The organism is Mycobacterium paraffinicum, from assembly GCF_001907675.1.
GTDB lineage: Bacteria > Actinomycetota > Actinomycetes > Mycobacteriales > Mycobacteriaceae > Mycobacterium > Mycobacterium paraffinicum_A.
The window spans coordinates 172,156-228,438 of record NZ_MPNT01000005.1; the positions used below are offsets into that span (position 1 = coordinate 172,156).

57 protein-coding genes and 3 pseudogenes (2 of these 60 cut by a window edge) are annotated in these 56,283 nt (G+C 64.8%); 34 read left to right on the forward strand and 26 right to left on the reverse strand.

The annotated features are described in order from the left end of the window. A protein-coding gene (locus BRW65_RS08200) for a GNAT family N-acetyltransferase (RefSeq protein WP_139272924.1) crosses the window boundary here: on the forward strand, nucleotides 1-843 show its 3' portion. It extends 12 nt beyond the left edge of the window; the window shows 843 of its 855 coding nt (coding positions 13-855); the start codon falls outside the window, past its left edge; its stop codon occupies nucleotides 841-843. 362 nt (nucleotides 844-1,205) lie between these two features. After that, on the forward strand, nucleotides 1,206-1,988 hold the full coding sequence (locus tag BRW65_RS08205; protein WP_073873364.1) for an SDR family oxidoreductase: 783 nt from the start codon (nucleotides 1,206-1,208) through the stop codon (nucleotides 1,986-1,988). Here BRW65_RS08205 and BRW65_RS08210 read toward each other — a convergent pair. The 4 genes from BRW65_RS08210 to BRW65_RS08225 form a co-directional block, all read right to left on the reverse strand. Beyond that, on the reverse strand, nucleotides 1,981-4,896 hold the full coding sequence (locus BRW65_RS08210; RefSeq protein WP_073873365.1) for an RND family transporter: 2,916 nt from the start codon (nucleotides 4,894-4,896) through the stop codon (nucleotides 1,981-1,983). The two genes, BRW65_RS08205 and BRW65_RS08210, sit on opposite strands and share 8 nt — an antisense overlap. Then, nucleotides 4,893-5,327: an MmpS family transport accessory protein gene (locus BRW65_RS08215; protein ID WP_279627652.1), complete on the reverse strand. Its 435-nt coding sequence runs from the start codon at nucleotides 5,325-5,327 to the stop codon at nucleotides 4,893-4,895. Before BRW65_RS08215 ends, BRW65_RS08210 begins: the two co-directional genes overlap by 4 nt. Before the next feature lie 266 nt (nucleotides 5,328-5,593). Then, nucleotides 5,594-6,211, reverse strand: a complete 618-nt coding sequence (locus tag BRW65_RS08220; protein WP_073873367.1) for a TetR/AcrR family transcriptional regulator — start codon at nucleotides 6,209-6,211, stop codon at nucleotides 5,594-5,596. A gap of 132 nt (nucleotides 6,212-6,343) precedes the next feature. Beyond that, nucleotides 6,344-7,273, reverse strand: coding sequence for an alpha/beta hydrolase (locus BRW65_RS08225; RefSeq protein ID WP_073873369.1), 930 nt, complete (start codon nucleotides 7,271-7,273; stop codon nucleotides 6,344-6,346). A 138-nt stretch (nucleotides 7,274-7,411) separates the two neighbouring features. Here BRW65_RS08225 and BRW65_RS08230 point away from each other — a divergent pair, with 138 nt between their 5' ends. The 5 genes and pseudogenes from BRW65_RS08230 to BRW65_RS32625 all read left to right on the forward strand — a co-directional run bounded on the left by BRW65_RS08230 (nucleotide 7,412) and on the right by BRW65_RS32625 (nucleotide 12,557). Next, the gene (locus tag BRW65_RS08230; RefSeq protein WP_432206402.1) at nucleotides 7,412-8,779 is read left to right on the forward strand and encodes an aldehyde dehydrogenase family protein; all 1,368 of its coding nucleotides are present in this window, start codon (nucleotides 7,412-7,414) and stop codon (nucleotides 8,777-8,779) included. An 82-nt stretch (nucleotides 8,780-8,861) separates the two neighbouring features. Further along, nucleotides 8,862-9,869, forward strand: coding sequence for a CobW family GTP-binding protein (locus tag BRW65_RS08235; protein WP_073873371.1), 1,008 nt, complete (start codon nucleotides 8,862-8,864; stop codon nucleotides 9,867-9,869). A 27-nt stretch (nucleotides 9,870-9,896) separates the two neighbouring features. Beyond that, nucleotides 9,897-10,734 (forward strand): annotated as a pseudogene (locus tag BRW65_RS08240) (acyl-CoA thioesterase). A 328-nt stretch (nucleotides 10,735-11,062) separates the two neighbouring features. Next, nucleotides 11,063-11,293 (forward strand): DUF6400 family protein, encoded by a 231-nt coding sequence (locus tag BRW65_RS08245; protein ID WP_139272925.1) that lies wholly within the window; start codon nucleotides 11,063-11,065, stop codon nucleotides 11,291-11,293. Between the two features lie 931 nt (nucleotides 11,294-12,224). After that, nucleotides 12,225-12,557 (forward strand): cytochrome P450, encoded by a 333-nt coding sequence (locus BRW65_RS32625; protein WP_279627655.1) that lies wholly within the window; start codon nucleotides 12,225-12,227, stop codon nucleotides 12,555-12,557. A gap of 1,199 nt (nucleotides 12,558-13,756) precedes the next feature. Here the strand turns inward: BRW65_RS32625 and BRW65_RS08265 are convergent. Then, complete coding sequence (locus BRW65_RS08265; RefSeq protein WP_073873537.1) at nucleotides 13,757-14,380, reverse strand: TetR/AcrR family transcriptional regulator; 624 nt, start codon at nucleotides 14,378-14,380, stop codon at nucleotides 13,757-13,759. 92 nt (nucleotides 14,381-14,472) lie between these two features. Here BRW65_RS08265 and BRW65_RS08270 point away from each other — a divergent pair, with 92 nt between their 5' ends. From BRW65_RS08270 to BRW65_RS08280, 3 genes and pseudogenes are all read left to right on the forward strand, one after another. Then, nucleotides 14,473-15,846, forward strand: coding sequence for an FAD-dependent oxidoreductase (locus tag BRW65_RS08270; RefSeq protein ID WP_073873377.1), 1,374 nt, complete (start codon nucleotides 14,473-14,475; stop codon nucleotides 15,844-15,846). Between the two features lie 26 nt (nucleotides 15,847-15,872). After that, nucleotides 15,873-16,175 (forward strand): acyl carrier protein, encoded by a 303-nt coding sequence (locus BRW65_RS08275; RefSeq protein WP_073873379.1) that lies wholly within the window; start codon nucleotides 15,873-15,875, stop codon nucleotides 16,173-16,175. Nucleotides 16,176-16,524: 349 nt separating this feature from the next. Next, a pseudogene (locus BRW65_RS08280) lies at nucleotides 16,525-16,839 on the forward strand (SRPBCC family protein); the annotation flags it as partial. 127 nt (nucleotides 16,840-16,966) lie between these two features. Here BRW65_RS08280 and BRW65_RS08285 read toward each other — a convergent pair. Next, nucleotides 16,967-17,875 carry a LysR family transcriptional regulator gene (locus BRW65_RS08285; RefSeq protein ID WP_208611769.1) on the reverse strand — a complete coding sequence of 303 codons (909 nt, stop codon included), beginning with the start codon at nucleotides 17,873-17,875 and terminating at the stop codon, nucleotides 16,967-16,969. A gap of 122 nt (nucleotides 17,876-17,997) precedes the next feature. Between BRW65_RS08285 and BRW65_RS08290 the strand changes: the two genes are divergently transcribed. From BRW65_RS08290 to BRW65_RS08305, 4 genes are all read left to right on the forward strand, one after another. Next, a complete protein-coding gene (locus BRW65_RS08290) occupies nucleotides 17,998-18,789 on the forward strand; it encodes a maleylpyruvate isomerase family mycothiol-dependent enzyme (protein WP_167374015.1) in 792 nt (263 codons plus the stop codon). Between the two features lie 61 nt (nucleotides 18,790-18,850). After that, nucleotides 18,851-19,609, forward strand: coding sequence for an enoyl-CoA hydratase/isomerase family protein (locus BRW65_RS08295; protein WP_073873385.1), 759 nt, complete (start codon nucleotides 18,851-18,853; stop codon nucleotides 19,607-19,609). Between the two features lie 23 nt (nucleotides 19,610-19,632). Beyond that, a complete protein-coding gene (locus BRW65_RS08300; RefSeq protein ID WP_279627653.1) occupies nucleotides 19,633-20,328 on the forward strand; it encodes an SDR family oxidoreductase in 696 nt (231 codons plus the stop codon). A 193-nt stretch (nucleotides 20,329-20,521) separates the two neighbouring features. After that, nucleotides 20,522-21,295, forward strand: a complete 774-nt coding sequence (locus tag BRW65_RS08305; protein ID WP_244168029.1) for an SDR family oxidoreductase — start codon at nucleotides 20,522-20,524, stop codon at nucleotides 21,293-21,295. Nucleotides 21,296-21,962: 667 nt separating this feature from the next. Here BRW65_RS08305 and BRW65_RS08310 read toward each other — a convergent pair. Both BRW65_RS08310 and BRW65_RS08315 read right to left on the reverse strand, forming a co-directional pair. After that, nucleotides 21,963-22,655 carry a helix-turn-helix transcriptional regulator gene (locus tag BRW65_RS08310; RefSeq protein ID WP_073873389.1) on the reverse strand — a complete coding sequence of 231 codons (693 nt, stop codon included), beginning with the start codon at nucleotides 22,653-22,655 and terminating at the stop codon, nucleotides 21,963-21,965. A 21-nt stretch (nucleotides 22,656-22,676) separates the two neighbouring features. Continuing rightward, complete coding sequence (locus BRW65_RS08315; protein ID WP_073873391.1) at nucleotides 22,677-23,081, reverse strand: nuclear transport factor 2 family protein; 405 nt, start codon at nucleotides 23,079-23,081, stop codon at nucleotides 22,677-22,679. A 287-nt stretch (nucleotides 23,082-23,368) separates the two neighbouring features. On the opposite strand from BRW65_RS08315, the gene BRW65_RS08320 reads away from it, so the two are divergent. The 5 genes and pseudogenes from BRW65_RS08320 to BRW65_RS08335 all read left to right on the forward strand — a co-directional run. Continuing rightward, a complete protein-coding gene (locus BRW65_RS08320) occupies nucleotides 23,369-23,680 on the forward strand; it encodes a PLDc N-terminal domain-containing protein (protein ID WP_167374016.1) in 312 nt (103 codons plus the stop codon). A 20-nt stretch (nucleotides 23,681-23,700) separates the two neighbouring features. Further along, a complete protein-coding gene (locus BRW65_RS31225) occupies nucleotides 23,701-23,949 on the forward strand; it encodes a hypothetical protein (protein WP_139272928.1) in 249 nt (82 codons plus the stop codon). Nucleotides 23,950-24,243: 294 nt separating this feature from the next. Next, the gene (locus BRW65_RS08325) at nucleotides 24,244-25,113 is read left to right on the forward strand and encodes a hypothetical protein (protein WP_073873395.1); all 870 of its coding nucleotides are present in this window, start codon (nucleotides 24,244-24,246) and stop codon (nucleotides 25,111-25,113) included. Between the two features lie 403 nt (nucleotides 25,114-25,516). Continuing rightward, the gene (locus BRW65_RS08330; RefSeq protein ID WP_139272929.1) at nucleotides 25,517-25,900 is read left to right on the forward strand and encodes a protease inhibitor I42 family protein; all 384 of its coding nucleotides are present in this window, start codon (nucleotides 25,517-25,519) and stop codon (nucleotides 25,898-25,900) included. Between the two features lie 8 nt (nucleotides 25,901-25,908). Next, nucleotides 25,909-26,577: pseudogene (locus BRW65_RS08335) on the forward strand (MMPL family transporter); the annotation flags it as partial. Between the two features lie 7 nt (nucleotides 26,578-26,584). Here the strand turns inward: BRW65_RS08335 and BRW65_RS08340 are convergent. Next, nucleotides 26,585-27,319, reverse strand: coding sequence for an MBL fold metallo-hydrolase (locus tag BRW65_RS08340; RefSeq protein WP_073873399.1), 735 nt, complete (start codon nucleotides 27,317-27,319; stop codon nucleotides 26,585-26,587). A 98-nt stretch (nucleotides 27,320-27,417) separates the two neighbouring features. Here BRW65_RS08340 and BRW65_RS08345 point away from each other — a divergent pair, with 98 nt between their 5' ends. The 3 genes from BRW65_RS08345 to BRW65_RS08355 all read left to right on the forward strand — a co-directional run bounded on the left by BRW65_RS08345 (nucleotide 27,418) and on the right by BRW65_RS08355 (nucleotide 28,894). Beyond that, nucleotides 27,418-27,810, forward strand: a complete 393-nt coding sequence (locus BRW65_RS08345; RefSeq protein ID WP_073873401.1) for a winged helix-turn-helix transcriptional regulator — start codon at nucleotides 27,418-27,420, stop codon at nucleotides 27,808-27,810. A gap of 69 nt (nucleotides 27,811-27,879) precedes the next feature. After that, complete coding sequence (locus tag BRW65_RS08350; RefSeq protein WP_073873403.1) at nucleotides 27,880-28,266, forward strand: TA system antitoxin ParD family protein; 387 nt, start codon at nucleotides 27,880-27,882, stop codon at nucleotides 28,264-28,266. Between the two features lie 37 nt (nucleotides 28,267-28,303). Next, the gene (locus tag BRW65_RS08355) at nucleotides 28,304-28,894 is read left to right on the forward strand and encodes a zeta toxin family protein (RefSeq protein WP_073873405.1); all 591 of its coding nucleotides are present in this window, start codon (nucleotides 28,304-28,306) and stop codon (nucleotides 28,892-28,894) included. A 313-nt stretch (nucleotides 28,895-29,207) separates the two neighbouring features. Here BRW65_RS08355 and BRW65_RS08360 read toward each other — a convergent pair whose 3' ends face one another. After that, entirely contained in the window at nucleotides 29,208-30,053 is an 846-nt protein-coding gene (locus tag BRW65_RS08360; RefSeq protein WP_073873407.1) for a helix-turn-helix transcriptional regulator, read from the reverse strand. A 102-nt stretch (nucleotides 30,054-30,155) separates the two neighbouring features. Here BRW65_RS08360 and BRW65_RS08365 point away from each other — a divergent pair, with 102 nt between their 5' ends. After that, nucleotides 30,156-31,016 (forward strand): NAD-dependent epimerase/dehydratase family protein, encoded by an 861-nt coding sequence (locus BRW65_RS08365; RefSeq protein WP_073873409.1) that lies wholly within the window; start codon nucleotides 30,156-30,158, stop codon nucleotides 31,014-31,016. A gap of 311 nt (nucleotides 31,017-31,327) precedes the next feature. On the opposite strand, the gene BRW65_RS32630 is transcribed toward BRW65_RS08365, so the two are convergent. From BRW65_RS32630 to BRW65_RS32230, 3 genes are all read right to left on the reverse strand, one after another. Next, the gene (locus BRW65_RS32630; RefSeq protein WP_073873410.1) at nucleotides 31,328-32,719 is read right to left on the reverse strand and encodes a PPE family protein; all 1,392 of its coding nucleotides are present in this window, start codon (nucleotides 32,717-32,719) and stop codon (nucleotides 31,328-31,330) included. A 149-nt stretch (nucleotides 32,720-32,868) separates the two neighbouring features. After that, the gene (locus tag BRW65_RS08375) at nucleotides 32,869-34,068 is read right to left on the reverse strand and encodes a PPE family protein (RefSeq protein ID WP_073873411.1); all 1,200 of its coding nucleotides are present in this window, start codon (nucleotides 34,066-34,068) and stop codon (nucleotides 32,869-32,871) included. A 278-nt stretch (nucleotides 34,069-34,346) separates the two neighbouring features. Beyond that, the gene (locus tag BRW65_RS32230; RefSeq protein WP_244168031.1) at nucleotides 34,347-34,634 is read right to left on the reverse strand and encodes a hypothetical protein; all 288 of its coding nucleotides are present in this window, start codon (nucleotides 34,632-34,634) and stop codon (nucleotides 34,347-34,349) included. An 86-nt stretch (nucleotides 34,635-34,720) separates the two neighbouring features. Between BRW65_RS32230 and BRW65_RS08380 the strand changes: the two genes are divergently transcribed. Then, nucleotides 34,721-36,406 carry a GMC family oxidoreductase gene (locus tag BRW65_RS08380; protein ID WP_073873413.1) on the forward strand — a complete coding sequence of 562 codons (1,686 nt, stop codon included), beginning with the start codon at nucleotides 34,721-34,723 and terminating at the stop codon, nucleotides 36,404-36,406. Between the two features lie 120 nt (nucleotides 36,407-36,526). Here the strand turns inward: BRW65_RS08380 and BRW65_RS30905 are convergent, their stop codons facing one another. Beyond that, entirely contained in the window at nucleotides 36,527-38,551 is a 2,025-nt protein-coding gene (locus tag BRW65_RS30905; RefSeq protein WP_084187765.1) for a serine/threonine-protein kinase, read from the reverse strand. 390 nt (nucleotides 38,552-38,941) lie between these two features. On the opposite strand from BRW65_RS30905, the gene BRW65_RS08410 reads away from it, so the two are divergent. Next, a complete protein-coding gene (locus tag BRW65_RS08410) occupies nucleotides 38,942-39,949 on the forward strand; it encodes a GGDEF domain-containing protein (protein WP_073873415.1) in 1,008 nt (335 codons plus the stop codon). Nucleotides 39,950-40,173: 224 nt separating this feature from the next. Here BRW65_RS08410 and BRW65_RS31680 read toward each other — a convergent pair whose 3' ends face one another. From BRW65_RS31680 to BRW65_RS08420, 3 genes are all read right to left on the reverse strand, one after another. Continuing rightward, complete coding sequence (locus tag BRW65_RS31680) at nucleotides 40,174-40,323, reverse strand: hypothetical protein (RefSeq protein ID WP_167374017.1); 150 nt, start codon at nucleotides 40,321-40,323, stop codon at nucleotides 40,174-40,176. 280 nt (nucleotides 40,324-40,603) lie between these two features. Then, complete coding sequence (locus tag BRW65_RS31685; RefSeq protein ID WP_084187766.1) at nucleotides 40,604-41,113, reverse strand: lipoprotein LpqH; 510 nt, start codon at nucleotides 41,111-41,113, stop codon at nucleotides 40,604-40,606. Nucleotides 41,114-41,202: 89 nt separating this feature from the next. Next, the gene (locus BRW65_RS08420) at nucleotides 41,203-41,448 is read right to left on the reverse strand and encodes a hypothetical protein (RefSeq protein ID WP_073873419.1); all 246 of its coding nucleotides are present in this window, start codon (nucleotides 41,446-41,448) and stop codon (nucleotides 41,203-41,205) included. 275 nt (nucleotides 41,449-41,723) lie between these two features. Here BRW65_RS08420 and BRW65_RS08425 point away from each other — a divergent pair, with 275 nt between their 5' ends. From BRW65_RS08425 to BRW65_RS08435, 3 genes are all read left to right on the forward strand, one after another. After that, complete coding sequence (locus BRW65_RS08425; RefSeq protein ID WP_073873421.1) at nucleotides 41,724-42,065, forward strand: hypothetical protein; 342 nt, start codon at nucleotides 41,724-41,726, stop codon at nucleotides 42,063-42,065. A gap of 53 nt (nucleotides 42,066-42,118) precedes the next feature. Continuing rightward, entirely contained in the window at nucleotides 42,119-42,631 is a 513-nt protein-coding gene (locus tag BRW65_RS08430; RefSeq protein ID WP_244168033.1) for a hypothetical protein, read from the forward strand. A gap of 143 nt (nucleotides 42,632-42,774) precedes the next feature. Beyond that, entirely contained in the window at nucleotides 42,775-43,593 is an 819-nt protein-coding gene (locus BRW65_RS08435) for an alpha/beta fold hydrolase (RefSeq protein WP_073873423.1), read from the forward strand. Between the two features lie 67 nt (nucleotides 43,594-43,660). Here BRW65_RS08435 and BRW65_RS08440 read toward each other — a convergent pair whose 3' ends face one another. The 3 genes from BRW65_RS08440 to BRW65_RS08450 form a co-directional block, all read right to left on the reverse strand. Then, nucleotides 43,661-44,746 (reverse strand): methyltransferase, encoded by a 1,086-nt coding sequence (locus BRW65_RS08440; RefSeq protein WP_073873545.1) that lies wholly within the window; start codon nucleotides 44,744-44,746, stop codon nucleotides 43,661-43,663. Between the two features lie 556 nt (nucleotides 44,747-45,302). Beyond that, nucleotides 45,303-45,683 (reverse strand): DUF4267 domain-containing protein, encoded by a 381-nt coding sequence (locus tag BRW65_RS08445; protein ID WP_073873547.1) that lies wholly within the window; start codon nucleotides 45,681-45,683, stop codon nucleotides 45,303-45,305. A 14-nt stretch (nucleotides 45,684-45,697) separates the two neighbouring features. Then, nucleotides 45,698-46,015 carry an NIPSNAP family protein gene (locus tag BRW65_RS08450; RefSeq protein WP_073873425.1) on the reverse strand — a complete coding sequence of 106 codons (318 nt, stop codon included), beginning with the start codon at nucleotides 46,013-46,015 and terminating at the stop codon, nucleotides 45,698-45,700. 98 nt (nucleotides 46,016-46,113) lie between these two features. Between BRW65_RS08450 and BRW65_RS08455 the strand changes: the two genes are divergently transcribed. After that, nucleotides 46,114-46,704 carry a TetR/AcrR family transcriptional regulator gene (locus BRW65_RS08455; protein WP_073873428.1) on the forward strand — a complete coding sequence of 197 codons (591 nt, stop codon included), beginning with the start codon at nucleotides 46,114-46,116 and terminating at the stop codon, nucleotides 46,702-46,704. A 166-nt stretch (nucleotides 46,705-46,870) separates the two neighbouring features. On the opposite strand, the gene BRW65_RS08460 is transcribed toward BRW65_RS08455, so the two are convergent. The 3 genes from BRW65_RS08460 to BRW65_RS08470 all read right to left on the reverse strand — a co-directional run bounded on the left by BRW65_RS08460 (nucleotide 46,871) and on the right by BRW65_RS08470 (nucleotide 48,410). Beyond that, nucleotides 46,871-47,728, reverse strand: coding sequence for a PPOX class F420-dependent oxidoreductase (locus tag BRW65_RS08460; protein ID WP_073873430.1), 858 nt, complete (start codon nucleotides 47,726-47,728; stop codon nucleotides 46,871-46,873). Between the two features lie 85 nt (nucleotides 47,729-47,813). Then, nucleotides 47,814-48,044 (reverse strand): DUF167 domain-containing protein, encoded by a 231-nt coding sequence (locus tag BRW65_RS08465; RefSeq protein WP_073873432.1) that lies wholly within the window; start codon nucleotides 48,042-48,044, stop codon nucleotides 47,814-47,816. 45 nt (nucleotides 48,045-48,089) lie between these two features. Then, nucleotides 48,090-48,410 carry a hypothetical protein gene (locus tag BRW65_RS08470; RefSeq protein ID WP_073873434.1) on the reverse strand — a complete coding sequence of 107 codons (321 nt, stop codon included), beginning with the start codon at nucleotides 48,408-48,410 and terminating at the stop codon, nucleotides 48,090-48,092. Between the two features lie 157 nt (nucleotides 48,411-48,567). On the opposite strand from BRW65_RS08470, the gene BRW65_RS08475 reads away from it, so the two are divergent. The 4 genes from BRW65_RS08475 (at nucleotide 48,568) to BRW65_RS08490 (ending at nucleotide 51,533) form a co-directional block, all read left to right on the forward strand. Then, on the forward strand, nucleotides 48,568-49,386 hold the full coding sequence (locus BRW65_RS08475) for an NlpC/P60 family protein (RefSeq protein WP_139272930.1): 819 nt from the start codon (nucleotides 48,568-48,570) through the stop codon (nucleotides 49,384-49,386). A 33-nt stretch (nucleotides 49,387-49,419) separates the two neighbouring features. Beyond that, nucleotides 49,420-50,223: a HugZ family protein gene (locus BRW65_RS08480; protein WP_073873438.1), complete on the forward strand. Its 804-nt coding sequence runs from the start codon at nucleotides 49,420-49,422 to the stop codon at nucleotides 50,221-50,223. A 138-nt stretch (nucleotides 50,224-50,361) separates the two neighbouring features. After that, the gene (locus tag BRW65_RS08485; protein ID WP_073873440.1) at nucleotides 50,362-51,054 is read left to right on the forward strand and encodes a DUF899 domain-containing protein; all 693 of its coding nucleotides are present in this window, start codon (nucleotides 50,362-50,364) and stop codon (nucleotides 51,052-51,054) included. Between the two features lie 8 nt (nucleotides 51,055-51,062). Beyond that, nucleotides 51,063-51,533, forward strand: a complete 471-nt coding sequence (locus BRW65_RS08490; RefSeq protein ID WP_073873442.1) for an SRPBCC family protein — start codon at nucleotides 51,063-51,065, stop codon at nucleotides 51,531-51,533. Nucleotides 51,534-51,555: 22 nt separating this feature from the next. Here the strand turns inward: BRW65_RS08490 and BRW65_RS08495 are convergent, their stop codons facing one another. Continuing rightward, nucleotides 51,556-53,847, reverse strand: coding sequence for a putative bifunctional diguanylate cyclase/phosphodiesterase (locus tag BRW65_RS08495; RefSeq protein WP_073873444.1), 2,292 nt, complete (start codon nucleotides 53,845-53,847; stop codon nucleotides 51,556-51,558). A 273-nt stretch (nucleotides 53,848-54,120) separates the two neighbouring features. Beyond that, nucleotides 54,121-54,435: a DUF732 domain-containing protein gene (locus BRW65_RS08500; protein ID WP_073873549.1), complete on the reverse strand. Its 315-nt coding sequence runs from the start codon at nucleotides 54,433-54,435 to the stop codon at nucleotides 54,121-54,123. Between the two features lie 192 nt (nucleotides 54,436-54,627). Between BRW65_RS08500 and BRW65_RS08505 the strand changes: the two genes are divergently transcribed. After that, a complete protein-coding gene (locus BRW65_RS08505) occupies nucleotides 54,628-55,209 on the forward strand; it encodes an FKBP-type peptidyl-prolyl cis-trans isomerase (protein ID WP_073873446.1) in 582 nt (193 codons plus the stop codon). 58 nt (nucleotides 55,210-55,267) lie between these two features. Here the strand turns inward: BRW65_RS08505 and BRW65_RS08510 are convergent, their stop codons facing one another. Continuing rightward, nucleotides 55,268-56,283: the 3' portion of an FAD-binding oxidoreductase gene (locus BRW65_RS08510; RefSeq protein WP_073873448.1), read on the reverse strand. Its footprint extends 418 nt past the window's final position; only the last 1,016 of its 1,434 coding nucleotides appear in the window; the start codon falls outside the window, past its right edge; its stop codon occupies nucleotides 55,268-55,270.

A 56,283-nucleotide genomic window follows, 5' to 3' on the forward strand; every position in this document is an offset into this window, starting at 1 on the left:
CGCGGGATGACGCCAGCCGACATTGAAGGCTGCAGTCGGATCTGCTACGAGGCCTTCCGCCAGATCGCTGTTGAGCATAATTTCCCGCCGGATTTGCCGACACTGGAGCCGGCCAAAGAACTCATCGCCTCGCTGCAGTCCCATCCGGGATACCTCAGCGTCGTCGCCGAATCCGACCATCGGATCGTCGGCAGCGCCTTCCTCGACGAGCGCTCGGTCATCTTCAGCGTTGGTCCGGTCACCGTCGAACCCACCGTGCAAGACAGCGGTATCGGCCGCACCCTCATGCAGGTCATGTTGCAGCGAAGTGCTGAAGAGAACGCCACAGGGGTGCGACTCGTGCAAGCTGCCTATAATAACCGCTCGATGAGTCTGTATACCGACCTTGGCTTCAAGACCCGCGAACCACTCGCGACGATCCAAGGCGAACCGCTGTCGCTGCGTATCAAGGGCTTTGACGTGCGCGATGCCGAAGAGGCTGACTTAGATGAATGCAACAGGATCTGCATAGCGGTGCATGGCCACGACAGAAGCGGAGAACTGCGCGATGCGCTCGCGCAGGAATCGGCCAAGGTCGTCCAGCGCGAAGGACGGATCACCGGATATACGACGAACGTCGGCTTCACCGGCCATTCCGTTGGCCTGACCAATCAAGATCTGATCGCGTTGATCGCGAACGCGGAAGCGTTCTCCTTCAACGGGTTCCTCGCGCCGTTGCGCAATGTCGAACTGCTGCGATGGTGCTTCGGACACGGATTGAGGATCGTGTACATGCTGAACCTGATGACCATCGGATTCTACCAAGAACCCGATGGCGCATTCCTTGCATCGATCGGCTATTGACGGTCTTCGCGGGCGTGGTACCTCGTCAAACAGCGCTCGCTATTGCCAATGGCGCCAAGAGCTTGCGACGGACAACGGAACCGCGGCTTGCCCGACGCGCAGTCGAGCATGGGCATCGATGGGAACGCCTTGATTGCCCGGCGCCCCGAAGATGCGGGCGGTTTTCGTGTCGTCGAGCACAAAACTCCATTGTCGGCACGGCAAACACGCAGTAGACGTCGTAACCTACCCCGGCTGGTTCACCGATTTCGTCGCTGATCGCGCAATCGCACAATCGCGCAATTCGCAAGCCGGGCTGGCTCTGGCCATACATCGCATCCTGTACGTATGGTGCTTAGGACCTACACGACAGGAGAATCACAGTGGCAGAACGGTTGGCCGGAAAGGTCGCGCTGATCAGTGGAGGCGCGCGGGGGATGGGGGCCTCGCACGTGCGCACGCTCGTGGGCGAGGGGGCCAAGGTGGTGTTCGGCGACATCCTCGACGACGAGGGCAAGGCCGTTGCGGCCGAAGTTGGGGACGCCGCCCGCTACCTGCACCTCGACGTGACGAAGCCCGAGGATTGGGACGCCGCGGTGGCCACCGCCCTGAGTGAGTTCGGCCATCTCGACGTGCTCGTCAACAACGCGGGCATCATCAACATCGGCACCTTCGAGGACTATGCGCTCTCGGAGTGGCAGCGCATCCTCGACATCAACCTGACGGGCGTGTTCCTGGGCATCCGCGCGGTGGTGAAGCCGATGAAGGAGGCCGGACGGGGGTCGATAATCAACATCTCCTCGATCGAGGGGATCGCCGGCACGATCGCCTGCCACGGGTACACCGCGACCAAGTTCGCGGTCCGGGGGCTGACCAAATCGGCGGCACTGGAGTTGGGGCCCAGCGGGATCCGGGTGAACTCGATCCATCCCGGGCTGATCAAGACGCCGATGACGGAGTGGGTTCCCGAGGATATCTTCCAGACCGCGTTGGGCCGCATCGCCCAGCCCAAGGAAGTCTCCAACCTCGTCGTCTACCTGGCCAGCGACGAGTCGAGCTATTCGACGGGCTCGGAGTTCGTCGTCGACGGCGGAACTACCGCGGGCCTGGGCCACAAGGACTTCTCCGCTGTCGACACCGCCGGGCAACCGGACTGGGTTACCTAGCGGGAGCGAGGGATTCGGCCTCCTGCTGGGCGGCCCCCTCAGTCGGCTTGGGCCACGGCGAGGGAACCGGACGCTGCCGCACCCGCTGCGGCCACCAGAACCACTTGCCCAGCAGCGCGGCGATGGACGGCGTCATCAACGACCGGACGACCAGGGTGTCAAACAGCAGACCCAATCCGATGGTGGTGCCGACCTGGCCGATGACCGTCAGTTCGCTTACGGCCATCGTCATCATCGTGAACGCGAACACCAGACCCGCCGAGGTGACGACCGAACCGGTACCGCCCATCGACCGGATGATCCCGGTGTTCAGGCCGGCGTGGATCTCCTCCTTGAACCGCGCCACCAACAGCAGGTTGTAGTCGGCGCCCACGGCAAGCAGGATGATGACCGACATCGCGAGCACCATCCAGTGCAGTTCGATGCCGATCAGGTGTTGCCAGATCAGCACCGACAGACCGAACGACGCCCCCAGCGAGAGCAAGACGGTGCCCACGATGACGGCCGAGGCCACCACGCCCCGCGTGATGAGCAGCATGATGATGAAAATCAGGCACAGGGAAGAGATCCCGGCGATCAGCAAGTCATAGGTGTTGCCGTCGCTGAGGTCTTTGTAGATCGACGCGGTGCCCGCGAGATAGATCTTCGAGCCCTCCAGCGGCGTGCCCTTGAGCGCTTCGTACGCGGCCTTCTTGATGGCACCGATGTGCGAAATGCCCTCCTGCGACATCGGATCGCCGTCATGGCTGATGATGAAGCGCACGGCGTGGCCGTCGGGGGAGATGAAGTTCTTCATCCCCTTCTTGAACTCGGCGTTGTTGAAGGTTTCCGGCGGCAGGTAGAAGGAGTCGTCGTTCTTGGACGCGTCGAACGCCTTACCCATGGCGTTGGAGTTCTTCTGCGCCTCGTTCTGCTGATCCTGCAGACCCTTCTGGGTCGCATACATGGTCAGCATCGTGGTTTTCATGGCCTTCATGTTCTCGATCATCGACGGCATCAGCGCCACCATTTGGGGCATCAGCGTGTCGAGGTGATCCATGATCGGCAGCAGGCTCTCGATGTCGTCGGTCATGATGTCGATGCCGTCCAGGCCGTCGAAGACGGAGCGGAGCGACCAGCAGACCGGGATGTCGAAGCAGTGCCTTTCCCAGTAGAGGTAGCTACGGATCGGCCGGAAGAAGTCCTCGAAATCGGCCATGTGCTCGCGTAATTCGTTGATGTCGATGGTCATGTCGTGCATCTTCTTGACCATCTGATGCATGTCGTTGGCCATCTGCGCGGTGATGCTCGACATCTTTTCCATGCTGTCGATGGTCGTCTGCATCATGTCGGCCTGGTGCAGCATGTCGGCCATCTGGTCTTCCTGATACTTCTGGTTCATCTGCTGGGTGACGCTCTGCATGCTGATCTGGAACGGGATCGAGGTGTGCTCGATCGGCGTGCCCTGCGGCCGGGTGATGGCTTGCACGCGGCCAATCCCGGGCACCCGGAAAACCGTCTTGGCGATCTTGTCGATCACCAGGAAGTCCGCGGAATTGCGCAGATCGTGGTCGCTTTCGATCATCAGCACTTCGGGATTCATCCGCGCCTGGGAGAAGTGCCGATCGGCGGCCGCGTAACCCTCGTTGGCGGGCAGGTCCGCGGGTAGGTAGTTGCGGTCGTTGTAGTTGGTGCGGTATCCGGGCAGCGTCAGCAACCCGACGAGCGCGATGCCGATCGTCACCACGAGGATGGGGCCGGGCCAGCGCACCACGAGCGCGCCGATCTTGCGCCACCCGCGAATCCGTTGAGTGCGCTTGGGTTCGAGCGTCTTGCGGAATCGCGTCGCGACCGAGATGACCGCGGGGCCCAGCGTCAACGCCGCCGCCACGACCACCACCATGCCGATGGCCAACGGGACGCCCAGCGTCTGGAAGTAGGGCAGGTTGGTGAAATGTAGGCAAAAGGTCGCGCCGGCGATGGTCAGGCCCGATCCGAGCACGACGTGGGCGGTGCCCTTGTACATGGTGTAATACGCGTCTTCGCGTGATTCGCCGACCGCGCGGGCTTCCTGATATCGGCCGATCAAGAAAATCGCATAGTCGGTGGCGGCCGCGATGGCCAACGTAACCAGCAGGTTGGTGGCGAAGGTTGAAAGCCCAATGATCTTGTAGTAGCCCAGGAAAGCGACCATTCCGCGCGCGGCCGCGAGCTCGAAGACCACCATCAGCAACGTGAGCAGCACGGTGACGACTGACCGGTAGACGAGCAGCAGCATGCCGATGATCACCGTGAACGTGGCCGCGGTGATGAGCTGCAGGCTGCGGTCGCCTGCCACGTGCTGATCCGCCGACAGTGCCGCCGGCCCGGTCACGTAGGCCTTCACTCCGGTGGGCGGGGGCGAACTCTTGACGATGCTCTGGACGGACTCGACGGATTCGTTGGCCAGGGCTTCGCCCTGGTTACCCGCCAGGTACACCTGGACGTAGGCGGCCTTGCCGTCGTTGCTCTGTGCGCCCGCCCCGGTCAGCGGATCACTCCACATATCCTGAACGTGCTCAACGTGTTTAGTGTCGGCGTCGAGCTTCCGCACGATCTTGTCGTAATAGGCGTGGGCGTCGGCGCCGAGCGGATTCTGGCCCTCGAGCACGATCATGACCGAGCTGTTGGACTTGTACTCGTTGAAGATCGCGCCCATCCGCTTGGTCGCCACGACCGACTGCGCATCGTCGGGGGCCAGCGACACCGAGCGCATCTTCCCGACCTCGTCCAACTGGGGGACGACGACGTTGAGCACTGCAATGAGCGCGATCCAGCCGATGATGATGGGCACGGCGAAGGTTCGGATGAGCCGCGGGATTTTTTCCCTGACCGGCTCCCCGGCTACGGGGATGGAGTCGGTGCGGGCGTCGTCGAGGTGTGCGCTCATGCGGATTTCACCATGCAGAAGGTCAGGGCGTGCACGCGGTTGGTCAGGTTCTCGGCCTTGACTTCGTCGTCGATGGTGATGCGACAACCGAGGGAATCACCGTCGCTCTGCGCCGAGAGGTTCGGGAAGACCGAGGGGGCGGTCGTGCTGAGCACGAGCGTCCAGGGCAACGGCGCACCGTCGACCCGCTTCGGGTCGGCGGACAGGTCCAAGTAGTTCACGTTGGCGGTTGGCGCCGAGCCGAAGACCTCGTATTTGACCACCTTCGGCTTGAACGGCTTGGAGTCATCCAGCCTCGGGCTGGTCATAACGCCGGTGTCGTGTGCACCGAAGAAGGTCTTGACGCGGGCGACGGCGAAGCCGCCGACCACCAGCACCGCGACGATCAGCATCGGCAACCATGCGTTGCGCACAACCTTCGAGATCTGCACCTAGGGAATTCCCTTCCTCATCACCCGATCGTGATGTGGTCAGTCGTGCGCCACGGCTTACGCTGCGCCGCAACGGTTTCGGCGGTCGCCTCGGTTCCGTACAAGTTCGATGGTCAGAGCTAGCGGCCTCCCGAGAACACCGATGGTCGCCCGCGGTGCGACGCGTGCCTTCTGATGCGAAGGCGTTCTCGAGTACCGCAAAGAGAGCATAGTACATATTGTGCATTTGTTGCACACCATGCAACGATTGCGATCGGTGTTTCAGATCACTTCGTGAAGATGCTGTTGACCAGCGCGGCGGCACGCTCGACATGGGGCATCGGCGTGTCGTCGACGTCTCCCTCGCCCCTCGACCACCGCTCGATGCCCGAGCGCACCGCGGTGAGCGCCAGCGCGGCGATCAGCGCGACGATCTCGTCGTCGGGTCGCGTGCCCTGGCGGCGGGCGATGATGTCGGTCAGGTGAGTCTGAAAGCGTTCCAGGTCGGCGAGGAACGCGGCCAACACCGCCGGCGAGGTCTTGGCGAGTTCGAGCATGTGTGCCGCGTGTTCGCGGCGCGGAGGCACGTCGCGAAGGTGGTGGGCGGCCAGCGTGATCAGCTCCGCCAGCACGACCGAGTACGGGGCGGGGCCGGCGGCGACGAAATCCGCCACGAGTTCGGGGGGTATGTCCGAGGGGCCGTAGGCGATCGCCGACTCTTTATTGGGGAAGTAGTTGAAGAAGGTGCGCGTCGAGATGCCGGCTTCGGCGCAGATCTCGTCGATGGTGACCTTGTCGTAGCCGCGTTCCACCGTGAGGCGCACTGCGGCGTCGCGAATGTCCGCGCTCGTCTGACGGCGACGCCGCTCGCGTAGACCCATCTGATTGACGACCACGGCGTCCATAGTTGCACATTCTGCACACTTTGCAGTCAAAAGCGGGGGCATTCGCTCTCCGAACTTGGGCGCAGAGCGACCTCGCCGGTGCTACGCCGGGCGAAATATGTTCGTCGACAAGCTGGCTCGGCCGCGTGCGGGCTATGCCGCGGACGCGGCGAGCGCATCCCGAAGGTGATCGCACTGGCTGGCGAAGAATTTCACCGACACGGGCGCCTTGTCCGCTATCTGGTCGAAGGCGTGAAAGGCGCCGGGGGCGATCTCCTCATGCACGGGGACGCCCGCCTCCCGCAAGCGCCGCGCGTATTGTCGGCACTCCTCGTAGAAGAGGTCCAACGTTCCGACCCCGATCCATGCCGGCGGCAGTCCGGACAGATCGCCCCGCCGCGCCGGGGCGGCCTCGTTGGCGTCGGCGCCGCTGAGATACCAACGCCACGCCAGCTGGTTGTCGGTCTCAGCCCACATGATGCGCCTCTGACCGCTGCGTTCGGCGCCGGTCCGATCGTCGAGCATGGGATACACCAGCATCTGGAAGGCGAGCTTGACCTCACCGCGGTCGTGAGCCCATTGCGCCACCGCGGCCGCGAACAGTCCGCCCGCACTGGCCCCGCCCACGGCAAGCCGATCCGCGTCCACCCACGGTTGGCGCGCGAGCCAGCGCAGCGCCGCGTAGCAGTCCTCGACCGGGATCGGATAGGGATGCTCGGGGGCCACGCGATGTTCCACCGCCGCGATGGCAACACCGGTGCGGTTCGACAGCTTGCGCAGGAACTTGTCGTCCTGGGCGGCGCGACCCATGATCGTTCCGCCGCCGTGGACCCACAACATGGCCGGCGCGGAGTCGGGAAGACCAACCGGACGATGCAGACGAACCGTGACGTGCTCGTTGACCGCCGCTTCCGGCACGTCGCGCAACCGCCCCTGGGTTCCCAGAAAGTTCATGATTGCCCGCTGGACCTTGAGCCCACGGTGGAGCGAGTACCCACGCGGAAGAAACCGGGCAACTCTGCGCAGATTCGGGTCCACCGCCTGCGATGAGGTAAAGGCGTTGTCGGGGAACCGTTTTGCCATCGAAGCCGCTATCCCTTCCGCCGGCGGACACGCCGACCTTACCGGATCGGCAACGTGTCCCGAGGCGTCTTCACCGCGCTGACCAGCGATTCCTGACGGCGGCTGATTGGTCGGCCCGGTGGCCGGGTATTCGCTGTCGTGGCTTCGACCCTTACCAAAATCATCAGCGTCCTGGATCCTCGCACCGGCGACACCGTCACCCAGGTGCCGATCACCGAGCCCGCCGACTGTGATGAAGCGGTCAGGCGCGCCGCGGCCGCCGCCAATGACTGGGCCCGCACCCCGCCGGCTGAACGCGCCGCCGCGGTTGCGGCCGCGGCGGCCGACGTCCGCGCCGCGGCCGACGAACTCGCCGAACTCAACGAGCGGGAGACCGGCAAGCTGGGCGGCGACGCGCGCGGCGGCGTGGAGGCGGGCATCGACACGCTTCTTCAGTACGCCCACCTCGGTCCGCTACACCGCGGGCACGCCCTCCAGGGCGGCTGGTCGGCAACCGACCTGATGGTTCCCCAGCCGCGCGGCGTGGTTGCGGTGATCACCCCGTGGAACGATCCCGTGGCGGTGGCGGCCGGACTGCTCGGCGCGGCGCTGGTGGCCGGGAACACCGTGGTGCACAAGCCCAGCGAGCGCTGCCCGCAAACCGGGCGGCGGTTCGCCGAACTGCTGGCCGCCCGGTTGCCCGACGGTGTCCTCGAAATCGTGGACGGCGACGGCACCGTCGGGGAACGGTTGGCGGCCGCTGAGCTGGTCGATGTCGTCGCGCACGTGGGCAGCAGCGCGACGGGCCGAGAGATCGCGCGGGCCTGTGCCGATCGAGGCGCCAAGGCTCTGCTGGAGAACGGCGGAAACGATCCTTTGATCGTCGACGCCGATGTGGATCCGGCTTGGGCGGCCGGCCAGGCGGCACTGGGTGCCTTCGCGAACGCCGGACAGATCTGCGTCTCGGTGGAGCGGGTCTACGTTGTGCAATCCATCGCCGATACGTTCCTCAACGCGCTGATCGACGAGGCGATCGCGTGGGCCGACCGCATCGGACCGCTGGTCGACGAGCGCCATCGCGAGCACGTGCACTCGCATGTCGAGGAGGCCACCCGCGCCGGGGCCCACGTTCTGGTCGGCGGCGAGCCGCGACCCGGGCCGGGTTCGTTCTACCCGCCGACCGTGTTGACCGACTGCACGCCCGAAATGCTCATCATGCGCGAGGAAACATTCGGTCCCATCGCGCCGGTACGGGTTGTGCCGGACTTCGCTGCCGCGTTGGCCGAAGCCGCCGACGACCGATACGGCCTGGCCGCCACCGTGCTGACCGGCAACATGGCGCATGCCCAGGAATCGTGGCGCAGCCTTCCCGTCGGCACCGTCAAGATCAACGACGTCTTCGGCGGTGCGCCCGGCGGAGCCTCCGAACCCCGCCGTGCCAGCGGCACGGGCTTCGGCTTCGGGCCCGAGCTACTCGACGAGATGACCGCCATGAAGGTGGTGCACTGGTCGGCGCCCGGCGACTGACCCGGACGAATGGACTGCGGCAGATTGTGCATGCTGCCCCGGTTAGCATCGGATGTCCGGTCGTCGACGTGGAGGGTAAGGCGTGGCTGCGATACCCGTCATCGCGCTCACTGGTCACCTCGGAGCCGGCAAGACGACGTTGCTCAACCACTTGTTACGCCATCCCGACACCCGAATCGGTGTGGTGGTCAACGACTTCGGCGACATCAACATCGACGCGGGCTTGGTGGCCGGACAGGTCGACGAGCCAGCCTCGATCGCCGGGGGATGCATCTGTTGCCTACCCGACGGCGGTGGGCTCGGCGACGCACTCGTCAAGCTCGCGAACCCGGCTCGGCGCCTTGATGCCATCGTCGTCGAGGCCAGCGGTCTGGCCGACCCGGTGGCCATCGCGCGGCTCATCGGCTTCAGTGAGATCCGCGGGGTTCGCCCGGGCGGGATTGTCGACGTCGTCGACGCCGTGAACCACTTCGACACCGTCGACTCCGGCGCCCTGCCGCCGGTGCGCTACGGCGCGGCGTCGCTGATCGTCGTCAACAAGCTCGACCAGGTGCCCGAGGGCGAGCGGGCGGCGATCGTGCAACGCGTCACACAGCGTGCCGCGCAACGTAACCCGCGCATACATGTCGTGGCGACAACGGGTGGCCAGATAGCCCCAGAGCTGCTCTTCGACGCGTCCGCCACAGCCGGCCAGGTTGGGCAGCTCTCGTTCCTGGATCTGGCCCCCGAGCATGACCATGAGCACGTCCATGCCGACGCCGTTACCGTCCGCAGCTCCGGATGCGTCGACCCCGATGCATTGTTCGACCTTCTCGAAGATCCGCCGCCGCAGGTGTTCAGGCTGAAAGGGATCGTGGCAGTGCGCCACCGCGCGACCGTTCAGAGCTATGTCGTCAATCTGGTGGGTAGCGCAATCCACATCGGGCCTGCGCCGCGGGGGGCCATGGCCAATTGTCTTGTGGCGATCGGAATGGATCTCGACGTCGATGCCGTCCGTGCGCGAGTCGACGGCGCGCTGCAGCCTGCCTCGGGGCGGGCGTCGGCACAGGCCCTGCGGCGGCTTGACCGCTACCGGCGCCTGAGTGCGTGAGAAAACCATCCGGCAAGATAAGTCGTGATGTCATCTTCGCTGGACGACGTGCTCGCCACCTTGGAGCTCGATAGAGTCGGCGAGGGCCTGTTCGTTGGGCAGCAGCTGCATGCGCCCGCCAATCACATTCTCGGCGGGCATATCTCGGCTCAGGCTTTGTTGGCGGCAAGCCACACCACACCAGGCCGTGTGCCGCACAGCGTCCACACGTATTTCCTGCGCCCAGGCGATTCGCGTCGATCGGTGGACTTCGAAGTTGTCGACCTCCAGCAAGGCCGGACTTTTTCAGCGCGCCGGGTCACGGCGCGTCAAGACGGCAAGATTCTGATGGAAGCGATGTCGTCCTTCAAAGTCGCCGAGTCCGCGCCCGCTCAGGTTGTCTACCAACCACCCATGCCCGAGGTCTCCAGCCCGGAGTCCCTGCCCTGGGCACCGCCGCACCTGGCGGAGTCCGACGAGAGCGCCCAAGGGCGGTGGGCGAGCCTGCGCTGGTTCGAGCGCCGGATCGTCGACACCGAGGTCGTTCCACCCGCACGGGCGCGAATGTGGTGGCGACCCGACGGGCAGGTGGCCGATGATCCGGTGCTGGCCGCCAGCCTGGTGGCGTACCTGTCGGCGGTGACGTTGACCGAACCCGCATTCGCGGTGCGTGGAGGCGCCGGGGCGTCAGCCCAACGTGATCATTCGTGTGTGGTTCCACGCTCCGGCGGCGTTGTCGAATTGGCTTCTCTACGACCGCTCGTCACCGAGTAGCGCGGGTTCGCTGGCGCTGGCGAGTGGGACGATGTTCAACCGCGACGGCGGACTGGTGTGCGAGGTGAAACAAGAGATGTACTTCCCGAAGGTCCACAAGCCCGAGGGTTGAAGTACGAAGTTTGACCGCGCCGAGGTCGTGGCCCGCCGGCAAGGGGTGATTCGTCAATAGCCCTGCGCTGCAACAGTATTCGTCACAGTGACGTATTGTCGGCGACGGGCGGGGAGAGGGATAGGGGGTCCGAGGGCAGGGTTAGGGGCATGCGGCAGCCCTACGACCCCGTCGTCGGACGTGCCGCACCGAAAATCCGACGAACCATACGGCCGCCGGAGCCGGTGTGACGAATGTCAAGCAACAATAGTGACCCAGTTCATAGACTGACGGGCGCTAATTAGGCCATCCTTACCGTTCGTTTGCGTATCTAATGGCTGGGAGCGCGATGGCCAACCTCGACTTTAACTATGACCTGAGCCTCGACGAGGCTCGTAGGCGCAGCGCAATGCTCGAAGCGATGGGTGACGACTGGGACCCGGTCGCCGTGCTTGAAGAGGAAGAGAAGGCATACGAAATGCTGTACTCGGACCTCGATGAGGAGCAGCAGCGCGTCTACGACGAGTTGGTCCGCGCCGGCGTCTTGCCCGAACGGACGATCGCTCGTGCTGCCGATTGATCCGACGGCCGACCGTGGCCGGCGCGCCTGGTTGCCGTGTCCGCGCTGCGATCACCGCGCCAGATGTGCCGATTGTCGAAGCACCCGCAATTGCGACACACACTGGCAATATCTCCTGAGCAACAGGGGCACGCTGGTGCACCTGCAATGCTCGGATTGCGGTCATCTCTGGTCGACCGACACCCATCGCAGCGCGGCCCCCAAGCGCTGGCGTCATAAATTGAACTGACTTCGCGACGCGGGCTCTCGGGGTTGGGACGGGTCAATTCGTCACAGTGACGTATTGGGGAGGTCCTGGGCGGGGAAGCGGGGATCGGCGATCGTTGCTTCTTGGCGTGCGAAGCCGATCGCCGAATGTTCGCGCCATTGAGAGTGCGCCCATGGCGGCACTTGTCGGCGTGTCGTCGCCGTGGACGCACGCTCGAAGCCTTGACCGGATACTCAATGCGGCGGGGTGGGCCGCTCCGGCGTGTCGGCGTCTCACCGGTGAGCGGTTCGCGGGCCAGATCTCGCGAAGGCGGCCCTTTTTCGTGAACCGGGTCATCTGCTGCGTGCCGGCGAGTGACGCAATACCGCTGAGCCGCACGGGATTTCGTCACAGTGACAATTTGGGCCGGGTAGGCAGGAAGCCGCGGATTGGCGGTGTCGGCTCCTTAACTGCCGCACCCCAGCGCTCATTTGAGAGTGCGCCTATGGTGGCGCCGATCGGCGTGTCGTCGCCGTGGACGCACACTCGATGCCCTGAACGCACACTCGATTACCCTGGCGAGATTTATCGGCGCACGGTTGGGCGATAGCCGCTTCGACCGGGTAATCGCAGGTCGGGACCCGCGACGGCCGCTCTCGTCTGCGACCCGGGCTATACCCGTTGTGCCGATAAGCGACATTATGTCAAGTTAAGTACCGCATTTTCATCCGATGAATCACGCAGATTGGCGGCCAACAACTCCGTGCCCACGACCCGGTCGCACTCCTACTGGGCGGCGCCAACCGCGACCCGGTCGTATTCACTAAACCCGACACCTTCGATCTCACCCGAACCAATGCGAAAGAGCACCTGTCATTCAGCAGCGGCCTGCACGCCTGCCTCGGCGCCAGCCTCGCCCGTATGGAGGCAACCGTGGCACTTCAGGCACTCTTTGACCGATTCCCCGACCTACAGATGACCGGCACCCCGACATCGGGCGAACTAGCAACCCTGAACGGCTTCCGGCACATCCCCGTTCGAGTTGCCACCGCGATCGAGCACGAAACCGCCCATTGACCCGAAATGCCATGGCCCACATCCTGATTCCAGAGGCAGCCAGGAGGACATCCAGTAATGCGGCAAGAACTCGACCACGATGAGGTCAGCCTCGTCATCCGGGCCACGCCCCCGCACTGTATGACCTGATAGCCGATATCACCCGGACGCAGCAATTCAGTCCGAACGTCGTGAGATCCCAATGGGTGGGTGGAGCGACAGCGCCCCGGTAGGTGCACGATTCCGTGCTCGATCCGCTCCGCGCCGCAGATACGCACCGAGTAACACGCCCGTTATCACCATCGCCGACTCCGGCCATGATTTTGCATTCAGGCGTTCGGTGCTACTCGCCGGAACCCTTGAATGGCGCTACCAATTCGCCCCGGACGACGGTGCGACCCACGTAACCGAGTCATACACCGTCATCAAGCCGACCACCACTTTCGGGTGGTTCATCGTCGGAACAGTCTATGGCGAAACAGGCCGGAAGGCAGCGCTGCGAACCGACATTCAAGAAACCCTATTGCGAATCAAAGCAGCCGCTGAGTCCTGCGGATCTGCGGCCGCGACGTAAAGCCGGCCTGGTGCCGTACAGCTCTACTTCAATCGCCAGCAAACATTCGAGCGCGGTTTAGGCCGGCATCCTCCGGCGAAAGAACGATGGCCAATACCCAACGCTGACTCCACGTGCCCTCCCGGACTCCATCCCTGAGCGATGATCCAATAGACAGAACCGATGGCACGGAATACAGCGGAATCGAATACTGAGGGTTACCAGTAAACTGCTCCATCTTATGAATCATGTTGTGCAACATATGTTTTCTCACTCAATCGGGCGGCATCTCGACCAAGGCATGGCGGCGCCGGCGTCGGCGCATGTTGCATGACGCGATCTTCGTTGATCTCCCCAGAAGTCTTGACGCGATGTCTCGCGCAGCACCCCCTCCGAAAGCCAGTGCTCGTCAGTTAGAGACCCCTCACAATCACACGCAGCGGCGGCGTAACAACCCTGGACGGCCACTCCTGTCCGCGGCCCGGAGACCAACGGTGTGAACTTGGGCAGGATCCATCCGCCGCGGGCGACGCTCGCATGGCAGTCTGTGGGGGGCAATCCGGACTGGCACGGGCATGGATCGAGCGGACCTGGACCGAGGTTCGGCGGATGAGCCGTGAAGACCACGGGGTCCCTCGGCGTGAACGGCTGAAGACCCACGGCTCCATTATCGAGCGGAGACCGTCACGCTGGGTCGGAGTCCTTCGAGTGCGCACAAGATGACCGTTTCGACCTCATCTGAGGCGGTGTCAGGGTCGTCTGCGTCGGTGATGAACAGAACGGCGTTGTAGAACATGCTGAAGAAGAGTTCGACAGTGGCTTGGATGGGCACTGGGCGGACGTAGCCGTTGGCGATGAACCCTTCCAGGGTTGCTCGCAGGAAGGGCAGCGTCTGCTGTTCGTTGAGTTCTCGCACGCGACTCCAACCCAAGACGCTGACCACCTGCCGAAGGAGTGCGCGGGCATCCTGGTCAGCGACGTAGCCGTGCAGGAACAACCGGACTGCGACTTGCACCTTTGCCCACGGCTCTTCAGTCGCGGTCGGCATCGCCTCGATGACCTTGGCTGTCACCGCTTCCTGGCTGGCGCGGAATAGCTCGGCGAAGATCGCCTGCTTATCGCGAAAGTGGTGGTAGACAGCCCCTTTGCTTGCCTGGGCGAGGTCGGCGATCTCGTCAACGGAGGTCGCGTCGAATCCTTTCGACACAAACAACGTCTTGGCTGATCCAAGGACTGCTTCACATGTTTGCGCGGCATATCGCTCACGCCGACTGACCTTGACGTCGCTCACCATCCTGATCATACTCATCGACCTGTAGTCGTATACCGACTAGCAGTATGTCAACGACGAACCGTCGCTTACACTGCTTCTAGGAGGCTAAGTTGAACGATCACGCCGTTGTCCTCGGCGCGGGCATCGCAGGTCTGGTCGCCGCGACGGTGCTCGCCGAGCACTACGCGCTAGTGACGGTCGTGGAGCGAGACCGGTTGCCCGACAACCCCGTTGATCGGCGCGGAGTACCGCAGGGACGCCATTTGCACAGTCTGCTCAGTCGCGGCTCCCAGATCATGGAGGAACTACACCCCGGGTTCCTCGCCGATATCGTTGAGGCGGGTGCGCTGGTTCTCGACGACCCCGACATGCGCAGGATCTACAGCCGCATCGGCCGCTACACCTTCAACCGGACCGACCGGGCCGCGGACCCGGCGGCCTTGACCACTTACCTCGCCAGCCGGCCGTTTCTGGAATTCCACCTTCGCCGCCGAGTCCAGGCCCGATCGAACGTCGCGTTCCTCGACGGTCACGACGTCGGCGAACTTGTCTCTACGAGACCACACCGCATCACCGGTGTCAGCGTCAGCGCCCGCGACTTGACCAGCTCCGAGACGCTCTGCGCGGATTTGATCATCGATGCCACGGGCCGCGCCACCCGCACACCGCTGCTCTTGAAACGGCTCGGCTTCCCCCGCCCCACCGAGCAGACATTCACCGCCGACGGCATCTACTACAGCCAGCAGATCGAGATCCCCGACCAGGACAGCTTCCTGGAACGCCTCATTCTCGTCCTTCCCGAGGGCAAGGCCCAGCGCGGCGGCATCATGGCCTGCGAGCACAACATATGGACGTTGACGATCGCCGGCCGAGCTGGCGACCTAACCCATACGCCAACCGATTTCGCCGACATGCTCACCCTCGCGCAGGACTTCATCCCCCCACACATCCGACCGGCCCTTCACGCTGCGCAACCCCTGACCGAGGTACAGACATACCGCTATCCCGGAGGGACATGGCGGCGCTACGACCGACTGGCACGCCACCCGCAGGGTCTGCTCGTCCTCGGTGACGCACTATGCAGCCTGGACCCGATCAACGGTCAAGGCATGACAATGGCCACCCTGCACGCCACCACCCTGCGGGACGAACTCCGTCGCACCAACCAGGTTGACCCGCAAGCCTTCTACGCAGCAGTCGCTGCGATCACCAAACCCGTGTGGGCCTCCAACGCGCAACGGCCATCCGGCCGTGACGACACGTCTTCCTCGCCGCTCTCGGGCCGCGCGATCGCGTGGACTCGCCGCAAAATCCTCGAAGCCGCGGCCGACAACATAGTCGTCACCGAACGCCTCATGCGCGTCGCCAACTTCATCGATCCACCGCAACGCCTCATCGCACCAGGCTTCCTCACACACGTCGCAGCACACCACATCAGGCGCGGCCTGGTTGGGCATCGTGGCACCGCTGTCTACAACCACTGACGCGCAACCAACCGAAATGGACTCCCGTGGCCATCACCCAAGAAGAGCTCATCGCCGGCATCGCCGAAATCATCGAAGAAGTCACCGGCATCGAACCAGCGGAAGTCACCATCGAGAAATCCTTCGTCGACGACCTGGGCATCGACTCACTATCAATGGTCGAGATCGCCGTCCGACCTAGGACAAATGCGGCGTTGAAAATCCCCGACGAAGACCTCGCAAGCCTGCGCACCGTCGGCGACGTCGTCACCTACCTCCAACAGCTCGCCGAAGACAACCCCGAAGCCGCTGAAGCAATCCGCGCCCAGTTCGACAAACGAGCCGAATGAGACACCATCACGGAGCGACGTCAGCTTTCACGAACAGCGACAGACATCAGTCTTGACCCTGAATCTTTCAAGGGTGACTAGGTTTTTACCAAATTCGTCAACGAGACGTACCCCATCGAGAACGAGTACGTGATGCAACTGAATCAAAAGAATTCGACGCAGTCCCCGAGTTCGTCATCGCAGCGTGCACAACTCTCGTCGACGACGCCAAGGACTGAGACTATACGGAGAGCGCGGCAGATGGCAGCAGTTGGCAGTGCGAGGCATTGAGTCGGTGACGAATCAACGCCACCCTTACCACATGGCGTCGAATAAGACATGCCGACGTACCAGCCTGAAGTGTCGTTCGATGCGGGGAACGGCGACGATCAGAATCTGCGCACCGCCTAGGGACGTTTGGAATCTCGTCAGCGACGTCACTCAGATCGGACGGTTCAGTCCCGAAACTGTCGCGGCTGAATGGCTGGACGGTGCCACAGGTCCCAGTCGCGGCGCGATGTTCAGGGGTCAGGTCGTACGCAACGAGAAGGGACCCCGATACTGGACATCATGCATGGTCACTGATTGTGACCCCGGTCGAGTGTTCGCCTTCACGGTCCGGTCTCGACCGATGGGACTTCCGATCGCTCCCAAGAATCCTGTTTCTCTGACCTGGCGCTATACGTTTGAATGACCGAGGACGGTGACACACCACCGAAGAGTTTGAACTCGATGACATGGCGCCTAACACTGCGCCTGAGCGCAGGGACGGAAAGCGAGGTGTCGAGGGACATCAGGTTTGCGCGAGATGGTCAGCTCACACCGCTGTCGGTCGGGTCGCACTGCAGGGCGTCGACGAACAGGGCGATGTCGCGGCGCCGGGAGTTCGCCGGCCACACCACCCAGGTGCGCCGGACGAGCGGGTGACCGACCAGCGGGTACCAGGCCACCTCGTCGGGCATGGGTTGTGACCAGTGCGGCGGCGCTAGGGCAAAGGCGCGACCCGAGGTCACCGCCGCCAGCTTCACTTCGGCGATCAGCTGCTCGCCGGCCGGGGCGTCGAGGCCCGGATTGAGCCCGTGGCTGCGCAGGATCGCGGTGAGTTCGTCGAACCACGCGGGGCTCCCAGAGCGCGGGAACCCAACCCACTCCAAACCGGCGAGAGCATCCAGTCGCAGGCCGCGACCGCCGAGCAGTGGCTCGGCGCGGCTGCGGGCCACCAACACGCCCAACCGTTCCTCGGCGGCCAGGGATGCGTCGAGGTCGGGCCCGGTGGGCCGTTCCCGCACGAGGCCGACATCGAGATCCCCCACGCGAAGGGCGTCGAGTTGGACAGCCGTGGAAGCGTGCCGGGCCTGAACGCGGGTCTCGGGATGCGCCGCACCCAGGCTCGCCAGCGGTCCGGGGAGCAAGTCGGGTAGCAACTCCAAGGGAATTCCGAGGCGCAGGACCTCCCCAGGTGGCTCATGGCGGTTGAGGGCGGCAAGGGCTTGGTCATGCCGCGCCAGCACGGCGCGCGATTCGATGAGCAGAGTGCTGCCGGCGTCGGTGAGCGTGATGCCGGTTCGGTGCCGCACCAGCAGGTGCAACCCGAGTCGGCGTTCCAGGGCGACCATCGCCTGCGACAATGCGGGCTGGCTGATGTGCAGGCGCCGCGCAGCCGCGGTGACGCTGCCCTCCTCCACCACCGCGACGAACATGCGCATCTCGCGAAGTTCCACCCGAACATCACACCACCTGCACCCATAAGCGTGTCCAATGCCGACCTTCGAGGCCGGTATGCGCCGGCCCGCGCATTGGGCCGCGGAAACGCGTTGAGTTGGACGTGTCGAAGGGAATCATGATGAGCAACCACACAATGACGACCGCGACGGCCGACTGGTTGGCCGCGGTCGACGAGAGCTCGCGGAGACTTCGCGAACTCGTCGCCGACATGGGCGACGCGGGACTCGGCGCGCCGTCGTACGCGCAGGGATGGAGCATCGGGCAGGTGCTGTCACACCTCGGCAGTGCCGCCGAGATCGGAGCCGGCCTGCTACGACGCGGAGTCGACGGTGACGTGTTCTTGCCCACCCCTCGAGACACCGTGCCCGTGTGGGATCGGTGGAATGCCATGACGCCCGCAGAACAGCACATGCGGTGGATTGACGCCGACGCCACCCACCGCGACGCGTTGCGGGCCGCAGCCGACCTACCGATCCAGGTCCCGTACTTCGCCGGGCTACTCAGTCTTCGGGACTACGCCGGGTACCGGCTCTCCGAACAGTCCGTGCACGGGTGGGACATCGCGGTCGCGGTGAACCCAGCCGCCGCGATCGCATCGGCGGAGGTGAGCTTGCTATGGCAGCGGCTGGACCTGGTCGTGACGAGGTTCCGAGCCCCCGACGTTCTGGCACGGCTGGCGCCACGGCAAGTCGAGGTCAGGACGGACTCCCCCGACGGGGTGCACTGCCTAACCCTTGGCGCCGAGCTGCACTTATTGCCCTGCGAACCAGCTGAGCCGTCAGCAACCCTGCGCGGCAGCGCCGAGGCGATCCTGCGTCTCGTCTACGGACGTCTACGCGACTCCGACGGCGTCACTGTCGAGGGCTCGATAACCCTCGACGACGTGCGGGCTTTGTTTCCCGGGTACTGATCTGATCCACGTAAGCCATTTGGCATCAAGCACATTGACCCAAGAAGAGGAGAACCATCTCATGTCCACCCCCTCGTACTTCACCCGTTATGAGAACCTTGCCTTCGAGCGCACCGAGGACGGCGTGCTCACGATGCGATTCCATACCGACGGCGGGCCGGTCACCTTTACCGGCCAAACGCACGAAGACCTGCCCAAGGCCCTTGAGGACATTGCCCTCGACATCGATAATCAGGCGCTCATCATGACCGGCACCGGCGATGCGTTCATGGACAGCATCGACGGCGACAGCCTCGGAGAGATCTTCAAACCGGTCGTGTGGGAGAAGATCCGCCGCGAGGGGTTGGCCGTGTTGCAGCGACTCCTAAGCCTGCCGATTCCAGTCATCGGCGTCGCCAACGGTCCGGCCACGGTGCACTCGGAATACCTCTTGCTCACCGATGTGCACATTGCCTCCGACCGCGCGACCTACGGGGACTTCCCCCACCCGGCCTTCGGCATCACCGCAGGCGACGGCTTGCAGGTGGTCTGGGAAGAGATCGCGGGCACCGCCCGCGCGAAGTGGCTGCTGTGGACCGGGGAGACCATTGACGCCGCCACCGCCGAACGATGGGGCGTCGTCAACGAAGTGGTGGACCACGACCGGGCGTATGCCCGCGGCCTGGAACTGGCTCGCACCCTGGCAGCCAAGCCGCCGTCGTACCGGTCGTTGCAGAAGCAAACCCTGAACCAGCACCTGCTGCGGCGGATCGTCGAGGGTGTGCCCTTCGGCATGGCGCTGGAAGGGCTAACCGCCGCCGACCTCGCCTACCGGCAGTGAGCGAGCCCGGTACCAGGCGAGTCGTGGTCACCGGCGCCTCCAAGGGAATTGGCCTGGAACTGTCGAACCAGCTCGCCGCGGCCGGGCACCAGCCGGTCGGCATCGCCCGCACCGCGCCAGCACAGTTCCCCGGCACGTTCGTCGTCGCCGACCTGGCCGATCGCCAGCAGACGGCACGGGCGCTCACCGAGATCCTCGACGCAGGCCCGGTCGACGCCCTGGTGAACAACGTTGGGCTGGTGCGCCCGGCGAAGCTGGGCACGGTGGACCTCGACGACCTCGCCGCGGTATTCGACATGAACGTCCGGGTGGCCGTTCAAGTGACGCAAGCCGTGCTGCCCGGGATGCTGGCTCAGGGATGGGGACGGATCGTCAACATCACCAGTCTGGTGACTGTCGGGATGGCCGAGCGCACGGCCTACGGATCTGCCAAGGCCGCGCTCGAATTCTGTACCCGCGCATGGGCCGCCGAAATCGCCGACACAGGTGTCACGGTCAACGCGGTGGCCCCCGGGCCCACCGAAACCGAACTGTTCCGCGCCAACAATCCGCTCGGGTCCGAAGGTGAGGCACGCTATCTCGCGGCGGTGCCGATGGGCCGTCTCGGCGCCCCGCGCGAGATCGCGGCGGCAGTGGGCTTCCTGCTGTCCGACGACGCCGCCTTCATCACGGGGCATATCCTGCGCGCCGACGGCGGTGGCTCGATCAGAGGAGCGTGACCTCCATTGAGCAGGCCCGGCGCGACTTCTGTCGCGAAACATCAACACCGGCAGCGCTTGTCACGATCCAATGCATTCGCCGCGATTGACACGGCGCAGCGCAGTCCCGGAGGTCATCATGACCGATATCGAGATGGGTCACCACGTGAGCCGTCGTCGAGAACGACGCAACGATGAACAAGGAGAATACGACGTGGACACAACACGATTGGCTACGGGGGTGCCGATTACCCGTGCCGTGGCGGTGGTTACCGGAGCCAACCGCGGCCTGGGTCGCGCTTACGTCACGGCATTGCTGGAGCGCGGCGCCGCCCGGGTGTACGCCGGGGCTCGCAATCCCGATTCGGTCGTCGTCGACGACAATCGGATCACCGCCGTGGCCCTTGACATCACCGACGCCGCCGCAGTCTCCGCGGCCGCGTCGGCGGCCCCCGATGCCACCATCGTCATCAACAACGCCGGGGTAATGCTCGAGTCGCCATTCCTGTCGGCCTCGGATCCAGACGCCGCTCGCAAGGAGATGGACACCAATTACTTCGGCACGTTGACAATGGCCCGCGTGTTCGCGCCGGTGCTGGCAGCCAACGGTGGCGGAGCTTTGGTCAACGTCCTCTCGGTGGCGAGCTTCTATTCGCTGCCCTTCAACGCGTCCTACTGTGCATCGAAGGCGGCCGAATGGTCATTGACCAATGGCCTCCGCCTCGAAATGCACGGGGCAGGAACCCTTGTCGTCGGGGTCCATCCCGGATTCATCGACACCGACATGACCGCCACGGTCAGAGACGACAAGATAGCTCCTGGCGAGGTGGCGGCCCAGACACTCGACGCCGTACAAGCCGGGCGACCGGAGGTCCTGACCGACGACTTCACCCGCGGGATCAAGCAGACAATCCCGCAGCACTTTCAGACTCTGTACCCCGACGTGCAGCGGCGTTGGGACGCGGGGGCAAACCCCTGGGGTGGCTAGTCTTCGGCGACGGATCGCGGGAAGCTGTGACGACGGAACGGACTGCTGCGGTACTTGGCGACGAGTTGGGCGTCGCCATGCGGCGGGCGAAGCGCATCTCGTGCGCATCGCTTGTTTCAGGTAGGTGTCTCAGTGCGCGGATGACGGTGGGAAACGCCGGGTTCGTCTGAGATCAATCATCCCGAATATCCGTCAAGGCTGGCCGCAACACCGGGCTAAGTGCCGACGCGGCGAACCGTTCCCCGATCAGCCGATGTGTGGCCGCGTCCGGATGGAGCTGATCCGGTAGCCTCTGCACGGATCGGCAGTTGCCCGAACCCTTTTCGGGATGACGTAGCGGCGTGGTGCTAAACCGGTGTGATCCATTGGATGAATCAATTACTGGCCCAAGGTCTGAGCGCACTAAGGCGGCCGGAGGATCATCTTGCCTTAAGTGACCGACAACAGGTCGGAGTTCGGGAAATCCCTTCCCCGAGTTCAGGACGCGAGCCCGTGCAAACGGGGGTGCGTCGACTACGCCGCCAAATCGAGCCACGAAGTACGGCCTGCCTGGTCAGTATGCAGCGATCGAATATGCAGGGTTACCAGTAGAGTTAGCGCGTACTGCTCTGCCGCTCAATGGTCCTCGCGTATCGATCATCTCGCCGGGTCGCTGAGGGATAAGGCGTCATCCGAGCCGCCGGGTGCGCCACCGCGACAGATCCGCATCGAGCATCGCAGGATCCCGTTCGGTGAAGACCTCTTTGGTGATCTCGAGCTGCCGGATGCGATCGAGGTGAAAGCCGCGGATGCCTTCGCGCAGCCGACACCATCCCACGAACACCCACGCATCACCCCCGCGGAGCAGACCCATCGCCTCCACCTCACGGGTGGTGCGGGTCGCGCCGTCCTCAGAGACGTAATCCAACCGTACGACGCGGCGGGCGGCGATCGCCTCGGGAATCAGCGACATCGCCGCCTCCGACGGCGGCTGCGAGTCGATGACGAACATGGACGCCAACGCCTCATCGACTGGCGCGAGGTGATCCTCGCGACTGGTCGCGAGGACCTTCGCCCGCGCCCGGCGCGCCGCCGCACCGTACGGCGAGGTCTCCAATAAACCAAGCCCAGCGAGCACCGCCAGTGACTCCGGCACCGTGAGATTCAGCGGCGGCAAGGAGTGTTCCCGCAGAATTGAGTATCCGCCCGCCACCCCGTGGTCGGCATAGATCGGCACCCCCGCAAGCTGAAGCGACTGGATGTCTCGCTCGACCGTGCGCTTCGACACCCCGAACTCTTCCGAAAGTCGAGCGGCCGACAACGGCCGGCGTGATCCCCGCAGGAGATCGACCAGCGCGTACAACCTCTCAGCTCGCCTCATAGGTGCAAGTCTCCCCCGGTCTCAGGTGAGATGCGTGCGCGTCCCGCCCACCGACCAGACCTCGCGGATCAGCCCATCCTCGGTGAAGTCGAAGACATCGATCCCGCCCGCAGCCACCTCCCGGTCCCGCACGTTCCATAACATCCGCCCGTGCGCACCGTCCACGGCCCGTGCCACCTCGGTGAACACCACATCCGGATGCAGCTCGCGATACGAATCCAGGAATCGAGCGAAACTTTCCGCGCCCAGCACGTCGTCGCCCGGGTTCGAGCCATCCGTGTCGGAGTTCAAGAAATGAATGACGAAGTCCTCGCTGCAGATTCGACGCGCAATCTGGGGGTCCGTATTCCACATGGTCAGCCACACGGCGAGCGTGGCATCCGCAGCAACCGAGTTTGTATCCACCGTGTTCGTGTTCGTGTTCATGCCACCAGCATCAGATACTGCCGCGACAACGGTATGTCGGTGTTTGTGCGCCAACTCAAGTGTCGACACGACACAAGGAGAGTTCGCCGCACCACGCACCACGGGGGTCAGCGGGCTTTTGCACACGCCGGCGTGCCGCGATCGGCCGCGTCGAAGAATATGCAGAGATCGAATATGCAGCGTTACCAGTAAAGTGCGCTAAACCTCGCCCCCAAGTGCGGCGACCGCAGGGGTCGTGACTGGTTTCTCTGCCCGCGGTGTCGGCGTCGAGTGCGACGATGGTGTGCATGGTCGTGTCAGTGCCGTTTCCCCTCGAGTCTGGGCTCAGCGAGTGCGCTCGGTACCCCTCGGTACTGGGGTGTGACGGCCTCGACTCGGGGTTGGCGTTGTTCGTGCTCGGAATTCCGGGGGTGGTGGTGTGGCTGCTCCTGGCCGGATCCGCCACCGCGATGATCGCCAAACGGCATCCGACGCGGTCAGCGGTGTGGTTGGCGGTCGTGTGGTGCCTACCGATCCTCGGTGCATTGTGCTGGTTTGTCTACCGGGTGGGAATCCGTGCCTCCCGGCGCACCACTGCGGGCCAACGACATCACAGCTAACCCGTCCTCACCGCTTAGTTGTGACATTTCTACAGAACGGTTATTGGCAGACACTCGAAGACGGCGGACTACTTGTCACCGGGGTCGACGATGATGACGAACCCCGCGTCTTCGAGCTTCCCGAGCATCCGTTCTACATCGCGACCCTGTTCGTGCCGCAGGGCCGCTCGACCATCGAGAACCCACACCCGCTTGTGACAGCGCTGCTTTCCGCAGGCGCGGATCGTCATACGGCCGAAAAGGGCACGTCAGCAACCCACCGGGCATGACGCAGTGAGCATTTGGCTGCCGCGTTCCCTCTGTCGGGGCGGCTACGCGACCCCTCGAGTATCCGACGCGCCTGTATCCGGAGACTCACTCGGGCGGGAGGAATACGGCGGAATCAAATACGGCGGGTTACCCGTAAACTACTCCGTATTACGGATACTATTGTGGCGCAACATATTTCAAGTCAGCCACCCGCTCGTTTTCCTTGCCTAGAGAAAGGCCGAGGTAACGCTTCCCGCCGTTCTCAGTGGCCGCGCAGGGGTGATGAATAACGTTGCCGGTCACACTTTGTCAAGATGAGGGGCGTGATCCACGGAAGATTGGCGACCATCCTGACTGCCGCCGTTGTGGTATTCATTGGCGTGAGTCTGGTGCGGTCGCTTCAAAGCGTGGTTCGGCACGAACGTCTCCGCCAGGATTATCGCCGAACAGTTATGGCGATCCGCTGGTGGATGATCCCGGCGGCCGTTGGCCAGCTCACCGTGGTGATTGCTGTCTACGTCGCGCTCGTGAACGCGTTTCCGCTGCTTGGTTGGGGTTGGTGGCGGATGCTGGGCAATAGCGGCAACGTTACGCTCGCACAGACGGGGCAGAGCGGGTTTATCTGGAAAATGGTGGGGCTTGTGGTGCCGATTCTGGCGGCCGCTGTGGTTCCGTGGTTAGCCCATGCCGAAGAGTTGGCGTTTCGCGATCGGGCCGAACGGCAAGGTCTTCGCCGAAAAGTCACGAGGCAAGTCGCCTTTGGGATGACCCATTTTTGGGCGGGAATTCCGATCGCGGCTTGCTTGGCGCTGACCATTAGCGGACTGTATTTCCTGATGGTGTACTTGCGTGCCATTGCGGCACTTGGCCCAGAACTGGAGACGGCGCAAGAAGTACCCCAGTATGAACGTCTGCCCTACCCTGCGCTGCCCGCCAATAGGGATGAGGACCCCGAAGCGTGGGCGAAAGTGCTAGGAGAACGCGAACGCGTGCGTATCGAGAATGAGCGGCGACGCGACGAATGGGCCGACAACCTTGGAGATCAGATATCAGCCAGCCGTGACCGCGTTGATCAGGTGAGACGACTTGCGATCGCCAAGTCTGCCGCCGCGCACGCGGTCAGCAATTGGGTGCTGATCATCCTGCTGGTCTTGTTCCTCTCGCGGCGAGCGCTAGGGAGCTAACGAGCGCTCCCCCTGGGCGGCGATGGATGGCTACATGTCCGATCCACGGCGCGCACTGGCCACCGAACGCGACGCCGCGATCGCCCGCATCAAGATCGTGCCGGTCCAACGCAACCGATAGAGCATGCCGCCGCAGACTCCTCGATGGAGTCAGCGAAGTGATCGGGATCCGACAGGCCGTATGACCGGAACCCAGGAGTTGGTCTATAGCCAAGGCACCGTGGACATTAGGAACGAAGAACGCGAAGTCACCGCTGCGTGCTACCGGTGAGGAGGTGGGCACGAGAATGCAGAATTTCGGTCGTGCGTGGCTGTGGCATAAAAGCCCCGGTCGATCGCCGCCGTTCCAGCACAGTGTGGGCGATGTAACGATCGAGTGTTCAGCCGAGTTAACGTGGTGAACATGCGCCGTAAGCTGGCACTCCCCTTGGCAGGTCTGCTGTTGGTCGCGGGATGCTCGGAACCAGATGTCTCGGCGCATGATTCCGACAACGGTGGGCATGTCACGATCCACACGGGCGACATTTTCGACATCGTGTTGGCGGACGACTACCAAACGTCGCACTGCCAGTGGCGCGAAGAGGGTGCGTCCGATGGTGCGATCCTTGAATATCTCGGGTCGCGGTATCAGTGGGATACCACAGCGCCGGGCGCCGCTGGTAGCCATACGAGCAGGTACCGGGCTGTCGGTGCGGGCACCGTGCGTGTGAGGCTTGTGCAGGAAGACAATGCGAATCATGTCGCGCGGCGTTACGTGCTGGATGTGACTGTGCGTACTTGGATTTGACAATCCAGGCGGGCATTCGAACCGTCACCACCATCAAAGAATCTGTGACCGACGCCGTCAAAGGAACACCGCTCGACAACGCCAAGCTGTACATCGGCGGCGCAGCCGCGATGGACAAGGACCTCCAAGACGGCGCGAAATGTGACCTCGTCTTCGCCGGAATAGCCTCGCTGTGCCTGATCTTCATCATCATGCTTCTAGTCACCCGCGCGGTGGTGGCTGCACTTGGCATTGTGGGCACCGTCGCGCTATCCCTCGGGGCTTCGCTCGGAATCTCAATCCTCATCTGGCAGAACCTGGTTGGTCTACCGCTGAACTGATTCGTCATGCCCATGTCAGCGATCATCCTGCTGGCGGTGGGATCGGACTACAACCTACTGTTGATCGCGCGCTTCAAAGAGGAACTGCGCGGCGGCCTCAAGACTGGACTGACCCGCGCCATGGGCGGAAGCGGAAAGGTCGTCACCAACGCCGGCCTCGCATTCGCCCTCACCATGTGCGCCATGATCGCCGGCGACCTAAGAGTGGTCGGCCCGTTCGGCACCACCATCGGACTCGGCCTACTCTTCGACACGCTGATAGTCAGATCATTCCTCATGCCCTCAGTCGCCGCGCTCCTCGGCCGATGGTTCTGGTGGCCCACACTGGTGCGCACCGGACTGAACAAGATCAGGTAGCGCCAAATTAAGACGTAGTCGTTCGCCGATGACGGCGGGCCCTGTGGCTCAGTTGCCGATCCAGCCAGCGTTGCACATCGGCGGCGGGCATTGGGCCTCCGTGTCCGATGTGCAAGGTATGCGGACCCATGTGCAACGCCGCCTGCAGGCTGTCGAGGGCCTGACCCGGGTCATCGTGGAATGGCGGATTGGACGGGCGGTACTGCAGCAGACCGAGGAAGCCGCCCGTGAGCATGTCACCGGCGATCAAGTCGCCCTCATTAAGCAGGATTGACACCGAGCCTGGGGTATGCCCAGGAGTGTGAACGATGCAGGCGTCGAGTCCGTGGTCGTCTAGACGGTAATCGCCCTTCAGTACGAAATCGGGGTGCAAAGGTCGAGTCACTTCGTTCGGCGGCGGCGTCCGGGTAAACACGCGTCCGAACAGTCCGATCGGTTGGCGCTGAGAACGGTCGGAGTGTCCGGCGCGGTATGCCGCCAGATCGCCTTCGTGAGCCGCCACGGGAGCGCCAGTTCGCGCTTGGAGTTCAGCAGCAGCGCCAAAGTGGTCGACGTGCCCGTGAGTGATGACGATCATTTCGAGATCAGTTGGGTCGACGCCGGCAGCGATGACGCCGTTCCAAATGCGGTCGGCACTATTGGGCATTCCGCAGTCGACCAGAATCGGGCGCCGCCCAATCAGAAGGTAGGTGTTCACGAGGTGGTCGCCGAGGACCGGGATCTTGACAATCTTGCTGTTCACGCGAGTTCCTTGCTCCCTTGTCCTAATTACTTCCAAAGTGGAAGTAGCGCTGAGCGTAGCCCACTTGCTTCCATAATGGAAGTTGCTATCGTGGAGCAATGCGGAATTCCCTTGCTGCCGACAACTGCCCCGCAGCGCGCGCGTTGGACGTCGTCGGCGAACGGTGGTCCCTGCTCATCGTGCGCGAGGCGCTCGGCGGCGCTCGCCGCTTCGACGACTTCCGCGGCCGTCTACCAATCAGCGACAACACGCTGAGCCGCCGCTTGGCCGAACTCGTCGACCGGGAGATCCTGGAACGCCGGCCATACCAAACCGAACCGGCTCGCTTTGAGTATGTCCTGACGGACCGAGGGATGGCGTTGGTGGATGTACTCGCAAGCTTGGCGGCGTGGGGCGACCGGTGGACGGACCCCGATCCCGCCGGGCCGACACCGCCTCCGAGCCCGGCCTGGCTGCCTGCCGCCAGTTGCTGCTCGACGCCTGATAGCTGATTCACCGGTAGTCGTAGCGCCGTGTAGCAGTCTGCTACACTTGTTGCAGACTGCTACAGGAGGGTCGTCATGAGGGACACCGCTGATCGGGTGACGCGTGTCGCCGCGGACCTCATGGACAGCGCCGCGGTCGAAGGATCCCGTCAGAGCCGCTCGGCGAAGCAGCAGCTCGACCACTGGGCCCGTGTAGGCCGCGCGGTGTCCAGCCAGCACAGCGCCGCCCGCCGCAGAGTCGAAGCCGCGCTGGCCGGCGAGATGCCGTTGCGTGATCTGTCGGCCGTGGAGGGCGTGGTGTTCAACGCCGAGATCGCCGCCGCCGTCGAAGAAAGCCTCGCCAACACCCACTACGGCAAGACGCTGGCGGCGCGCGGTATCACCACCGTCGCACTCGACGACAACGGTGACATCGTGCAGTACCGCCCGGACGGCAGCACGGCGCTCCTGAAACAGAGTTGACCGGCTCCCCCACGACGTTCGGTCACCCGTTGTTGCCATGAACCGCCTAGATCTGGTTGTCGGATCTAACGGCGCCGGGAAGTCGACCTTCATCGAACTGACCCTGGCCCCGCTGCTGCCCGGCAGCGCCGTGGTCAACGCTGACGAGATCGCCAAACACCGCTGGCCCGAGGCGCCCGCCAAACATTCCTACGAGGCCGCGCGCATCGCCGCTCAGACCCGCGCGCAGCTCATTGAGCTCGGAGAGTCTTTCATCGCTGAAACGGTGTTCTCCCATCCCTCCAAGCTGGAGCTCATCGACACCGCCCAAGCTGCCGGCTACACGGTGATCCTGCATGCCGTGCTCATCCCCGAGGACCTCGCCGTGCAGCGCGTGCGCCACCGCGTCGCCGCCGGTGGACACGACGTCCCTGAAGACAAGATTCGGGAACGCTACCGACGCCTTTGGGGCCTGGTGGCCGCCGCCGCGCTGCGTGCCGACGCCGCCACGTTCTACGACAACAGCGCCGCACGCGGTCCGCGTATCGTCGCTCAACTCAGCGGAGGATTCATGGTCGGCTCCCCCACCTGGCCGACATGGACCCCGACCGCGCTCACCGCGCATTGGCCCGCCGACGCTAACGACTGACCGGACGGCACACCAGATGCGCTGTGGGGCAAGCATTTGACTGCGCCACCCCAATTCGCGGCGTCAGCCACCGGAGGCCGCCACCTGTGACCGCAGCGCTGCTGATCGATCCTCGCGACGGTTCGGTGTTGTCTTGTCAGGAACCGTGCCGAAGCGATAAGCAAGCCAGTGAGCGTTGCACCCGGTGAGCCGTCATCGCCATCGCTGCACGGCCGCTCGTTGCCTAGCCGCCGTCGAGCTGTGCTAGCCCGACGAGTTGCTCGACGATCACGCGCTCGCCGGGATGATCGGCCGTCCGAGGAAGAGACAGGCGTCAGACCACAGTGCGTTGGGTGCCGAGTACCCGAAGCAGTTCGAGGGCCTGCGCGGCGCTGCTGCCCGGCTCGGCAGAGTGGACGATGAGTTTCTGACCGACTTCGGGCAGATGGAACATCTCGCAGTCCAACTCGATCTCGCCGACTTCTTGGTGGACGAACACTTTGGTCGCTGAACGGCGTACGGACACCTCGTGCTCATCCCATAGTCGGGCGAATTCAGCGCTGCCAGAGCGCAACCGGCGGACCAGCTCGGCGCCGCGCGGGTCGGCGGGATGGGTCGCTACGGCGGCCCGCAGGTTGGCGACGTGGCTGCGGGCCGTCACTGCGTGATCGGCTTCCCGAAATGGGTTGTGTCCGTCCGGTGCACGGCAGAAGAAGAGCAAATTCACGTTGCGATCGGCATCCGACAACGCACTGAAATCGGTGCCCACCAACGCGACGGCGGTGGGAGTCCATGCGAGTATGAACCCGAGGTCGTCGACGACGGTCGCAGGCAGGTCGCTGAGACGGTCCAGCAACCGCAGCACACCGGGCCGCACATGGTCGGAGCTGCGGCCCAGCCGCGGGGCCTCCTCGCCGACCAGATGGAAAAGGTGGTCTCGCTCGTCGTCGGTCAGCCGCAATGCGCGGGCAAGTGCGGCCAGCAATTGGCGGGATGGCCGCGGACCGCGCGCCTGCTCCAACCGGGTGTAGTAATCGCACGACATGCCGGCGAGAGCGGCGACTTCCTCACGCCGGAGGCCTGGCGTACGACGGCGTCGACCGGTCGGCAGGCCGACCGCCTCGGGCTGCAGTGCGGCGCGCCGGCGCCGCAGGAAGTCGGCCAGGCTCGCAGCGTCCATCGCTTCATCCTGGCCTCGATCCGGCAGCTCAGCCAGGGATCGTCGATCCCAGCCTCAGCAGGTCTCTGCCACCGGTGATCAATCGACCGCACAGTCGTAGCTATGACCACATTGATCACGGGCGCAACAGGCAAAGTAGGTAGTCGATTCGCCAGGCGGATGCTTGCTGCAGGCGAGCCCACCCGACTGCTCATACGCAGCAAAGACAGCGCGGTCCCGCGGGGCGCCGATATCGCGGTCGCCGATCTGCGCGACGAGGCGGCCGTTCGCGACTCGCTTTATGGAGTCACCGCGATCGTCCACGTCGCCAGCTCCTTTCGGGCCTTCTCGGCCGAGGAACTGGCAGAAACCGACGTTGCCGGCACCGACAGACTGGCCAACGCAGCACTCGACGCGGGCATCACCAGGTTCGTCTATACCAGCACCAACGTGGTCTACGACGGCTGCGACTATGGCCGGCCGGCGACGGAGGACGACCCGGTGGGCACCGGCCTGCACCCCTATCCCGCCGCCAAGGTCGAGGCCGAGCGTCGGCTTCTTTTGCTCCATCATCAGCGCGGCTTGGACCTGCGGATCGTTCGGCTGCCGTTCGTCTACGGTGACGGCGACCCACACGTCGCCGACGCGGCCCGGATGCTCGCGGGCCAGCCGTTGCACCAACGAATGCCCACCGCTCACCACGCCGACGTGAGCCAGGCGCTGCTCAGAGCACTGCGCGCGGAAGGCGTCGGCGGCCGGACCTACAACCTGTGCGACGACGCTCCGATGACCCTCTACGAGATTTACGAACTCCACAACCTTCGGTGGCCCGAGCCGGCGGAAAGCGCGGACCAAACGGCTTCACCCTTCGCGGACCCATCACCATGGCAGCACACTGTGAGCACCGCACGGATCCGCCGTGAGCTTGGCTTTCGCCCGTTCTATCCGACGGTCACCAGCGCAGCGGAGGCTGGCGCGCTGTAACCAGATTGTCCGCGAAATGTGATGTCCGTCAGCATTTTTTGCCGCCGAATACGGGAATCTGTCGGCTGTCGTGTCTCGGCTGATTTGCTCCACATCCGGAGGAATGCGACGTAGTCGAATATGGGGTTACCGGTAAAAGCTCGCCGTGTTCATCGGATGGATCGCGTCGGCCAAACCAGTGAACAGCTCCGGAAACCGGACCGCGAGGCTGGTCTCCTAGCGACGCCATGGGCTTCGACGTACATGGCAATGCTGCCGCGGGAGCCTGCCGACCACCGCTCCTTTGATATCCCGTGGTGCACCTTTGAGGCTTAGCCCCACCGCGGCCGGGGTGGCGTGGGATTCGGTTGCTGGCGAGAAGACACGTGAACGGCGTGGACTCCCGGTTTCGACGATAGCTGCGCAAGAAGGCCGTCGAGGTGCGCCTTATCGGTATGCCAGTGCTGCACCGACTCCGGTTCTGCTGATATCTCCGCGAGGACACGCGTGAGTTTTTCTGACGTCTTGCTTTTCGTATCGCCGCCCGCGCTGTCCTTGTTGTCGTCTGATCTGGAACTCTCTTCTCTTGCAAGGGTTGTCACTGAAGCGCGGGCAGCCGCTCCGCCGGCAACGCCGCCAGCCAGACCTGCCAGCGCCATTTGGCTGAACAAGTTGCCACTTTCCGCCGCCACTATCGGTACGGCTGCGTGGCCGGTTCCCTGCAACACCGTGGCGGCCAATCTGATCGTCGGGGTGGCCGCAGCCCAGCTTGGTGGCACCGATAACGCTCCGACCACGCCCGCGCGGCCCACGTCCGCGGATACTGTCGACATCGCCGCCGCGACCGGACCCGCCACAGGCGGATACAGCACCCCGGGCACCAGCGGAACTGAGAGCTCCCCCGTGTTGAATCCGCGCGTCGCCAGCCCGTAGCCCAAGGTGCTACTCACCAATGCGTTCCTAGCCGGCAGGCCCGCTGGGCTTACGAACTCGCTCAGCCTGAGGACCGTCCCGAGTGGGGTTGTGTTCAGGCTGGCTAGTGAACTCCCCAGCGGGGGTGGATCGGTCGTGGCGGGCGCCGCGAGGGGTTGCAGCGACGAAGGCGCCGCAAGCGGCTGTGACGTCAGCTGCGACAACGTCGACTGCGCGCTCGTGCCGGCGGCTTGGCTGGCCGAGGCAGATTGGGCGGCCGGCCCGTCGGGGTTGGTGGTCTGCGGTGCCGGGGTGAACGGCGTCACCTGCGCGGCGCTCGCGGATTCGCTGGCATAGCCGTACATCGTGGCGGCGTCTTGGGCCCACATGTCCGCGTACTGCGTCTCAACGGCGGCGATCGCCGGCGCGTTCTGCCCGACAACGTTGGTCGCGACCAGCTGTGCCAGCTCGGCGCGGTTGGCCGCGATCACTGGCGGTGCGACGGTGCCCGCAAACGCCGTCTCGTAGGCGGCGGCGGCTTCGCGGGCCTGGGCCGCGGTCTGCTCGGCTTGCGCGGCGGTGGTGTTCATCCACGCCGCGTACGGTGCCGCCGCGGCTGCCATCGCCGCCGATGACGGACCCAGCCAGCCGGCAGACAACCCCGAGATCACCGACGAATAGGACACCGCCGTCGCACGCAGCTGGGCGGCCACCCCGTCCCAGGCCGCCGAGGCGGCGAGCATCGGTCCCGACCCGGGACCGGAATACATACGGCCGGAATTGATCTCCGGCGGCAACGCCCCAAAATCCATTGCCATGATCGTCAGCCTGCTGCTATCGCGTCGGCGAACCTGATCGGCGCATACGAATTCCCGGTGGTGCCCGGAGTGGCTGCGAATGGCACCTGCATCTCCTTAGCTGGTAGGTGCGGACGGATGTGCGGCGCGCGCCGCAACCGTGGTCAGTCTTCGGGAATCACGATGATGGTGGCGGTGGTGGCGGACCCGCCGGAAATGGCGCCTCCGCCTATCGGTCGGGTAACGATCCCCCCGGTGCCTGTTGCGGCTTTTCCCGCCAAACCCGACAGGGCCATATTGCTGAACAAGCTTCCCTGGCCTTCAGTCGCGACCGTCGCGGGCAGGGCATCGAGGCCGGTCTGCGGCAGTACGACGGCGACTGGCCTCATCGCCGGCGCGGCACTGGCCCAGGCCTGCGGTACCGACAAGCTTCCGACCAAGCCGGCGTGACCCATGCCCGCCGATACCGTTCCGCCCGTGGGGATCACCGCACTGATCGCGGGGCCACCCTCGGCGATAGGGGATGCCGCCCGGGCGAGGGCGCCCGCGTAGGCCACTTGCATGTTGTAGTTGTTGAAGGGGGCGAGGAAGGACTGGACTCCGAGGTCGTACATGGATCCGAGGGGCGAATATATGTGCATCGGATTAAAGGGCCCGAAGCCGAAAGCCAATAGATCCAGTAGCGATGAGGTCGAGGGCGGATCAGCCGCCGCGGCTGCAGCAGTCGGCCTTGCAAGACTTTGCAGCATTATGGGCCCCTCCGAGATCAGCTGGGGCAGTGTCTGCACCGGCCTACCGGCGGCTTGGGCGACCGCTGCGGCCTGCCCGGCCGTCCCGGCCGGGTCCGTGGTCTGCGACGGTGGAGTGAAGGGCGTCAACTGCGCGGCGCTCGCCGACGAACTGGCATAGCCGTACATCGCGGCAGCGTCCTGCGCCCACATCTCGGCGTACCGAGCCTCGGTCGCCGCGATCGCCCCGGTATTCTGCCCAAAAACGTTGGTCGCGATCAGCGACATCAGCAGGCTGCGGTTCGCCGCAATCACCGGCGGAGGAACCGTTGCCGTGAAAGCTGTTTCGTACGCGGCCACTGCCGCCCGGGCTTGGTTGGCGGTCTGCTCAGCCTGAGCTGCGGTTGCGCCCAGCCACCACTTATAGGACGCAGCCGCGGCCGCCATCGTGGCCGAGGACGGCCCCCGCCATGCCGCAGTCAGGCCCGAAATCGCCGAAGAGTACGAGGCTGTCGTGCAGTGCAACTCGGCAGCCAGAATTTCCCAGGCCGCAGCCGCAGCCAGCATCGGCCCAGGCCCCGGTCCGGCATACATGCGATGGGAATTGATCTCCGGTGGCATCAAACCGAAATCCACCGGAACAAGCCCTCCCCCCCGTCACGGCTTGACTTACGCCAGAAGCAATACGGACATTTCCCTTTGTACTCCCCGTGAACGTTTGTACTCCCCGTGAACGATTGTCGGGGGGCGCTTAAGCGATTCGCCAGGGACCTGTAAGTTATTCCCCAGGGGGCTTTTGCCCCGAGCGGCTGGGCGTACTGCGATGCTCGTAATGCATCTGATGTCAGACCCGCCTACCCCCGCCCAAGTTATTTGGTCAGCTGAAACTCCTTGGGCACCAGCAGTATTGGCATTTACCGATTCGCGATCTCGGAACCACCCGGCCCAATTGGAATAGGCCTGGGATCGTCGCTTGGAAGACTCAACGTGATGCGGTGATCGGGTTGCAGGCGCGCTTCAAGCAGGCCGGCGGAGGTAATGAAGCTCAGCGTTTCCTGATACTCTCCCAGTTCCCACAAGATATGAGCGGCCGCCCACGATAGATCCGCATCGAGCACCGCAGGGTCCCGTTCGGGCAAGACCCTCTTCGGTGATCTCCAGATGCCGGATGCGGTCGAGGTGGAAGCCGCGAATGTCTTCATTCAAGGCCAATCATTCCTCGACGAGATGCGGTGGTCATCGCGCACACTAGGACTCGCATCCGACGCTGTGGAGGACCGATACCGGAATGAACCCGGTCGCCGAATTCGACTTCATCATCGTGGGAGCGGGCAGCGCCGGCTGCCTGCTCGCCAATCGGCTCAGCGCCAACCCTGATCGCCGTGTCCTCCTGATAGAGGCCGGCGGCAAAGACGACTGGTTCTGGATCAAGGTGCCGGTGGGCTATCTGTACACAATCGCCAACGCGCGCACCGACTGGTGCTTCACGACCGAGGCCGACCCGGGCCTGGCCGGGCGCAGCATTCACTACGCCCGCGGCCGCGTCATCGGAGGCTGCTCATCAATCAACGCCATGATCCACATGCGCGGACAGGCCAGCGACTACGACCTGTGGGCGCGGGCTACCGGTGACGAGCGATGGCGTTGGGGTGGCCCGAACAGCCCAGGCGAGACGCTGGCGATCTACAAAAAGTTGGAGGACTACTTCGGCGGCGCCGACGACTATCACGGCGCCGGAGGTGAGATCCGCGTCGAGCGGCCACGTGTGCGCTGGAAGATCTTGGACGCCTGGCAGGCCGCGGCTGCCGAGGTCGGCATCTTTCCGATCGATGAATTCAATCGGGGCGTCAACGCCGGTTCTGCGTACTTTCACGTGAACCAACGGCGTGGCCGTCGATGGTCGATGGCCGATGCCTTCCTGCATCCCGTCGCCCACCGGCCGAACCTCACCGTCTACACGCAGACCCAGGCCTTGCGGCTGCTGATGGACGACCAGGTCCACGAGGATCAGCGTCGCGGTGCGTGGACGACGGCCCAGCGCCGCGTCATCGGCGTGCGGTTGCTCAAAGGCGGCCAAATCGTCGACGTCCGAGCCCGCCACGAGGTGATCCTGAGCGCAGGAGCCATTGGTTCGCCGCACCTGATGCAGGTCTCGGGTCTCGGCCCGGCCGGCCTGCTTGCCCAGCATCAAGTGGCGGTGGCCGTCGATCTGCCCGGGGTGGGCGAAAACCTTCAGGATCACCTGCAGCTTCGAACGGTCTACCGGGTGCAGGGGGCCCCGACCGTCAATACGCTGTACCGGAACTGGATTACCCGTGCGGGCATGGGACTTCAGTACCTGCTGTCGCGATCGGGGCCCATGACCATGCCGCCATCCACGCTGGGGGCTTTCGCGAAGAGCGACCCCGCGCTGGAAAGCGCCGATCTCGAGTGGCACGTGCAACCCTTGTCGTTGCCGAAGTTCGGCGAACCCCTGCACCCCTTCGGGGCGATTACTCCTTCGGTCTGCAATCTCCGACCAACCTCACGAGGCCATGTGCGCATGGCCAGTGCAGATCCCCTGACCTACCCGAAGATCTTCTGCAATTACCTATCGACTGACGCCGATCGTCGAATCGCCGTGCGAGGCCTCCGGATGACCCGGCAGATCATGGCGGCGCCGGCTCTGGCCCGCTACCGCCCGCAGGAGTTGTTACCCGGTCCGCAACTGGTGAGCGATGATGAGTTGCAGCAGGCGGCCGGCGAACTCGGTACGACGATCTTCCATCCGGTCGGCACCTGCGCGATGGGAGCCTTTGACGCCCACGGGCGGCCGCGTTCGGCCGCCACGGTGCTCGACACCGACTGCCGCGTGTACCGCGTCGCCGGACTGCGAGTGGTCGATGCGTCGACTATGCCCACCATCATCTCCGGCAACACGAACGCGCCGGTGATGCTCATCGCCGAGCGCGCAGCACGTGCGATTGTGGGATGAGTCTATTAGCACTGGGATATCAATCTGGTCCCCTCTGCGTCGCGCGACCGTGCGTGCGCAACTCCCTGAGGAGAAATACGGCGGGATCGGATATGGACGGGTCGCGGGCGGGCCCCGACGTCAGCGTTCGATCACCGTCAACGAGCCATGGTTGAGGTCGCTGGTGACGTAGGCGAAGTGCGTGGTTGGGTCGACGGCGATGGCGAGCGGATTGTTTCCGACGGCAAGGATTCCGGTGACGATGCGTTTGGTGGTGTCGATGACCGACACGGACCCACCGCTGTAGTTGGCCACGTAAGCGGTGTTCGTCGGTGGGTCCACTGCCACCCCCGCGGGGCGTTGCCCGACAGGCACACTGGCGGTGACGCCGAGGCTGACGGTGTCGACGAAGGACACCGATGCATCATCGCCGCTGGCGATATAGGCCGTGTGCGACGCGGTGTCGATGGCGATCCCGGCCGGATGGACGCGAAGCGCAACGGAACCGACGACAGTTCGGTTCGTGGTATCGATAACTGTCACCGTTGGATCGGCAGTGGTGACAAACAAGCGGTGCGCGGTCCGATCGATGGCTACGCGGCTTGGACCTTTTCCGGTGGGCACCGTCCCGATCACCGTGTGCGTCGTCACGTCGATCACCGACACCGATGCGCTATCACCGTTAGTGACATAGGCGATCCGGGCATCCGGGTCGACCACCACTCCGCCCGGATGGCTCCCGACACCGATTCTGGCGATGACGGTGCCGTTGGTGGTGTCGATGACCGACACCGAGGAGTCGTCGTAATTGGTGACGTAGACGGTCCGGGTCGACGGATCCACGGCAACGCCCACCGGGTGGCGTCCTACAGCGATGGTGGCGGTGACAGTACGGCTGCCGGTATCGACCAGCGACACGGAGTTGGAGCCGGTGTTCGCGACATAGGCGGTGTGCCCGGCGGAGTCGACCGCGACGCCGAAGGCGCCGTTGCCCACCCGTACCGAGGTGGCGATCGTAGGTGGACCGCTCGGCACTGCGGAGACTCCCGAACTGGGCGTGCCTCCCCCGCTCGGCGGCGGGGCCGCCGTCGCAGATCCCGTCGTCTGCGCAGATCCAGGCGCTGATGTGTGTGTGCGCAGCACGTATAGGCTCGCGCCCCCCAACGCCGTGACCACTCCAATCACCGCGGCGGCGATCACCCAAGATCGCTTGGCGCGCTTGCGGTTTCCGGTCATCTCCTGCCGCGGGTCGGGGTGCAATGGTTTCCGCGCTTGTTGTGTTGGCTCACTCGGCCATGAGGCCACTTGGGTGGGGGTAGTGGCGTTGGGTGACTGCGCATTGGGCTCCGGTAGGCCTAGCGGCACCGTGACCGCATCGCGCGCGGCTCGTGCCATATCCACCGGGGTGGCGTAGCGTTGCGCAGGGTCTTTGGCCATGCCGGTGGCGATGACCGCGTCGAATGCGGGCGGTGCGCCGGAGTCAGAGGGGCGCGGCGGCGGCGTCGACAGATGCCCCGCCACTTGTTGCTCGATGCTGTCGCCCGGAAATGGGGCGCCTCCCGTCAAGCACTCGTAGAGCACACAAGCAAGCGCGTAGATGTCCGAGCGCGCATCGGCCTCACCGACTTTGAAGCGCTCGGGTGCCATGTAGCGCAGCGTGCCGACCACCGCGTCCGTGCCGGTCAGACCGGTCTCGCCGAGAACACGCGCGATCCCGAAATCGATCAAATACGCGAAGTCATTTTCATCGAGCAAGATGTTGGAGGGCTTGATGTCCCGATGCACCAATCCAATCTTGTGCGCGGCATATACCGCGCGTGCCACCTGCTCGACGATGTGCACCGCGCGTGACGGAGACATTGATCCGGAGGCCAACACGGTTGCCAGGTCGCGCCCTTCGATCAGGCGCATGTCGACGAATAGCCGCCCGTCGATCTCGCCGTAGGTGTGAATTGGCACCACGTGAGGGTTGTTCAACCGTGCCGCTGAATGCGCCTCACGACGGAATCGCTGTTGAAACGTCTTGTCTGCAGCAAAATGCGCCGGGAGTACTTTCAGCGCGACTATCCGATCGGTGACGGTGTCGTAGGCTCGCCACACCTCGCCCATACCGCCTCGGCCGAGCAAATTGACTAATCGGTACCGGCCGAACGGAGTCCCTTCCATGGAAACCTCCCGACGCCAGCAATTCAGCAACACCATAGTCCACCGCTGACCACGGTTTGGGGAAACTCCCGCAACGGCCGATTCCGGACTGACGCCCGAGCGTTTCCAGGGGTCCGACGACGTTAGGACTCCCAATCCCCTTTCGCCAAGCGGCCAGGCCGTTACGGCTATTTCCTGGAATTACGCCGCCGCCCGGCCGTGCGCCGGTTCGGAGATTGTGCGGCTTCACTGAGCGTGTCGCGGCATGCTTTAGTACCGTTAATCCGCAAACGAGCGCTCGCCAAATGACGATGTCAGTAAATGGCCGAGCGTCACCACATGACCGGGAGAGTTGACCGGATGGGTCTTAGCCTCCGAGGCCCCTTCGGCCTTCTGGCAGGCCGATACCGTTTGCGGTTGCGCGCTGACGCGGGCAGCGGTTTTTACGGCAAGCATCAGGTTCGGCTGCTGCGGATCTTTTTGGGCGCCACCACGTTCCTTTACACCTGGGGCGTGGTGTTCAGCACCTTCATCCGAATCCATCCCGGGTTGAAGCCGGGGAACCCGACCGGGGGCATCGCGGCTGTCGTGCTCGGTGTCGCGGCGTTGGCGTGGCTGGCCGTCCGGCCCGACAAGCTCGGGCCGGCGACGGCCGTGGCGATCGTGGCCACACCCATAGTGATGGCCTTCCACGTCGCGATCGTCGCCGAGTTCGTCTGCCTGATCGCCCCGATGTTTCTGGCGATGTACCTCCGCGGGTTCTACTCGCCGCGCCGGGGGGCGGTGCTGGTCGGCGCGCTCACCGTGGCGTGTGTCGTCGCGCTTGCGCTCGCGCCCATGCCCAAGTTGTACATCGACTACCTCATCTTCGTGATCGCGATCGTCGGCGCCGCCGAGTCGTTCGGCCTGTTGACGCGGACTCTGGTCGCCGCGGCGTGCACCGACCCGCTCACCGGGCTGCTCAACCGTGCCGGCTGGGAGATTGCCACCGCCGACTTGCTCGCTCGAGCCCGTTCGACCGCGATCACCGTCACCGTTGTCGCGCTGGACATCGACAACTTCAAACAGATCAACGACACCGACGGACATGTCGCCGGCGATCGGCACCTGATCAGTCGCGCGGCTTGCTGGCGAGAAGTGGCCCCCGCGAACGCCGTTTTGGCCAGGTTCGGCGGCGACGAGTTCGCGGTGTGTATCGCCGACCGCGCCGGTCGCAAGCCGACGGCGGCAGAGCAATTCGTGGACGCCGCGCGGCTATATACGCCGGGCACCAGCATCGGGACCGCGTCGGCCGGCGGCAAGAACGCCGATATCGCCACGCTGCACGCCGCCGCGGACGCCGAGCTCTATATCGCCAAGCAGAAGCGAATCTCCGATGCCCGTGAGACCGATCTGCACCGGCACTTTGAGCCCCGCTGAACTGCTTGCGTCGCAAGCAGTTCGCCCGGCCCTGGGCGGGGGTCGCAGCGGAGCGGAGACGTTGCAAAGCTGCGAATTTGGGTCGCTTGACTGGTCGTGGGTGGCTCACGAAATGATCGACAGCTCATATATTTCGCATTTGGCCCGCGCCGGCCGATTATTTCTTCGCGCGCGCGAGCGCGTCGCTGCGGCTCCCCTGCGGCGACCACCACCATGGTTCGCGATCACCTGTTGGAATCACGTGCGGTGAAACCGCGCAGGAGCGCGCATAGGCCGGCCTCGAATTGGTTCTCGCTGGCGGCATTAGGGAGTTCGTCGGCCAGTTCGTGAAGCGCATTACGACGCTGCCGTTCCCGGACGTCGTCGACGCTCACAGGATGCTCGATAGTCTCGAACCTGGACACAAGCTGGTCCTGCAGATGGCGAGCGATTAAGCGCGACACGCGCTGGTGTCTTGCCCTCCGGTGGTGGGCCGCGGGATCCGCGCGATCGCGGCGATCCCTTGGTCCCTGCACGCGCACCAGCCGTCCGGCCGCCTGGGTCGGAGTAATCCTGCGCCGATGGAGCAAATTCAGTTCGGCTAAGTAGCAATCCAGAAAGCCACACCCGAAGACGGAAAGCTTTGGTGCACAGCCGATCCCGGCTGCGGGAGGCTCAGTGCGGGCAGGTTGCTCTAAACGTGAAGTCAGTGAGCTTGGTGTAGTCGTGAAGCTGTTTGATCTTGCCAGTCACCGTGTAACTGTCACCGTCTTGCGTTAGCGCCGGGGTCGGCGCTCCTCCGGTCGATGTCGGCTCCCAGAAGTACGCGATGCCATCGGCGCTGAAGTCCAGCGTTTCGAGCTTGCCGCCCGCGACGTCGACAATGACAGTGTCATCGGACTGCGTTTTGGCCGTGACGAGTACCGCGCCACCCATGCCGCGGCACTGGACGTCGTGCAGCGGGAAAGCTCTGCCGGCCAACGTCAATGAGTCGCGTTGCGCCGTCGCGGCACCGGCGGGCGTGCTGGTTGAGTTGACCGCGGGAGCCGTTACAGATGGGGGTCGATGGCCGCAGGCCGTGGTCGGCGTGCTAGCGACGAGGAGCAGGATCGCAGCTGTAATTCCACTGGCGGACGTTGATCTGAGCAATGTTGAGAGCTGTCCTCTGCAAAAGTCTTTAGGCAAATGAACGGTCGCACCGACACTCCGGTGGTGTGCGGTCTCTGGTCGAACCTTCTCGGTGCAGCCTCAGGGCCGTACCGACGTCACCGCTACTAGCCCATTGTCAAGATCGCGACCGCGGCGACACCGATCACCACCGCGAGAGCTACCAAAATCACCGTGATCGCCGCGCGCACGATCTCTTCTTCCGTGGGTCGCCAGCGCGGCTTCGGTCCGGCGAGAACGGTTTCCCCTTGCCAGGCGATAGCGTTGACTTTCGCTACAGCCGAAGCGACATCGTCGTGTGCGCGGGACGAGTATCTCTGGATTGGCTCGTGCGCGGCGATTGCGGTTGTCATATCACCCCCAGGCTTGCGGACGCCGATCGGCGTTATTTGAGCGGAAAGCTTCGGACTTCTCGTTAATCCAATGATAAGAGTACGAAAATCACGATTGCGGTAACGATCCTTAACGGTCGCGGCACGGAGTCGCGCTCCGCGCCGACCGTGCTCGGCCGCCAAGAGGCATCACGGCGGCCGGTGGCCAAGTTTGGGATCGGTAGCGGCGGGCGCGCCATTTACTTCAACTCCAGAGCGCCCGACCACGGGCCGTCCGACGGGATAGGACCATCAAGATGCGACGAATCGTGCGGTTAGCGACCACCGCCCTGGTGGCCGGCGGACTGGGTGTCGCGGGTCTCGGGCTCGCCGCAGGCACCGCGAACGCCGATGGCGGCCCGCACCGCTGGTGCCCCGGCGAACCTCTGCCGCCGACCGGGAACCATGTCACCAATCCGGTGATCTGGGACAACAACATCTGCCACACCTACTACTACGTCTACTTTGGGCAGGGCAATGTCGCCCAGAACATTTGGGACGGCGACAATCCACCGGCCCCTCCACCCCCGCCGCCGCCGGCCCTCATCAATAGAGACAACTGTCAACAGATCCTGGGTATCTTCTGCCCCCACGCGTGACGGGCGTCGACCGCTGGGTGCTGATCGGCCCGATCCTCGATTAGGTTGATCGAGTGGCCGCAAACAGTCTCCGTACACACAAGACCGCCCGCCGCTTCTTGACGGTATGGTGCGTGGCCGTGGCCGCCGCGGGTCTGTTCGTCGAGTGGCGGATCGACGAGCGGGCGCAACCGTGTTGGAGTGTGCGGCAATTCATCGATTTCAACCGCGACATGCAGGCCTCGCTGAAAGCCAAGACGCGGTTCGCGCCGCCGGGCTCCTACGAACAGAACTCGGTGCCCACCGACGCCGACTATCAGGCATTCCTCGACGGCCTGCAGCGGCGAGCCAACCAGGTGACCGCGCCCGGCCTGTCGGCCCACGCTCAGCGGGCGGCGGCGCTGGCCCGAGAATTCATGAAGAGCGCAAAACAGATGAACGATGACCTAGGCAGACAAGACCCGCTGAAAACGGAACTGCCGCCGTCGGCGAAAGCGGTCGCCCGGATCAACCAGGAGTTCGGCGACGAGATGGCCACCCTGGCACGGGCCTGCCCCACCGATGCAGCGCACACCTTTTGGCGTTGAATTCGAGTTGCTTTGCAGCTTAAGGAGTTTCAGCTCCTTGGCCTCAACGCAGTTGGCTGTTGGCGCAATCTCTATTCTGGTGTCTTACAGTTGACTCACTCGATCGCGGGAGCCCGCGAGAGGCGACTGCGAGAGGAACGACCGTGCCCACCATTACTACCTCGGACGGCGTCGAGATCTTCTATAAGGACTGGGGTTCTGGCCAGCCGATCGTTTTCAGTCATGGCTGGCCGCTGACGGCCGACGACTGGGACGCGCAGATGATGTTCTTCCTGCGCCAGGGCTATCGGGTGATTGCTCATGACCGCCGCGGCCATGGCCGGTCCGAGCAGGTCGGGACCGGCAATGACATCGAGCATTGGGTGGCCGATCTGGCTGCGCTGACCGAGCAGCTTGATCTGCGCGACGCCGTCCACATTGGGCACTCGACCGGCGGCGCTGAAGTGGCCTGCTATGTGGCGCGCCATCAGGAGCGGGTCGCCAAGGCGGTGCTGGTGTCTTCCCCGACACCGAGTATGGCGCAGGCAGACAACAATCCGGGCGGGCAACCTCAGGAGTGGTTCGACGCGGTACGCGCGGGCGTCTTGGGAAATCGATCGGAGTTCTTTCGCGCGGTACCGGAGGGGCCGTTCTACGGATTCAACCGCCCAGGTGTGGAAGCGTCCGAGGCGGTCATCGCCAACTGGTGGCGTCAAGGCATGTCCGGCAGCGCCCAGGCTCACTACGAGACGGTGGTGTCCTGGCTGCGGGACTACTCCGACGAATTGCGGACGATCACCGTTGCCGTGCTGGTGATGCACGGCGATGACGATCAGATCGTTCCGTTCGCCAGTGCGGTGCCCCGAGCGGTCGACCTTCTCCAGAACGGTGCGTTGAAGACCTATGCCGGCTACCCCCACGGCATGCTGACCACGCACGCGGACGTGCTCAACCCGGACCTGCTCGCGTTCATCGCGTCCTGATCGGCGGCGACCGCGGGGCGGCTTTGCATCAGGCCGCGTCCCAGGGTTGGTGCCGAAACAGCCTCGGCTATACCGCGATCCCCTCGATGATGCTGAGCGGGGATACGGTTTCGACAATGCGATTCAAGCGAAAACCGGCCTGGTCGAACAGCTGGCCATATTCGTCCGCGGTGCGTTCGCGAGCGCCGGCGACGACCAGCATCTCAAGGTCCACCCACTTGCCGTGGAAGTCGCGGTCGTGCTCGCGAATGACGAACTCGCAGAGCAACAGGCGCGCACCGGCACGAGCTGAGGCGCGGACATTCTTGAGGATGCGCACCGCATCGTCCTCGGGCCAGTCGTGAATGACGTTCTTGAGCACATACGCGTCACCGCCCTGCGGTGCGGAATCGAAGAACGAGCCCTCTTCGATCCGGACGCGGTCCTCGACACCGTGCTTGCGCAGCAATGCCGGCGCGCCCGCCACGACCTCCGGAAGATCAAACAGCACCCCACGCGAATCCGGAGCCGTCTCCAGGATCGCCGCCAACAGTCGACCGTGTCCGCCACCGACATCGACGATCGTGTCGAACGCACCAAAGTGGTAGGCGGCCGTCAACGGCACGGTCGCGAATTCGGACACATTGGTCATCGCAGTGTTGAAGATCCCCGCCAGCTCGGCTTCGTCGGCCAGGTACTCGAAGGCCGGTTTGCCGCGGAGCTCTGGGACGACCGCCTTTCCGGTCCGGATCGCATCGGTCAGTCGGCTCCAGTGCTCGCGATGCTGTGGCGACCCAACCCAACGCGCCATCCCGGACATGGACCCGGGCGCGTCCGTGCGCAGCGTGTCCGCCAGTGGGGTGAGTGCATAACGGCCGTCACTGAGCTGCCGGAAGATCCCGATGCCGATCAACGCGCGCATGAGTCGCCTCAGAGCGTCGGCGTCGGCGCCGATCCGGTCCGCCAGCTGGTCGCCGGACAGCGGGCCACTCGCCAGGGCGTCCGCCACGCCGAGGTCCGCTGCGGATGTGATCGCTTGAGCAACCCAGGCGTTCATGATCAGCTCCATCATCACCGCCGCAGGCGGAGCCGAGCGTTGACGCAGCCGTGACAAGTGGTGGCGGACCTGTTCAACGGTTCGCGCGACCTTGACCGGCGGAACCCTCGACGTCAAGTGACTCTCCTTCTCGTCCAACGATGGACGCGTTGTGCGGCTGATGCTCTCGCGCGCTAGGAAAGCCACGATAGAGCAGTCACACCCGTTCACCTCGGCGGTGCGCTGTGAACCGGTCGAACCCGTGCGCATCGAACTATGCCCGGAAACCCCGAACATTTCAACAATGATTGAAATAATGGCGCGGTCGACCTATAGTCCTGGACAAGGGGGTCGAATGAACGGAGGCGTCATGTCACGAGTCGTCACTAAGGTCGTCGTTGCGGCGATGCTCGCATTGACAGCAATTTCAGCGACCGGATGCGTTCCGGCGGCCACCGTAGGACCACCCCTGGGGGTTGCAGCGGGGTAAAGCTGCACCGGGTCGAACGGCCAAGGGGGCATGCCGTCAGGCTGGCGAGCGCTTGAGCGATGGCGAATGTTGTTGTCGCAGCACGGAAAGCAATCTGGCCACGCCCCTCCTCCCCCAGCCGCTGCCACACCATTCGCGGCGTCCCGGCTGTGACAACACGTCGGCTCTCGTCGGGGATCCATACTTGTTCGATGTGGCGAGTTTCTAGGAGACGAGCAATAGCGCGGTCGTGACGAGCATGACGGCGGCGGTGCCGCCGTGAACGCCCCAAGCGATCGACGTGGAACCGCCGTTGCGCAACACAATGGCTGCATCAGCGATCGGGATGATGGTGGCGGCCAACATAACCCAGCCAACCAGGTGGGTGGCGCCGGCGACCATCAGGATGATGACGAACAGCCCCGTCGCAATGTCGCGCACGCCTTTGACGCTCAAGTAGGCGCCCGCGCCCGGCTGGTCGAGATCGGGCAGTACCCCATAGCCGGCCGCGGCGACACGCGGGGCGTGCAGGAAGCGCGCCCCGATGAAGATGATGGCCGCAGCGAGCAGGCCGGCGAGCGTATAACCGATGGTCGTGACAGTCATGTCGAGCACCCCTTCTAGCGGATTGGTGAAAAATGCATCGCGTCAAGGACTTTCGTCCTGACATCGATGATGTCGCCGACGTCGAAGCCGGCCATGTCGGCGGCGAATTCCGGGCTGGTCATGATGCGTTGCGCGAGCTGCTCGGGGTCGGCGTCCGCGGGGTAGCGGATCAGCGCGACGAGCCGGTTGGCGCTACCGCTCCGTTCGGTCCACACACCGTGGGTGATGACCCCGAAGGTCTCGAAGGTCGCCAGGTGGCGGGCCCAATGCACGGTTGCATACCGCTGCAGCGCGCCCGGTGATCGCAGGGTGTAGATCCTGAGCTGAAACATGCCCTAGCTCCCTCCGATCTGACCGCTAGCAACGCTAACCCTGACGGCGGAAGCTGTCAATAGCGGTGCTAGATTTTCTAGTCGTGCTACTGTCGGGTATGGCTATTGAGGATCGTCGTGAGCGGGAGCGGACCGCCCGGCGCGCGCTGATCGTGACAACGGCCCGCAGGTTGGCCGAGGCCGAAGGGTGGGAGGCCGTGACCACTCGTCGACTGTCGACCGAAATCGAATACAGCCAGCCGGTGCTGTACAAGCACTTCACCGGCATGGACCAGATCGCCGACGCCGTCGCCGTCGACGGGTTCGGGGAGCTCGCCGTCGCGATTCGGGCCGCCCGGTCGGGCGGCGGCGCGGCCGGTGACGTTCTCGCCCGAATTGCGCAGGCATACCTCGACTTCGCCCGCGACAACCCGGCGGTATACGACGCCATGTTCAGCCGCGCGACCACCTTGCGCTTCGCCGACCAGGACACTCCCCCGGAGCTGACGGCAGGCTTCGCGGAACTACGCCAAGCGGTGCGCCTGGTCGCCGACGAGCAGGATGCGGACGCGCTCACCGAAGTGTTGTGGGCCGCGCTGCACGGACTGGTCACCCTCACCCGCACCGGACGGCTGCGCCCGGGGCACGACGCCGAACGTCTCGAAACGCTGGTCAAGCAGTTCACCGGCAAAGGGACACCGCCGCGCTGAGTCACCAGGTGGACGGCGCAGTGGCTTTTGGGGGCGAACCCGGTCTCGGGTCCGGCGTCCGTGGTGGATCACAATCGAATCCGGGCATGCTTCGGCGGCGAAGCGAGCTGTGTCGTGCTGCCAATGCTTGCTATCGAGGCATCTCAGCGATCAGCCGGGCACCAGATCAGAAACCTCCCGCCGACCCGTGCTCAGGGTGACGGCCGAACTCATTGGGCCGCACTGGACCAGAACTCGGAGTCAACTCCGCATGGATCGTACGGCCGAACTTGGACCGCATCAGTCGGTGCGCCGACGGCACCAACACGCCGTGCAGGAGCGGATATTTCCGCCGGAGCAGACGTGCCGCACGCTGGTATTCGGGCCCCTCCAGCAGACGCACGCGGCCGGGCAGCACGGCTCCCGTCGGCTTGCCCGACGCAGTCGCCGGGCCGAATTCGACACTCGGGTTACGGCGAATGCGGCGCACTTTGACCGCCCGTTCGAAACTGCGAAAGTAGGCGCGCTCCCCGTCGACGACAATGCTGACCGGGCTGGAGCCGGGCCTGCCGTCCTTGCGAAAGGTGGTGAGGCTGATGGTCTTTTGGCGCACGAAAGGCGCCAGTCTCGGACTGGTTGCCGTGCCCACACAGCCCAGCACGTAGCCGAGTTGGCGCAACCGCAACACGAACGCCAGTGCCAGGGCGACCGACGCCCCACCGAGCACCCACGCTTGCGTGGCGGAACCACCGACGTCGAGGTCGACAACGTGGTTGACCGTGTGCACGGTGTTCGCCACGAGGAATCCGGCGAGCGCCGTGGCCAGTGCGTCCGCCCAGATCAACGCGAGTAACAGTGTGACGCCAAGGCCCAACTGGAACGCACCCACGTCATGCAAGAAGTGCCGGTGCGCAGCAAAACCAACGGAATCGGCGAAGGAAGCCGGATCGACGAGGCACCAGATCCCGATCCCAGCCGTGACCGCCCCCACGGTCGCTGTCACCGCGATCAGGTAGACCTGCGCGGGCGTACTCAAGCGATTCATCGTGCCGTCCTCCCGACTATCCGTCCTAACTCTCTGGTCGCTAGACGGGATAGGACGGCGATATGTGACGCGCCGCCGCGCGCCCTCAGGGATTCAGGCGGAAACGTTTGAGTCGTGAGGTCGCTCCGGAAATCAATTCGATCCGGCTCCTGGGCACTTCAAGATGGGCCGCCAGAAGCCTGGTAACGGCGTCGTTGGCCTTGCCGTCAACGGCCGGCTCCCGCACGTAAATCGTGAGCTCGCCGTCGGGTCCCACCTCGACGAGGGGTCCCTTTCGACTGCCCGGCTTCACCCTCACCACAACGGAGTCGTCCATGCCGCGAAAGCTACCGGTCGCATACCGACGTTCGTTGCAAAGGCGCTAACCGGCGGGCGGTACCACCGGTGGGCGACATACGTTGGCGCCCGGGTCCCACCACCAACCGTTGTCGCAGGCGAGCGGCTGCGGCCCTACCCCGAGGGGCCTGCACACATTAGCCGTCGGGTCCCACCACTGGCCCGGGTCGCACGCCAGCGGTTGTGGCCCTACCCCGAGGGGCCGACAGACCTTGCCCGTCGGGTCCCACCATTCGCCGTCGGCGCAGTCGGCCGAGCTCACGGCCGGCGTCGCGATCGTCGCGGCCGCCATCGACGCGAACGCCAGCATGGCGATGACCACAAGATGGCGAAAGACCGTCCTCATCGTGGGCCTCCTCTCGTGACATCTGCATTATCGGACGAAGCCGGGGACGCAGGTCAATACCCGTTAAGGGGCCTCGAGCGGGATCGCATTGTCGGCGATGCGGTGAACGCGGCGTCGGAATGGAAAATGCCCGGCGGCGCTGTTGTAGCGTGACTCCGTGAGGTATCCCCGGGCGCTGCTGTCGATGCTGGGCATCGCGGCCATGGCACTCGCTAATCCCTTGGCAGACGGGCGATCTCGCGCCGACGACGGCGAGTTTTCCTACCCCTTCTCGTGCGACCGGGCGTCCCTGACAGCGGATTTCGCCAGTCGCGACGGGCTGCCCCAAACCCAGGATCCGCCGTCCGACTGGTACCGCACGGATGCCGACGGTCATTACCTCAACCGAGGATGGGGCCCGCGATCGGTCGCCTTGCCGCCGCCGGACATCCCGCAGGGCGCGCGGTGCGACGCCACCACCTGGAGACAGGAACGCATCGTCGCCGTGGCCATGCGCTACGTCTACTCCCCCGGCAACCCGCTCGGCCTGCAATACCGCCACCATCACATCCCCGGCTGGCAGCCGCCGACATCGACCTATGCCGGTGCGCTCGGAGAGAATCCCGACCCCGACCTCCCACAGGGGCTGACCGCCTGGGATCCCGGGCGAGGCCTGGACTGTTCGAATTTCACCGCCTGGGTTTACAACTACGGGCTCGGCATCAAGTTCGGTGGCGACGTGCACGAGCAGGCCGACGGCACCGCTGGTCCGATGGGGCGCCGCATCCCGCAAGAAGGTCCTTTCCGGCCCGGCGATCTGATCTATCTGCACCCCAACGGAAATGCGGGCCGCGCCTCGCACGTCGTCATCTACGTCGACGACGGCCACATCATCGACAGCCGAGTCAACGCCCAGAACCGCCTCGGGGTCCAGGTCCGCAATCGGTTGGGCTGGTACCGCGAAGCTGTTCTTGGCGGCTGGCGGCCGATCAACTGAGACGCCCACCGGTCGGCGAGTAGCCTCGCGGGCGTGTCACTTCGCGACCATGGCGACCCCGATGGCGCACCCTCCGCACCACCGCCGCTTCGGCCCCCGACCAGCTCCGCGCGTCCATCCGCGGCTGAGCAGGCCCGCACCATTGCGGCCGCCACGAACGCCGCCACGCTGGCCTCGTTGACCCCCGAGGGCGACCCCTGGGCGTCGCTGGTGGTGTATGGATTGCTGGGTGGGGCCCCGGTGCTGTGCGTGTCAAACCTGGCCGAACACGGTCGCAACCTGGCCGCCGACCCACGGGCCAGCCTGTCCATCGTTGCGGGCGCCGCACGATCTGACCCGCTGGCGGGCGCCCGGATCACGTTGGCGGGCACGGTCGCTCACCCACTGGCCGATCACCGGGACCGGGCGCGGGCCGCGTACCTCAACGCGGTGCCCGAAGCCCGTCATTACGTCGACTTCACCGACTTCACCCTCTGGGTTTTCAACGTGCATAGGGTGCGCTGGGTGGGTGGATACGGCCGGATGGACTCGGCCACCGGCGAAGAATACGCGGCCGCCTCGCCGGATCCGGTCGCACCGGCCGCGCCCAGGGCCCTGGCGCACCTCAACGCCGACCACAGCGACGCCCTGACCGCGATGGCCCGAGCGTTCGGCGGCTATCCAGACGCCGATGCCGCGGTATGCACCGGCATCGACCGATACGGTCTAGACCTACGGGTGCACACCCCACGCGGGGTGGCCTACGCCCGCGTCGGGTTTCCGGAACCGTTGCAGTCCGCTGGCCAATTGCGTTCGGCTACAGCCAGTTTGGCGCGAAACGCGGACCGGTCCGGATAGTTGCCGAGCGGCGCCGGACCGTCGACGCGACGACCGGCGGAGCCGGTGGCGGAAGTTCGCGACGCGCGGCGATGAATTTCGCACGCTCGACCAGTCAGACCTTTCGTGACCAACGAATTTCGAGCAAAGGTGGATCCCATGTCCGCAAACACGGCCCTGCCGCCCGTCGTCGATCACCAAACCTGGCGCGCGGCGCTCGACGAACTGCGCAAACGTGAGAAGGCCGCCACCCGCGAGTTGGATGCGATCGCGGCCCAACGCCGCCGGCTGCCGATGGTCGAGTTGCCCGACTACACCCTGATAGGCGCCGACGGGCCCGTCCGCCTGGCTGAGGTGTTCGACGGCCGCTCGCAGCTGATCGTCTATCACCACATGTGGGACGACGGCGCGGAGTGGCAGTGCAGCGGGTGCACGGGCTTTACGTCGCAATTCACCCGACTGGAGTTTCTGGACAACTACGACGCCCGGTTCGTCATCGTGACGAACGGACCGATCGAAGAAGCCCTCGCCTACAAGCGCAAGGTCGGCAACCACATGGACTGGTATTCGTCCTCCCAGAGCCCGTTCGCCGCCGACTTGGACGCGCCCCCCGGCGGCGGGTTCGGGGTCAACGTGTTCCTTCGCGTCGGCGAGACCGTCTACCGCACGTGGCATACCAACGGCCGAGGCACCGAGCAACTGAGCCACACGTTTGGGTTGATCGACATCCTGCCGTGGGGCCGCCAAGAGGAGTGGCTTGATTCCCCTGAAGGCTGGCCCTCGCGCCCCACATATTCGGGGTGGCCCGGCTCCCCCGATATCGCGGCCGCGTACGGCCCTAGAGATGAGTGAGAAAACGCATGACCGCTGAACGCTACGTCGTCACCCGCACCATCGCCGCACGTCCGGCGGACATCTTCGCCGTCCTCGCCGACCCGTCCCGCCACCAGAACACCGAGCCCACGGATTGGGTCCGCGACGCGGTGGACAGCGCCCCCATCACCGGCGTGGGACAGATATTCGCGATGAACATGTATCTCCCCCAGGCCGGCGGTCACTACGTCACGCACAACCGGGTCGATGTCTTTGATGAGGAGCGTTCGATCGGATGGAAGCCGGGCGTGCTCGACGACGCCGGCAACCACGCCCCCGGCGGTTGGTTCTGGCGCTATCACCTCGCCCCCACAGGCGATAAGACGGAAGTCACCCTCACCTACGACTGGAGCGGCGCATCGCAGGACTTCCGGAACCGGGTGGACACGATCCCGATCTTCGCTGAGGACTACCTCGCCGAGTCGCTGGCCTCGCTAGAGCGATCGGTCGTAGGCTGACGCTCAGGGCGCGCGCCATTCCCTATTGTGCGGCGAGTGTGGAATTGGCTGGGACGCAGGGAATCTCGGAAGCGGGCAACGGGCTGCAGAAGAAGTTCCCTTGTACGGCGTCACAGCCGTAGCCCTTGAGCCGCTGGGCGGTCGCGCTGTCCTCGACGCCTTCCGCAACGGTGTCGATCCCGAACGCGGACGCCAGCTCGATGACCGAGCGTGCAATGGTTGCGGCGCGGTCGTCGTGCACGATCGGCGCTATGAACTCCCGGCCGAGCTTGATCTCGTCTGCAGGGAGCTCGCGTAGATACGTGAGAGTGGCGTAGCCGCTGCCGAAGTCGTCAATCGCCACCCGGATGCCGTTCTCCCGAAGACGATTGAGCACCGTGCGGGCTCTGGCGAAGTCGGCGACCATCAAGTCCTCGGTGATCTCGATCGTGAGGCAACTGGGCGGCATCCCGCGCTCGGCGAGCACGGACATGATGCGGTCGGGCAGCGCATCCTGATCGAGGGACGGCGCCCCCAGATTGATCGCGACGGGAATCGCGGTGCCGGCCGCGTACCACGCGGCGGCGTCGGAGACGGCCCGTGTCAGCACCAGATCGGTGAGTACATGGATGAGTCCGTGTTCGCGGACCAGCGGTAAGAACTCGTCGGGCGCCAGCACACCGAATCGCGGGTGTTGCCACCGGACAAGCGCCTCTACTCCGGTCACCGACCCGGTCGACATGGAAAATTTCGGTTGGTACAGCAAGCTCAGCGAATCGTTCTCGATGGCGCGTCTCAGCTCGCCGAGCAGTTGCAACCGCGCGATGGCACCGGCATGTGCGGGCAACCGGCCAAGCAGCGCGTCCATCTCGGGGGTGAACGTCCGCACGTTGCTCGAGCTCGGCAGCCGGGCACACGACCTTGCGGCATCGGCCTGTTTGAGAAGATCGCCCGGCGCCAACACCTCTGTTCCGGCCGAGGCCACGCCGATACTCAGACGCACGTCGAGCCGGTGATCCTCGATGGCAACGGGCTCCTCGAACGACCGTGCCAGCCCGTTGGCGACCTGCACGGCCACGTCGGGACGGTCTTCGACCAACACCGCAAACTCGTCGCCGCCCATCCGCGCGACGGTGTGGCTATCACTGATGGTGGCCTGGATCCGCTCGCCCACGTCGCGCAGCAATTCGTCGCCCACGTCATAACCCAGGGTGTCATTCACCAGCCTGAAATCATCGACGCCCACCGTCAGCACGCTCACGGGTACGTCGTGCTGAACGTGGAGGCGAAGCGCATGCGCGAGGCGATCGTCAAAGAGGCGATGATTTGCCAACCCGGTCAGCGGATCCCGCAGAGCGGCGTCCGACACCGCGGCGAGTAGACGTCGCTTTCGGTCGAGGAGCAAGATGTGGCGGGCCACGATGGTGACGAAGAGCGCCACGCAGACCGAGAAGATGAACGCCTCGCCCCGGTTTGCCGGCCAAAAGTGAACGGCGCCGGCAACAATGGCCAGCAGTACGGCCAGGTACGGCAGCCAGAGCGCCGCTCGTGACGACGGTTGCGAGAAGCCGAGGTCTGGGTCCGGTCCTGGACGAGAGGTGAGTCCGGACAGCGTGAAGAAGTACATCCCGACGGCCCAACCGAGAACGACGAGGCCGCTCGGCGCCCGGTCTGCGTGACTTTGATAGACGTGGACCACTCCGGCCGCGGCGATGACTCCCCACCCGAGCATCATCAGCGTGGCGGAAAGCTGGCGGCCCGGCTCGGCCTTGCGCACAACGATGAAGGCCGTGGCTACCAGTCCCAAATACACGCCGGCGGCGACGGCCAACACCACTTGCGGAACGCTGAACGTTACTGGGAGTCGAGCCGTCCGCCCCAGCGGCAGAATGACGAGAACCACCAACAGCGACGCGGTGATGATGATGCCGTCGAGGAGGAGACCGATTCCGAAGCGGGAGTCGTCCCGGCTGGGAATCGTGATTGCGGCGGCCAACGCGCACAGCGGCAAGATCAAGTAGCCCAGGTTGGCCGCGGACAGATCCGTGACGGGAAGAGCGCCACCGAGAGCGACGTAGCACCACACCGCCTCGCCGGCAGTCCAGCCGACCAATCCGGTAGACATGGCGGCCCACGCCAGGCGCTGGCGGCCTCGGGAACCGCGGGCGGCAAGTATCGACGATGCGGTGGCGAGTAGGCCCGCGATGACCGAGCCCGCCGGGGAGAGTACCGCCCGCCTCGGGGCGCTCGAGGTGAACAACACCGCCGCGAACAGGAAGAGCCCGACGGTTGCCGACACGACCACCGCCAGTCGGCTTCGCGTCAGTGACAACATTCCCCTTACTTTGTCGGGCCCGGTTCGCAAGCAGGATAAGACACACCGCGAACGTACTTCGGCGGATTTGCCTACCTGTTTCTTGGCCTTTACCGAGCCGAACACCTCCCCGGTCGGGCGGGCTCCGCTACCAGAAGCGCGGATTCGATTCACTTCGCGCCGCGCGGCAGCGCGCAGTCGGCGCGCGGCGAGGCGACGAGGTCGGCCTGCGCCTGAGTTTGCGGAGAACTCCCTCAGGCCGCGGATGAGTCGGGCGGTGTCCCGGAAGCCGTGTCACGTGCAAAGGGAAGGGGCGTCGCACACATTGCCCGGGCAGTAGATCGAGTGCGCGGCATCGACCATGGTTCCGACGTCCAACAGGGTGACCCCCCGCGCGTTCAAGTGGGCGTGCACGTCGTCGGCGATCTGTTGTGGCGTCCAGCCCCACGTGAGGTCGTAACAGATCAGGTGGGCCTCCCCGATCAGCGCCTCCTCCGTCTGCGGGGGCCAACTGAGTCCGACGGCGCGTAGTTGTGCGAGGTAGGCGTCGTCTTGAGGGGTGTTCGCGGTCGCAATGGCGGTGCTGGTCACGAGGGCAGCGCCAGCCATCAGGGGAATGCTCAGTGCGGCCGGCCAGCGTGGTGAGAACATTCGCATCGCTCCCTTTCTGCCGGGGCCGCCAAGAGTCGGCCGCCCCAAACCAGCACGGATGCAGAATAAACGAAAGACCGAAACGCCGGCTCGTCGAAATTGGGCGCGGCCCGAACGCTTCCGCGTAGAGCCGCGGGCCGCCGGCACGGGATGCCATGGGCGGTCTGTAGCGTGACGGCGGTGAAGTCCTCCCTGGTGTATTCCTCCGTCGCGGCCTGTGTCGCGGCGACCATGCTGGCGATCGCCACGCCCGGCAACGCGACGGCGGCCGGCTCATGCCCCACGGCCTCACCGCAAAGCGGTGGGACGCCCGACTGGACGCTGACGGGGACCACGGGCAGCGTCTCGGTCACCGGATCCACCGATACGACGGCTCCGCGCGTGGACGTGACGGCACCGTTCAGCGTGGCCCAGACCCAGGTGCATACGCTGCGCGCCGGAGATGGCCCGGTGGTCTCGCCCACGGCGACGGTCTCCGTCTGCTACATGGGCGTCAATGGACGTGACGGATCGGTGTTCGACAGCAGCTATCAACGCGGCGCCTCCATCGACTTCCCGCTTAACGGGGTCGTGCCCGGCTTCCAGAAGGCAATCGCGGGACAGAAGGTGGGTTCCACCGTCGCCGTCGCGATGACCTCGGCGGACGGCTACCCCAACGGTCAGCCCAGCGCCGGCATTCGGCCGGGCGACTCCCTAGTCTTCGCGATCAAGATCCTGAGCGCGTCGGGATAGCTCCGCGCATCAAGTCTCTTGGTGCTCAACCGCTCAGCGGTTCGACGCCCGCCATTCACTAGAAGTTGAGCCCCGAGAACATGATTCGGCCGGGATCATACTTCTGCCGCACCGCGGTCAGCCGGGACAGATTCGAGCTGAAATACCGCGAGGCGGGTTGATTCGCCTCGATGTAGTTCACGTACCCCCCGACCGAGTGCGGTTGCACGGCTTGGTGCGCGGTGTTGAGCCAGGTCGTCGCCGCAGCCGCGTCGCCGGTCTCGACATACCACTGCACCAGCGCATACTGCCGGCGCCATGGGAAGGCGGTGGCCCCCGGCGCCACATCGGCGAGGGCGCCGTCAAGCGCATGCATGATCGCCAACATGCGGCCCGCTCCACGGGGAAAGGCGTTGACCGCCTGGGCGATCCCCTGCGCGGTAGCCGTGTCGACCACGGGCAGCACGTCGGATCCACCGACATACCCGAGCGGTGCCGGATTGAGGTTCCCGACGGCCAGATACCTCACCAGGTCCAGATAGTTGAACGTGTGATTCTCGGTCCCCGTCGGCTGGACGCCAACGGCTTTGGTGATGTTGGCCCCGACGCCGGCGCTCGAACCGGCCGGGCACGTCGCCATGATGCGGCAATGCGTTCCCATCGGGTCGACGGTGGCGTCCGCCAACGCCCAGCTGTTCCGGTCGGCGGTGCGCAGCCAGTTCTGCCAGCCGACCAACACTTGCGCGAACGCCTCCGCCGGGAAGTTGAGGTTGACCACGTCGAGATCGGTGGTCGGAAACGTCGCGAAGGTCAATGACGTGGTCACGCCGAAGTTGCCGCCGCCGCCACCGCGCAACGCCCAGAACAGGTCGGGGTTGCTGGCGTTGGACGCGGTCACCGCCTGGCCGCCGGGCAGCACCACCGACGCCGACACCAGCTGGTCGCAGAGCAGGCCCGCGTGCCGGGAGTTGGCGCCCAACCCCCCGCCCAGGGCGTGCCCGGAGGCGCCGACGGACGGGCACGTGCCCGTCGGGATGCCCCGGCCGGCGCCGGCCAGCGTCTGATGCATCGCATACAGGCTCGTCGCGGGCGTCA

Bases quoted from the DNA above. Each gene is read 5' to 3' on its own strand.
- BRW65_RS30905 (WP_084187765.1), bottom strand. From the start codon at position 38,551: ATGGAAGGGACTCCGTTCGGCCGGTACCGATTAGTCAATTTGCTCGGC.
- BRW65_RS08225 (WP_073873369.1), bottom strand. From the start codon at position 7,273: ATGGCAAAACGGTTCCCCGACAACGCCTTTACCTCATCGCAGGCGGTG.
- BRW65_RS08330 (WP_139272929.1), top strand. From the start codon at position 25,517: ATGCGCCGTAAGCTGGCACTCCCCTTGGCAGGTCTGCTGTTGGTCGCG.
- BRW65_RS08360 (WP_073873407.1), bottom strand. From the start codon at position 30,053: ATGGACGCTGCGAGCCTGGCCGACTTCCTGCGGCGCCGGCGCGCCGCA.
- BRW65_RS08380 (WP_073873413.1), top strand. From the start codon at position 34,721: ATGAACCCGGTCGCCGAATTCGACTTCATCATCGTGGGAGCGGGCAGC.
- BRW65_RS08445 (WP_073873547.1), bottom strand. From the start codon at position 45,683: ATGACTGTCACGACCATCGGTTATACGCTCGCCGGCCTGCTCGCTGCG.
- BRW65_RS08495 (WP_073873444.1), bottom strand. From the start codon at position 53,847: ATGTTGTCACTGACGCGAAGCCGACTGGCGGTGGTCGTGTCGGCAACC.
- BRW65_RS08470 (WP_073873434.1), bottom strand. From the start codon at position 48,410: ATGAGGACGGTCTTTCGCCATCTTGTGGTCATCGCCATGCTGGCGTTC.
- BRW65_RS32630 (WP_073873410.1), bottom strand. From the start codon at position 32,719: ATGGATTTTGGGGCGTTGCCGCCGGAGATCAATTCCGGCCGTATGTAT.
- BRW65_RS08220 (WP_073873367.1), bottom strand. From the start codon at position 6,211: ATGGACGCCGTGGTCGTCAATCAGATGGGTCTACGCGAGCGGCGTCGC.
- BRW65_RS08245 (WP_139272925.1), top strand. From the start codon at position 11,063: ATGGCCAACCTCGACTTTAACTATGACCTGAGCCTCGACGAGGCTCGT.
- BRW65_RS08350 (WP_073873403.1), top strand. From the start codon at position 27,880: ATGAGGGACACCGCTGATCGGGTGACGCGTGTCGCCGCGGACCTCATG.
- BRW65_RS32230 (WP_244168031.1), bottom strand. From the start codon at position 34,634: ATGAAGACATTCGCGGCTTCCACCTCGACCGCATCCGGCATCTGGAGA.
- BRW65_RS08345 (WP_073873401.1), top strand. From the start codon at position 27,418: ATGCGGAATTCCCTTGCTGCCGACAACTGCCCCGCAGCGCGCGCGTTG.
- BRW65_RS08310 (WP_073873389.1), bottom strand. From the start codon at position 22,655: ATGAGGCGAGCTGAGAGGTTGTACGCGCTGGTCGATCTCCTGCGGGGA.
- BRW65_RS08455 (WP_073873428.1), top strand. From the start codon at position 46,114: ATGGCTATTGAGGATCGTCGTGAGCGGGAGCGGACCGCCCGGCGCGCG.
- BRW65_RS08490 (WP_073873442.1), top strand. From the start codon at position 51,063: ATGACCGCTGAACGCTACGTCGTCACCCGCACCATCGCCGCACGTCCG.
- BRW65_RS08320 (WP_167374016.1), top strand. From the start codon at position 23,369: ATGGTCGTGTCAGTGCCGTTTCCCCTCGAGTCTGGGCTCAGCGAGTGC.
- BRW65_RS08290 (WP_167374015.1), top strand. From the start codon at position 17,998: ATGAGCAACCACACAATGACGACCGCGACGGCCGACTGGTTGGCCGCG.
- BRW65_RS08465 (WP_073873432.1), bottom strand. From the start codon at position 48,044: ATGGACGACTCCGTTGTGGTGAGGGTGAAGCCGGGCAGTCGAAAGGGA.
- BRW65_RS08485 (WP_073873440.1), top strand. From the start codon at position 50,362: ATGTCCGCAAACACGGCCCTGCCGCCCGTCGTCGATCACCAAACCTGG.
- BRW65_RS08295 (WP_073873385.1), top strand. From the start codon at position 18,851: ATGTCCACCCCCTCGTACTTCACCCGTTATGAGAACCTTGCCTTCGAG.
- BRW65_RS08425 (WP_073873421.1), top strand. From the start codon at position 41,724: ATGCGACGAATCGTGCGGTTAGCGACCACCGCCCTGGTGGCCGGCGGA.
- BRW65_RS08500 (WP_073873549.1), bottom strand. From the start codon at position 54,435: ATGGCTGGCGCTGCCCTCGTGACCAGCACCGCCATTGCGACCGCGAAC.
- BRW65_RS08505 (WP_073873446.1), top strand. From the start codon at position 54,628: ATGCCATGGGCGGTCTGTAGCGTGACGGCGGTGAAGTCCTCCCTGGTG.
- BRW65_RS08420 (WP_073873419.1), bottom strand. From the start codon at position 41,448: ATGACAACCGCAATCGCCGCGCACGAGCCAATCCAGAGATACTCGTCC.
- BRW65_RS08315 (WP_073873391.1), bottom strand. From the start codon at position 23,081: ATGAACACGAACACGAACACGGTGGATACAAACTCGGTTGCTGCGGAT.
- BRW65_RS08450 (WP_073873425.1), bottom strand. From the start codon at position 46,015: ATGTTTCAGCTCAGGATCTACACCCTGCGATCACCGGGCGCGCTGCAG.
- BRW65_RS08325 (WP_073873395.1), top strand. From the start codon at position 24,244: ATGAGGGGCGTGATCCACGGAAGATTGGCGACCATCCTGACTGCCGCC.
- BRW65_RS08355 (WP_073873405.1), top strand. From the start codon at position 28,304: ATGAACCGCCTAGATCTGGTTGTCGGATCTAACGGCGCCGGGAAGTCG.
- BRW65_RS08460 (WP_073873430.1), bottom strand. From the start codon at position 47,728: ATGAATCGCTTGAGTACGCCCGCGCAGGTCTACCTGATCGCGGTGACA.
- BRW65_RS08365 (WP_073873409.1), top strand. From the start codon at position 30,156: ATGACCACATTGATCACGGGCGCAACAGGCAAAGTAGGTAGTCGATTC.
- BRW65_RS08210 (WP_073873365.1), bottom strand. From the start codon at position 4,896: ATGAGCGCACACCTCGACGACGCCCGCACCGACTCCATCCCCGTAGCC.